The sequence below is a fragment of the Mycetohabitans sp. B3 genome, from assembly GCF_021498065.1.
GTDB lineage: Bacteria > Pseudomonadota > Gammaproteobacteria > Burkholderiales > Burkholderiaceae > Mycetohabitans.
Genome location: NZ_JAHLKN010000011.1, coordinates 115,344 through 170,565 on the forward strand (window position 1 = coordinate 115,344; position 55,222 = coordinate 170,565).

At 62.6% G+C, this 55,222-nt stretch carries 58 protein-coding genes, 1 tRNA gene and 1 pseudogene (2 of these 60 only partly in view); 36 read left to right on the plus strand and 24 right to left on the minus strand.

Translation table 11 applies throughout. From position 1 onward, the window contains the following. Positions 1-659, minus strand: partial view of a lytic murein transglycosylase B gene (gene mltB / locus KQH55_RS02535; RefSeq protein ID WP_373566351.1) — the 5' portion only. 535 nt of this gene lie to the left of the window's left edge; the window shows 659 of its 1,194 coding nt (coding positions 1-659); the start codon lies at positions 657-659; the stop codon falls past the left edge of the window. Positions 660-953: 294 nt separating this feature from the next. On the opposite strand from mltB, the gene KQH55_RS02540 reads away from it, so the two are divergent. From KQH55_RS02540 to KQH55_RS02565, 6 genes are all read left to right on the plus strand, one after another. Further along, on the plus strand, positions 954-1,877 hold the full coding sequence (locus tag KQH55_RS02540) for a histone deacetylase family protein (RefSeq protein WP_076785271.1): 924 nt from the start codon (positions 954-956) through the stop codon (positions 1,875-1,877). Positions 1,878-2,138: 261 nt separating this feature from the next. Next, on the plus strand, positions 2,139-3,173 hold the full coding sequence (locus tag KQH55_RS02545; protein ID WP_076785270.1) for a methionine ABC transporter ATP-binding protein: 1,035 nt from the start codon (positions 2,139-2,141) through the stop codon (positions 3,171-3,173). Beyond that, a complete protein-coding gene (locus tag KQH55_RS02550) occupies positions 3,163-3,816 on the plus strand; it encodes a methionine ABC transporter permease (RefSeq protein WP_076785269.1) in 654 nt (217 codons plus the stop codon). The genes KQH55_RS02545 and KQH55_RS02550 overlap by 11 nt, the downstream gene beginning before the upstream one ends. A gap of 89 nt (positions 3,817-3,905) precedes the next feature. Then, on the plus strand, positions 3,906-4,700 hold the full coding sequence (locus KQH55_RS02555; RefSeq protein WP_076797068.1) for a MetQ/NlpA family ABC transporter substrate-binding protein: 795 nt from the start codon (positions 3,906-3,908) through the stop codon (positions 4,698-4,700). 299 nt (positions 4,701-4,999) lie between these two features. Then, a complete protein-coding gene (locus tag KQH55_RS02560) occupies positions 5,000-5,749 on the plus strand; it encodes an electron transfer flavoprotein subunit beta/FixA family protein (protein ID WP_076785267.1) in 750 nt (249 codons plus the stop codon). Between the two features lie 24 nt (positions 5,750-5,773). Beyond that, complete coding sequence (locus KQH55_RS02565; protein ID WP_076785266.1) at positions 5,774-6,706, plus strand: electron transfer flavoprotein subunit alpha/FixB family protein; 933 nt, start codon at positions 5,774-5,776, stop codon at positions 6,704-6,706. Between the two features lie 186 nt (positions 6,707-6,892). Here KQH55_RS02565 and KQH55_RS02570 read toward each other — a convergent pair whose 3' ends face one another. Then, a complete protein-coding gene (locus KQH55_RS02570; protein WP_235090137.1) occupies positions 6,893-8,185 on the minus strand; it encodes a D-amino acid dehydrogenase in 1,293 nt (430 codons plus the stop codon). A gap of 129 nt (positions 8,186-8,314) precedes the next feature. On the opposite strand from KQH55_RS02570, the gene KQH55_RS02575 reads away from it, so the two are divergent. After that, on the plus strand, positions 8,315-8,803 hold the full coding sequence (locus KQH55_RS02575) for a winged helix-turn-helix transcriptional regulator (protein ID WP_076797070.1): 489 nt from the start codon (positions 8,315-8,317) through the stop codon (positions 8,801-8,803). 37 nt (positions 8,804-8,840) lie between these two features. Then, on the plus strand, positions 8,841-10,007 hold the full coding sequence (locus KQH55_RS02580) for a PA0069 family radical SAM protein (RefSeq protein WP_076797071.1): 1,167 nt from the start codon (positions 8,841-8,843) through the stop codon (positions 10,005-10,007). Between the two features lie 46 nt (positions 10,008-10,053). On the opposite strand, the gene KQH55_RS02585 is transcribed toward KQH55_RS02580, so the two are convergent. Beyond that, positions 10,054-10,545, minus strand: a complete 492-nt coding sequence (locus KQH55_RS02585; protein WP_076797393.1) for a TM2 domain-containing protein — start codon at positions 10,543-10,545, stop codon at positions 10,054-10,056. A gap of 405 nt (positions 10,546-10,950) precedes the next feature. Between KQH55_RS02585 and rpsP the strand changes: the two genes are divergently transcribed. The 6 genes from rpsP (at position 10,951) to KQH55_RS02615 (ending at position 15,111) form a co-directional block, all read left to right on the plus strand. After that, positions 10,951-11,205: a 30S ribosomal protein S16 gene (rpsP, locus tag KQH55_RS02590; RefSeq protein ID WP_076785264.1), complete on the plus strand. Its 255-nt coding sequence runs from the start codon at positions 10,951-10,953 to the stop codon at positions 11,203-11,205. A 96-nt stretch (positions 11,206-11,301) separates the two neighbouring features. Next, a complete protein-coding gene (rimM, locus tag KQH55_RS02595; RefSeq protein WP_235090138.1) occupies positions 11,302-11,958 on the plus strand; it encodes a ribosome maturation factor RimM in 657 nt (218 codons plus the stop codon). 11 nt (positions 11,959-11,969) lie between these two features. Next, on the plus strand, positions 11,970-12,743 hold the full coding sequence (gene trmD / locus KQH55_RS02600) for a tRNA (guanosine(37)-N1)-methyltransferase TrmD (protein ID WP_235090139.1): 774 nt from the start codon (positions 11,970-11,972) through the stop codon (positions 12,741-12,743). Positions 12,744-12,867: 124 nt separating this feature from the next. Next, positions 12,868-13,254 (plus strand): 50S ribosomal protein L19, encoded by a 387-nt coding sequence (rplS, locus tag KQH55_RS02605; RefSeq protein WP_076785263.1) that lies wholly within the window; start codon positions 12,868-12,870, stop codon positions 13,252-13,254. A gap of 64 nt (positions 13,255-13,318) precedes the next feature. Continuing rightward, entirely contained in the window at positions 13,319-13,993 is a 675-nt protein-coding gene (locus KQH55_RS02610) for a CoA pyrophosphatase (protein ID WP_235090140.1), read from the plus strand. A 179-nt stretch (positions 13,994-14,172) separates the two neighbouring features. Next, positions 14,173-15,111 carry a CobD/CbiB family protein gene (locus KQH55_RS02615; protein ID WP_076785261.1) on the plus strand — a complete coding sequence of 313 codons (939 nt, stop codon included), beginning with the start codon at positions 14,173-14,175 and terminating at the stop codon, positions 15,109-15,111. A gap of 123 nt (positions 15,112-15,234) precedes the next feature. Here the strand turns inward: KQH55_RS02615 and rsgA are convergent, their stop codons facing one another. Both rsgA and KQH55_RS02625 read right to left on the minus strand, forming a co-directional pair. Further along, positions 15,235-16,212 (minus strand): ribosome small subunit-dependent GTPase A, encoded by a 978-nt coding sequence (gene rsgA / locus KQH55_RS02620; RefSeq protein WP_235090141.1) that lies wholly within the window; start codon positions 16,210-16,212, stop codon positions 15,235-15,237. Then, positions 16,209-17,462, minus strand: a complete 1,254-nt coding sequence (locus KQH55_RS02625) for a M48 family metallopeptidase (protein ID WP_076797075.1) — start codon at positions 17,460-17,462, stop codon at positions 16,209-16,211. Before KQH55_RS02625 ends, rsgA begins: the two co-directional genes overlap by 4 nt. A gap of 110 nt (positions 17,463-17,572) precedes the next feature. Between KQH55_RS02625 and orn the strand changes: the two genes are divergently transcribed. Then, positions 17,573-18,187, plus strand: a complete 615-nt coding sequence (orn, locus tag KQH55_RS02630) for an oligoribonuclease (protein ID WP_076785259.1) — start codon at positions 17,573-17,575, stop codon at positions 18,185-18,187. An 84-nt stretch (positions 18,188-18,271) separates the two neighbouring features. Here the strand turns inward: orn and mog are convergent, their stop codons facing one another. Both mog and yjgA read right to left on the minus strand, forming a co-directional pair. Continuing rightward, entirely contained in the window at positions 18,272-18,901 is a 630-nt protein-coding gene (mog, locus tag KQH55_RS02635) for a molybdopterin adenylyltransferase (protein ID WP_076797076.1), read from the minus strand. Further along, positions 18,885-19,514, minus strand: coding sequence for a ribosome biogenesis factor YjgA (gene yjgA, locus KQH55_RS02640; RefSeq protein WP_076797077.1), 630 nt, complete (start codon positions 19,512-19,514; stop codon positions 18,885-18,887). The genes mog and yjgA overlap by 17 nt, the downstream gene beginning before the upstream one ends. Positions 19,515-19,581: 67 nt before the next feature. On the opposite strand from yjgA, the gene pmbA reads away from it, so the two are divergent. Continuing rightward, positions 19,582-20,964, plus strand: a complete 1,383-nt coding sequence (gene pmbA, locus KQH55_RS02645) for a metalloprotease PmbA (protein WP_370643178.1) — start codon at positions 19,582-19,584, stop codon at positions 20,962-20,964. A gap of 13 nt (positions 20,965-20,977) precedes the next feature. Here pmbA and KQH55_RS02650 read toward each other — a convergent pair whose 3' ends face one another. From KQH55_RS02650 to KQH55_RS02670, 5 genes are all read right to left on the minus strand, one after another. Continuing rightward, positions 20,978-21,475, minus strand: coding sequence for a dihydrofolate reductase (locus KQH55_RS02650; protein WP_235090142.1), 498 nt, complete (start codon positions 21,473-21,475; stop codon positions 20,978-20,980). Positions 21,476-21,703: 228 nt separating this feature from the next. Then, positions 21,704-22,540: a thymidylate synthase gene (locus tag KQH55_RS02655; protein ID WP_076785254.1), complete on the minus strand. Its 837-nt coding sequence runs from the start codon at positions 22,538-22,540 to the stop codon at positions 21,704-21,706. A gap of 186 nt (positions 22,541-22,726) precedes the next feature. Beyond that, positions 22,727-24,124, minus strand: a complete 1,398-nt coding sequence (gene fumC, locus KQH55_RS02660) for a class II fumarate hydratase (RefSeq protein ID WP_076797396.1) — start codon at positions 24,122-24,124, stop codon at positions 22,727-22,729. A gap of 113 nt (positions 24,125-24,237) precedes the next feature. Next, positions 24,238-24,540: a hypothetical protein gene (locus tag KQH55_RS02665; protein WP_212667371.1), complete on the minus strand. Its 303-nt coding sequence runs from the start codon at positions 24,538-24,540 to the stop codon at positions 24,238-24,240. A 156-nt stretch (positions 24,541-24,696) separates the two neighbouring features. Next, positions 24,697-26,094, minus strand: a complete 1,398-nt coding sequence (locus tag KQH55_RS02670; RefSeq protein WP_076797080.1) for an MATE family efflux transporter — start codon at positions 26,092-26,094, stop codon at positions 24,697-24,699. Positions 26,095-26,402: 308 nt separating this feature from the next. On the opposite strand from KQH55_RS02670, the gene KQH55_RS02675 reads away from it, so the two are divergent. Together KQH55_RS02675 and KQH55_RS16480 are read left to right on the plus strand one after the other, a co-directional pair. Beyond that, complete coding sequence (locus tag KQH55_RS02675; RefSeq protein WP_076797081.1) at positions 26,403-26,810, plus strand: hypothetical protein; 408 nt, start codon at positions 26,403-26,405, stop codon at positions 26,808-26,810. Between the two features lie 71 nt (positions 26,811-26,881). Beyond that, positions 26,882-27,004 (plus strand): hypothetical protein, encoded by a 123-nt coding sequence (locus tag KQH55_RS16480; protein ID WP_255763050.1) that lies wholly within the window; start codon positions 26,882-26,884, stop codon positions 27,002-27,004. Between the two features lie 80 nt (positions 27,005-27,084). On the opposite strand, the gene KQH55_RS02680 is transcribed toward KQH55_RS16480, so the two are convergent. Beyond that, complete coding sequence (locus KQH55_RS02680) at positions 27,085-27,576, minus strand: CreA family protein (protein WP_076797082.1); 492 nt, start codon at positions 27,574-27,576, stop codon at positions 27,085-27,087. A 475-nt stretch (positions 27,577-28,051) separates the two neighbouring features. Between KQH55_RS02680 and KQH55_RS02685 the strand changes: the two genes are divergently transcribed. Next, positions 28,052-28,351, plus strand: a complete 300-nt coding sequence (locus tag KQH55_RS02685) for a hypothetical protein (RefSeq protein WP_373566352.1) — start codon at positions 28,052-28,054, stop codon at positions 28,349-28,351. Positions 28,352-28,475: 124 nt separating this feature from the next. Here the strand turns inward: KQH55_RS02685 and KQH55_RS02690 are convergent, their stop codons facing one another. From KQH55_RS02690 to fdxA, 3 genes are all read right to left on the minus strand, one after another. Next, complete coding sequence (locus KQH55_RS02690) at positions 28,476-29,825, minus strand: hypothetical protein (protein WP_235090143.1); 1,350 nt, start codon at positions 29,823-29,825, stop codon at positions 28,476-28,478. 394 nt (positions 29,826-30,219) lie between these two features. Beyond that, positions 30,220-30,295 (minus strand) — tRNA-Asn (locus KQH55_RS02695). Between the two features lie 97 nt (positions 30,296-30,392). Then, positions 30,393-30,716, minus strand: a complete 324-nt coding sequence (gene fdxA, locus KQH55_RS02700; RefSeq protein WP_076785251.1) for a ferredoxin FdxA — start codon at positions 30,714-30,716, stop codon at positions 30,393-30,395. Positions 30,717-30,983: 267 nt separating this feature from the next. Here fdxA and pncB point away from each other — a divergent pair, with 267 nt between their 5' ends. From pncB to KQH55_RS02725, 5 genes and pseudogenes are all read left to right on the plus strand, one after another. Further along, the gene (gene pncB / locus KQH55_RS02705) at positions 30,984-32,177 is read left to right on the plus strand and encodes a nicotinate phosphoribosyltransferase (protein WP_076797398.1); all 1,194 of its coding nucleotides are present in this window, start codon (positions 30,984-30,986) and stop codon (positions 32,175-32,177) included. 46 nt (positions 32,178-32,223) lie between these two features. Then, on the plus strand, positions 32,224-32,616 hold the full coding sequence (locus KQH55_RS16785) for a hypothetical protein (RefSeq protein ID WP_235090144.1): 393 nt from the start codon (positions 32,224-32,226) through the stop codon (positions 32,614-32,616). A 125-nt stretch (positions 32,617-32,741) separates the two neighbouring features. Then, a complete protein-coding gene (locus tag KQH55_RS02715; RefSeq protein ID WP_235090145.1) occupies positions 32,742-34,163 on the plus strand; it encodes a sodium:proton antiporter in 1,422 nt (473 codons plus the stop codon). A gap of 31 nt (positions 34,164-34,194) precedes the next feature. Continuing rightward, positions 34,195-34,350: pseudogene (locus KQH55_RS02720) on the plus strand (D-glycerate dehydrogenase); the annotation flags it as partial. 191 nt (positions 34,351-34,541) lie between these two features. Next, complete coding sequence (locus KQH55_RS02725; protein WP_076797088.1) at positions 34,542-36,038, plus strand: DNA recombination protein RmuC; 1,497 nt, start codon at positions 34,542-34,544, stop codon at positions 36,036-36,038. A gap of 42 nt (positions 36,039-36,080) precedes the next feature. On the opposite strand, the gene KQH55_RS16485 is transcribed toward KQH55_RS02725, so the two are convergent. The 6 genes from KQH55_RS16485 to KQH55_RS02750 all read right to left on the minus strand — a co-directional run bounded on the left by KQH55_RS16485 (position 36,081) and on the right by KQH55_RS02750 (position 43,345). Next, positions 36,081-36,215 carry a hypothetical protein gene (locus KQH55_RS16485; RefSeq protein ID WP_255763051.1) on the minus strand — a complete coding sequence of 45 codons (135 nt, stop codon included), beginning with the start codon at positions 36,213-36,215 and terminating at the stop codon, positions 36,081-36,083. Beyond that, entirely contained in the window at positions 36,212-36,487 is a 276-nt protein-coding gene (locus tag KQH55_RS02730; protein WP_076785246.1) for a hypothetical protein, read from the minus strand. The genes KQH55_RS16485 and KQH55_RS02730 overlap by 4 nt, the downstream gene beginning before the upstream one ends. Positions 36,488-36,627: 140 nt before the next feature. Then, positions 36,628-37,923 carry a gephyrin-like molybdotransferase Glp gene (glp, locus tag KQH55_RS02735; RefSeq protein ID WP_076797089.1) on the minus strand — a complete coding sequence of 432 codons (1,296 nt, stop codon included), beginning with the start codon at positions 37,921-37,923 and terminating at the stop codon, positions 36,628-36,630. Positions 37,924-37,980: 57 nt separating this feature from the next. Continuing rightward, entirely contained in the window at positions 37,981-38,601 is a 621-nt protein-coding gene (gene mobA, locus KQH55_RS02740; RefSeq protein WP_235090200.1) for a molybdenum cofactor guanylyltransferase MobA, read from the minus strand. Between the two features lie 81 nt (positions 38,602-38,682). Next, positions 38,683-39,774, minus strand: a complete 1,092-nt coding sequence (gene moaA, locus KQH55_RS02745) for a GTP 3',8-cyclase MoaA (protein ID WP_076797090.1) — start codon at positions 39,772-39,774, stop codon at positions 38,683-38,685. 226 nt (positions 39,775-40,000) lie between these two features. Then, a complete protein-coding gene (locus tag KQH55_RS02750; RefSeq protein ID WP_235090146.1) occupies positions 40,001-43,345 on the minus strand; it encodes an Rne/Rng family ribonuclease in 3,345 nt (1,114 codons plus the stop codon). A 718-nt stretch (positions 43,346-44,063) separates the two neighbouring features. Between KQH55_RS02750 and KQH55_RS02755 the strand changes: the two genes are divergently transcribed. From KQH55_RS02755 to KQH55_RS02770, 4 genes are all read left to right on the plus strand, one after another. Then, a complete protein-coding gene (locus KQH55_RS02755; protein WP_076797093.1) occupies positions 44,064-45,074 on the plus strand; it encodes an RluA family pseudouridine synthase in 1,011 nt (336 codons plus the stop codon). Further along, on the plus strand, positions 45,055-45,714 hold the full coding sequence (locus KQH55_RS02760) for an HAD-IA family hydrolase (RefSeq protein ID WP_076785240.1): 660 nt from the start codon (positions 45,055-45,057) through the stop codon (positions 45,712-45,714). The genes KQH55_RS02755 and KQH55_RS02760 overlap by 20 nt, the downstream gene beginning before the upstream one ends. Before the next feature lie 90 nt (positions 45,715-45,804). Next, a complete protein-coding gene (locus tag KQH55_RS02765) occupies positions 45,805-46,203 on the plus strand; it encodes a Rieske 2Fe-2S domain-containing protein (RefSeq protein ID WP_076797095.1) in 399 nt (132 codons plus the stop codon). Next, positions 46,200-47,216: a S49 family peptidase gene (locus KQH55_RS02770; protein WP_076797096.1), complete on the plus strand. Its 1,017-nt coding sequence runs from the start codon at positions 46,200-46,202 to the stop codon at positions 47,214-47,216. The genes KQH55_RS02765 and KQH55_RS02770 overlap by 4 nt, the downstream gene beginning before the upstream one ends. 108 nt (positions 47,217-47,324) lie before the next feature. On the opposite strand, the gene KQH55_RS02775 is transcribed toward KQH55_RS02770, so the two are convergent. Beyond that, positions 47,325-48,035 carry an SAM-dependent methyltransferase gene (locus KQH55_RS02775; protein WP_076797097.1) on the minus strand — a complete coding sequence of 237 codons (711 nt, stop codon included), beginning with the start codon at positions 48,033-48,035 and terminating at the stop codon, positions 47,325-47,327. Beyond that, the gene (locus KQH55_RS02780; protein ID WP_076797098.1) at positions 48,032-48,679 is read right to left on the minus strand and encodes a Maf family nucleotide pyrophosphatase; all 648 of its coding nucleotides are present in this window, start codon (positions 48,677-48,679) and stop codon (positions 48,032-48,034) included. The genes KQH55_RS02775 and KQH55_RS02780 overlap by 4 nt, the downstream gene beginning before the upstream one ends. Positions 48,680-48,910: 231 nt before the next feature. Here KQH55_RS02780 and KQH55_RS02785 point away from each other — a divergent pair, with 231 nt between their 5' ends. The 8 genes from KQH55_RS02785 to fabF form a co-directional block, all read left to right on the plus strand. Continuing rightward, positions 48,911-49,585, plus strand: a complete 675-nt coding sequence (locus tag KQH55_RS02785; RefSeq protein WP_235090147.1) for a YceD family protein — start codon at positions 48,911-48,913, stop codon at positions 49,583-49,585. 118 nt (positions 49,586-49,703) lie between these two features. Beyond that, positions 49,704-49,883, plus strand: a complete 180-nt coding sequence (gene rpmF / locus KQH55_RS02790) for a 50S ribosomal protein L32 (protein ID WP_076785234.1) — start codon at positions 49,704-49,706, stop codon at positions 49,881-49,883. A 117-nt stretch (positions 49,884-50,000) separates the two neighbouring features. After that, complete coding sequence (gene plsX / locus KQH55_RS02795) at positions 50,001-51,143, plus strand: phosphate acyltransferase PlsX (RefSeq protein ID WP_076797100.1); 1,143 nt, start codon at positions 50,001-50,003, stop codon at positions 51,141-51,143. Continuing rightward, positions 51,143-52,132 carry a beta-ketoacyl-ACP synthase III gene (locus KQH55_RS02800; protein WP_076797399.1) on the plus strand — a complete coding sequence of 330 codons (990 nt, stop codon included), beginning with the start codon at positions 51,143-51,145 and terminating at the stop codon, positions 52,130-52,132. The genes plsX and KQH55_RS02800 overlap by 1 nt, the downstream gene beginning before the upstream one ends. An 81-nt stretch (positions 52,133-52,213) precedes the next feature. After that, positions 52,214-53,146, plus strand: a complete 933-nt coding sequence (gene fabD, locus KQH55_RS02805; RefSeq protein WP_076787299.1) for an ACP S-malonyltransferase — start codon at positions 52,214-52,216, stop codon at positions 53,144-53,146. A gap of 49 nt (positions 53,147-53,195) precedes the next feature. Further along, positions 53,196-53,945, plus strand: coding sequence for a 3-oxoacyl-ACP reductase FabG (gene fabG / locus KQH55_RS02810; RefSeq protein WP_235090148.1), 750 nt, complete (start codon positions 53,196-53,198; stop codon positions 53,943-53,945). A gap of 132 nt (positions 53,946-54,077) precedes the next feature. Beyond that, a complete protein-coding gene (acpP, locus tag KQH55_RS02815; RefSeq protein WP_041754094.1) occupies positions 54,078-54,317 on the plus strand; it encodes an acyl carrier protein in 240 nt (79 codons plus the stop codon). A gap of 102 nt (positions 54,318-54,419) precedes the next feature. After that, positions 54,420-55,222: the 5' portion of a beta-ketoacyl-ACP synthase II gene (fabF, locus tag KQH55_RS02820; protein ID WP_076787297.1), read on the plus strand. Its footprint extends 436 nt past the window's final position; 803 of the gene's 1,239 nt are visible here — the first part of the coding sequence; it begins with the start codon at positions 54,420-54,422; its stop codon lies off the right edge, out of view.

Consider the following 55,222-nt stretch of genomic DNA (forward strand, 5'->3'; position numbering starts at 1 on the left):
GAGCCCAGCACCGTGGTCGGCTCGATGCCGGCACTGCGGGTCCAGACCAGGAAGTCCTCTAGGTTCTTGCGGAACAGCGTCATGCGTTGCGTGCGATTGGACGTGTCCGGATAATCGAACGCGAGGGTGGTCAGCGCGTCGAGCACGCGGAAGTTGCCCATGTACCGGCCATACAATGTTTCGACGCCGATGATGCCGACGATCACTTCCGGCGGCACGCCGAATTGTTCGCTAGCTTGTTGCAGCACCGCCTTATTCTGTTGCCAGAACTCCACACCCGCGTTGATGCGCACCGGTTCAATGAAGCGTGCCTGGTATGCCTGCCAATTCTTAAGTGTTGGCGTTGGAGCGGGAAGTACCAGCTTGACCGCGGTTTTCGAATACACGGCTTGGTTGAACAGCGCGTGCAGCGCCTTCGAATCGAAATCGTACCGGGCGACCATGTCGTTGATGAACGCATCGACATTCGGATTGGCCGCATAGCGCTGCGGCACGATTTCCTCCTCGAACGTCTGGCCTGGCGGCACCGGCGTCTCCGGTTGCGCCTGGGCGACGATCATCGGGCGGGAGCCGCTCGGCGCCGTGCTGATCGGCGCGGCGAGCGCCGCGCCATGCGCGGTGGCGAGCATGAACAGCACCGCCTGTGTCCCGCGGGTCATTACGCGGTTAGGTCTCGATTGAAAACGGGGACAACGGTGGCACGACAGTAGGTCGAACAAGACGGTCATGGCAAGGCGTGACAAGTAAAGCGGCGAACGAATACGGCAGTGCGTTGGTGTTGCCCAGACAATGCGCCGATGCGCAAAGGGCGGCACGCCGGGTGGATAGGGTCAACGCAGTATAACCGAGGGTGGTGTGGTAATTTAATCAAAGGGTCGCCGCATGCGGTGGCCGGGACCCATAAAGAGGTGGCGCGTCACGGGCGCGTTTGTTACCCAACCGACCATATTGCGATGGCAACAGGTTTCTTCACCCACCCGGAGTGCCGGCTGCACGAAATGGGGCAGGGGCATCCGGAATGCCCGGCGCGCTTGTCCGCGATCGAGGATCAGCTAATTGCCAATGGCATCGATCCGCTGATCCATCACGAGTTGGCTCCATTGGCGGACGCAGCGTCGCTTGCGCGGGTCCATACGCGCGCGCACATCGATTTCGTGCGTGACACCGCACCTGAGCAGGGCTACGCGGAAATCGATGCCGATACGCAGATGAATCCTCATAGCTGGCGGGCGGCGCTGCGCGCCGCCGGCGCGTCGGTGGCGGCCACGGATGCGGTCATTGCGGGCCGCTACGACAATGCTTTTTGCAGCGTGCGCCCGCCCGGCCACCATGCCGAACCGGCTCGGGCAATGGGTTTTTGCTTCTTCAACAATGTCGCGATCGCGGCGCGTCATGCGTTGGACGTGCATGGGCTGGCGCGCGTGGCGATCATCGACTTTGACGTCCATCATGGCAACGGAACCGAAGCGGCATTCGCTGGCGACGAGCGGGTGTTGATGTGCAGCTTCTTTCAGCATCCTTTCTACCCGTTCAGTGGCTTTAACAATCAGGCGCCGAACATGGTGAACCTGCCCATGCCGGCCCGCACCCGGGGCATGGCGGTACGCGAGGCAATCGACTTGATCTGGCTGCCACGGCTTGGTGCGTTCCGACCGCAGATGATATTCGTATCGGCCGGCTTCGACGCGCACCGCGAGGACGAACTCGGCAACATGGGGTTGGTCGAGGATGACTACGCATGGATCACGCGGCAAGTGCGTGATGTCGCTGTGCGTTACGCGAACGGGCGCATTGTCAGCTGCTTGGAGGGCGGCTACAGCCTATCGGCGCTCGGCCGCAGTGCCGTCGCGCACCTGAAAGCGCTGGCCCATCTGTAGCGCCTGTCATCCGCGGGTCGGGCACGATTGACAGTGACGATCGCGTCGCCGCGCACGAGCAGTGCCGCGTTAATGCTCGCACTCCCGGTCGTAGCGTGACGGCTATCGGTGCGCGAATCTAATTTCTGTAAGTTATAAATTGGCTAGAAATAATTATTTCCAGCTATGTGGCAGTTTGATAAAATGGCCGGTCGAAAAAACGGGTCACTGCGGCGGCGGACTGTGGCAGCGAGACGGTCGTCCGCCGTTTTTTCATTTTCCATGATCGAACTGCACAACATCTCGCAGCGCTTCCCCGGACCCCGCGGGTGGGTGGAAGCGCTGCACAACGTTACGCTCACGGTGCCGCCGCGCCAAGTGTTCGGCATCATCGGACGCAGTGGCGCGGGCAAGAGTACGCTGGTGCGTACCATCAACCTGCTGACGCGACCCAGCGAGGGCCGCGTGATTGTCGACGGTCGCGACTTGACCGCGTTGTCTGCCGATGGACTGCGCGCGGCGCGGCGCGAAATCGGCATGATCTTCCAGCATTTCAACCTACTGTCCTCGCGCACGGTCTACGACAACGTCGCGTTGCCGCTGGAGTTGGCGGGGAAGCGGCGCATGGAGATCGACAAGGTCGTGTTGCCGTTGCTAGAGCTGGTCGGATTGTCCGCGCAGCGGGACCGGTATCCGGCGCAGATCAGCGGTGGACAGAAGCAACGTGTCGGTATTGCGCGGGCGTTGGCGAGCCGGCCAAAAGTATTGCTGTCGGACGAGGCGACGTCGGCGCTGGACCCGGAAACCACGCGCTCGATACTGGAACTGCTGCGCCAGATCAATCGAGAATTGGGGTTGACGGTCGTGTTGATCACGCACCAAATGGATGTGGTCAAGCAAGTGGCCGATCGCGTCGCGGTACTCGACGCGGGGCGCTTGGTCGAGCAGGGCAACGTGATCGACGTCTTTCTGAAACCGCACCACGAGGTCACGCGCGCGCTGATCGGCGACGTGATCGCGCAGGAATTGCCGCCTGCGCTCAAGGCCAGGGTCCAGCAGCGGCTGGAGGCGGGGCGCGACCATTTGCTACGGCTCGCGTTCTCGGGCCAAGGCGTCGAACAGCCGGTATTATCTGAGACGATTCGGCGATATGCGCTCGATTTCAGCATTCTGCATGGCCAGATCGACGAGATCCAAGGTCAGGCATTCGGCTCGCTTGCCGTGCTTGCCAGCGGCGAACCCGGCAATGTCGGAAAGGCAATGGCTTTTCTGCGCGAGCAAGGCGTCATCGTGGAGGAGTTGAACTATGTGGACTGAGATGTTCGACATGTTCGTGCAGTCGTTCTGGGAGACGCTGATCATGGTCGGCATTTCCGGGGCGATCGGCGGCGTGATCGGCCTGCCGCTGGGCGTGCTGCTGCACTTGAGCGAGCGTGGCGGCGTGCTGCAGAACGTAATCCTCAATCGTGTGCTCGGCATGCTGATCAACGCGGTGCGCTCCACGCCCTTCATTATCCTGCTGGTGGCGGTTATTCCGTTCACCCGCTTGGTGGTCGGCTCGTCGATTGGCACCGCCGCCGCCGTTGTGCCGCTGACGATCGCCGCCGCGCCGTTTGTTGCGCGTCTGGTCGAGACCGCGCTGCGCGAGGTAGATCGTGGCCTGATAGAAGCCGCGCAGGCGATGGGGGCGACCACGTCGCAGGTCGTGTTCAAGGTCTTGTTGCCTGAGGCCTGGCCCGGTATCGTTGCGGGCTTGACGTTGACGTTCGTATCGCTGGTTGGCTATTCGGCGATGGCGGGGGCGATCGGCGGCGGAGGCTTGGGCGACCTGGGTATCCGCTATGGCTATCAGCGCTTCCTGCCCGAAGTCATGCTCGCTGTGGTGCTCGTGCTGATCGTCTTCGTGCAGTTGGTGCAGTCCTTCGGCGATTACCTGGTGCGCCGGCTTAGCCACAAATAGCGGCACGGCGCAGATGCGCCGTGGCTTGGCCGGCAAGTGCTGCCACCGGGTGAGAAGTCCCATACTGACTCAGAAAAAAGGGAAAATCGATGCAACGCCGTTTCATGATCAAGCTAGTTGCGGCACTGGGGATCGCAGCGTTCTTCATGGGTGCCGCGCGTGCGCAAGACCGGATCAAGGTGGGCGTGACCGGCGGCCCGCACGCGCAGATCCTCGAGGTTGTGAAGAAGGTTGCAGCCAGGAACGGGCTGAACCTCCAGATCGTTGAATTTTCCGACTACGTGCAGCCGAATGCCGCACTCGCTGCCGGTGATCTCGACGCGAACAGCTACCAGCATCAGCCCTATCTCGACGCGCAGGTCAAGGATCGCCGCTACAAGATTGTCAAGGTCGCCGATACCGTGATGTTTCCGATGGGCATCTACTCGAAAAAGGTCAAGTCGCTAAAGGACCTGCCCAGTGGCGCGAGGATCACGGTGCCGAATGACCCGACCAATGGCGGGCGCGCGCTGCTGTTGTTGCAAAAGCTCGGCATGTTGAAGCTGCGCGCGGACGCGGGGCTGAAAGCCACGCCGCTGGACATCGTCGAGAACCCGAAAAAGATCAAGCTTGTCGAATTGGACGCGGCGCAGATCCCGCGCTCGCTAGCTGATGTCGATGCGGGCGCGATCAATATGAATTTCGTGATGGAGGCAGGCCTGCAGCCCAGGCGGGATGCGATCGCGATCGAAGACACGAATGGTCCGTACGTGAATATCCTTGCGGTGCGCCAGGCTGATCGCGACAAGCCATGGGTCGCGAAGCTGGTCGCTGCGTACCATTCGCCGGAAGTCAAGCAGTACATTGATAGCCGATACGGCGGTGCCGTAGCGGCCGGGTGGTGACCATGGGGGAACGCCCGTCGTCGGCCCACGCTTATGGCAACGGCGACTACGGCCGTGGCTGAGTCGAGGCTGTCGCTGTGGCTGCCGGGGCTATGGTTGGGTCGGGGCTGCGGTTGCCGCAGGTGCCACGATGAATCCGTATTGGGCCTGTCGTGGCTGACATGATCGGGCGTCTGGACTAGAGGGTTGAGTCAGGTTGACGGTTTCTCGCCGGTCTTTTTTGTCATTAAAATAGAACGACCGTTCGTCGTTATAATGGCCGTTGATGAGTTGCCGTATTCGTAACTTTGGAGCGTGGAATGAAAGTTCTTGTGCCGGTCAAGAGAGTGGTCGACTACAACGTGAAGGTCCGCGTGAAATCGGACGGCACGGGCGTGGACGTGGCGAATGTAAAGATGTCGATGAACCCGTTCGACGAGATCGCGGTGGAAGAGGCAGTGCGGTTAAAGGAAGCGGGCGTGGCCACGGAAGTGATTGCCGTATCGGCAGGGGTGCCGGCGTGCCAAGAGACGCTGCGCACCGCGCTGGCGATCGGCGCGGACCGAGCGATCCTGATCGAAGCCCAAGAGGAGTTGCAGCCGCTGGCGGTTGCTAAGTTGCTCAACGCGCTGGTCGCGCGGGAACAGCCGCAACTCGTGATCCTGGGTAAGCAGGCGATCGATGACGACTCGAATCAGACCGGGCAAATGCTGGCCGCGCTGGCTGGCTGGCCGCAGGCCACGTTTGCCTCACAGGTGACGGTCGAAGGTGGCCGCGCCACGGTGGCGCGTGAAGTGGACGGCGGCGCCGAGACGCTGTCATTGACGCTGCCGGCGGTGGTGACCACTGACCTACGGCTGAACGAGCCGCGTTATGTGACGTTACCCAATATCATGAAGGCGAAGAAAAAGCCGCTGGAGACCGTGACGCCGCAGACCTTGGGCGTGAACGTGGCGCCGCGGCTTAAAACGCTGAAGGTGGCCGAGCCGCCCAAGCGCAGCGCAGGCGTGAAGGTGCCGGATGTCGCCACGCTGGTCGACAAGCTCAAGAGCGAAGCAAAAGTACTGTAACGCACAACGCGCAAAGAGGCAGACATGACGATACTGGTCATTGCAGAACACGACAACGCGGCGCTCAAGGCAGCGACGCTGAACACAGTAGCGGCCGCGCAGAAACTGGGCGGCGAAATCCACGTGCTAGTGGCGGGGCACAACGCGCGCGGCGCGGCCGACGCGGCGGCCAACGTGGCCGGGGTCGCGAAGGTGCTGCTGGCTGATGCGCCGCAGCTCGGCGAAGGATTGGCGGAGAACGTCGAGGCAACGGTGCTGCCGATCGCGCGCGAATACACACACATCGTGCTGCCGGCGACCGCATACGGCAAGAACGTGGCGCCTCGTCTTGCCGCTAAGTTGGACGTTGCGCAACTGAGCGACATCACGGCCGTGGTGAGCGTGGACACTTTCGAGCGACCGATCTATGCTGGCAATGCCATTGCAACGGTGCAATCGGCGGATCCGATCAAGGTCATCACGGTACGAGGCACGGCGTTCGATCCGGTCGCCGCCGACGGCGGCAGCGCGCCGGTGCAGGCGATCGACGCGGCGCCGGCAGCGCCCGGCGTGAGCTTCGTGAGCCGCGAGTTGACCAAGCTGGAGCGCCCGGAATTGACCAGCGCGCAGATCATCGTGTCAGGCGGACGGGGGCTGGGCAGCGGCGAACACTATACGCAAGTGCTTGAGCCGCTGGCCGACAAGCTCGGCGCCGCGCTGGGCGCTTCGCGCGCGGCAGTTGACGCGGGGTACGTACCGAACGACTACCAGGTGGGGCAGACCGGCAAGATTGTTGCGCCGCAACTGTACATCGCGGTAGGGATTTCCGGTGCGATCCAGCACTTGGCCGGCATGAAGGACAGCAAGGTCATCGTGGCGATCAACAAAGATCCGGAGGCACCGATTTTCAGCGTTGCCGACTATGGCCTGGTAGGCGATCTGTTCACGTTGGTGCCAGAACTGGTTAACGCGCTATGAGCGGCTGGCACGTCGCGTGATGCACGCGCGACAGAGCGTGGCAGAAGGGCGCATCGTGCGCCCTTTGTCGTTTCTGCGCTGCCATATGACGACACTACACTTTAACCGGGCGGGCAGCGATGCGTTATGTTCCGCCCGTCAATGACAGGATGCTCATGATCGATCGGCGGCTGCGGACCTGCGCGCTCACGCGCTGGCGTAAGCGGGGCGGCGCGAGCCGGCCCCGTCGGTGAGATAGCGATGCATGGATAGGTCGTCGGCCTGGATCGCGGGTCGTTTGCCGGACATCAGATCGGCGAGCAGTTGCCCCGATCCGCACGACATGGTCCAGCCAAGCGTGCCGTGACCGGTATTGAGAAACAAATTGGGCATCGGCGTGCGGCCGACAATCGGTGTGCCGTCGGGGGTCATCGGCCGCAAGCCGGTCCAAAAGCTTGCCTGCACCGTGTCGCCGCCGCCCGGGAACAGGTCGTTGACGCACATTTCGAGCGTGCGGCGGCGCGCATCGCGCAGCGACGTATCGAAACCGACGATTTCGGCCATGCCGCCGACGCGGATCCGGTCGTCGAACCGGGTGATAGCAATCTTGTACGTCTCGTCCAGCACGGTCGATACCGGCGCACGGGCAGCGTCGACAATCGGTGCAGTGATCGAATAGCCTTTGAGCGGATAAACCGGGACCTTGACGATGCCGGCCAGCAGGCGGGTCGAATATGCGCCCAGCGCGACCACGTAGGCGTCGGCGCGCAGCCATTCGGAGCCGCATTGCACGCCGGCGATCCGGCCGCCGGCGATGGCGAGCGAGTCAATTGGCGTGTTGAACCGGAATTGCACGCCCAGCGACATGGCCAATTGTGCCAGTCGCATCGTGAAAAGCTGACAATCACCGGTTTCGTCGTTGGGCAGCCGCAATCCGCCGGTTAACTTGGGAGCGACGCGCTGCAGCGCCGGTTCGGCTTTGCCCAACTCGGCGCTCGACAACAGTTCATACGGAACGCCTGCCTCTTCGAGTACCGCGATGTCCTTCGCGGCGCCGTCCAACTGCGCCTGCGTGCGGAACACCTGCAGTGTGCCGCCTTGGCGCCCCTCATACGCGATGCCGGTCTGTGCGCGCAGCGTTTGTAGGCAGTCGCGGCTGTACTCGGCTAGCCGCACCATCCGGCTCTTGTTGGTTGCGTACCGGCTGGCGGTACAGTTCTGCAGCATGTGCCACATCCATTTGAGCTGGAATGCGCTGCCATCGAGTCGAATGGCCAGTGGCGCGTGCTGCTGGAACATCCATTTGAGCGCCTTCAGCGGCACCCCCGGCGCTGCCCACGGCGCGGCATAGCCCGGCGAGATTTGGCCGGCGTTGGCGAAGCTGGTCTCCAGCGCGGGGCCCGACTCGCGGTCGACCACGGTGACTTCATGACCTGCCCGCGCTAGGTAATAGGCGCTTGCTACGCCGACCACGCCGCTGCCCAGGACGATGACACGCATGCGATGCTCCGATTCGCTTGAATCCCGACTCAGTACTGCAAGTCGGCAAATGGATAGTAAATGCGCCTATCCTATTGCGAGTTATCCAGTTGTTGTTATTTTATTTTTATGTTTTTTTAGTAACTAATCATGAGAACGCAGAGGCAACCCGTGCGAGCGCTCGATAAGCTCGACCGCAAGATATTGAACCTGTTGCAGGCCGACGGGCGCATGGCGATGAAGGACCTTGCTGAGCGTATCGGTTTGTCGATTACGCCGTGTATCGAGCGCGTCAGGCGTATGGAGCGCGACGGTGTGATCACCGGCTACTATGCTCGGGTGAATCCGGCCAAGCTTGGCGCCGGTCTGCTCGTCTTCGTCGAGATCACGCTGGATCACAAAAGCGGCAACATGTTCGGCCAGTTCCGGCGTGAGGTCGAGCGCATTGCGCAGGTATTGGAGTGCCACCTGATCTCCGGCGAGTTCGACTATTTGATCAAGGCGCGCATTGGCGAGATGTCCGACTATCGGAAGTTATTGGGGGACATCCTGCTCCAATTGCCCGGGGCGGTGCAGTCCAAAAGCTATGTCGTGATGGAGGAAATCAAGGAGACGTTGACGATTGCGGCGGGTGAGTGATACTGTATTTTTATACAGTATTGAGTCGCGCGAACTAATGAAATCGCCTGCTGATGATGCGTTGCCAGTGGTGCCACTGCGGCCACATAAAGGCCGCGGTGCCATCACGAACATTGCGGGCCGCTACGAGGTGGACGAGAGGCAACCGGTGGACGACGGCTGGCTGCACGTGGCCGCCGATTGCGACGGCGATGTCATCGCACCACTGAAGACACGCGTGTTCAACGAGCGGGCAAAGCGCATTCTGACGCGCAATGCATCGCCCGATATTCCATTCAGCGTATCGCTGAATCCGTACCGAGGCTGCGAGCACGGCTGCATTTATTGCTTCGCGCGGCCCACGCACAGCTACCTCGGGTTGTCGCCTGGCCTAGATTTCGAGAGCCGTATCTATGCGAAAGTCAATGCGCCCGAGTTGTTGCACGCCGAACTGGCCAAGCCGTCCTATGTGCCCGAGCCGATCGCGCTGGGGGTCAACACCGACGCCTATCAGCCGGTCGAACGGGATCTGCGGATCACCCGGCGCGTGCTCGATGTCTTGGACAGGCATCGGCATGCGGTGGCAGCGATCACGAAGTCCTCGCTGATCGAACGGGACATCGATCTGCTCGCACCGATGGCGCACCGTGGGCAGGCGTTGGTCGCGATAACGGTCACCACGTTGGATGCCGACGTTGCGCGCACCCTCGAACCGCGGGCCGCGACGCCGTCGCGCCGGCTGCGCACGATCCGGACGCTGGCCGATGCAGGTATTCCGGTAGGGGTCAGCATTGCGCCGGTTATTCCGTTCATCACCGAACCGGATCTGGAGCGGGTGCTCGACGCTTGCTCACAGGCGGGTGCGAGCAGCGCGTCCTATATCGTATTGAGACTGCCTTGGGAAGTCGCGCCGCTGTTTAAGCAATGGCTTGATGCGCATTTCCCTGGCCGAGCCGAGCGTGTGATGAACCGGATCCGCGAGATGCGCGGCGGCAACGATTATGACGCGTCGTTCGGCACACGAATGAAGGGCCAGGGAGCGTGGGCCGAGCTGCTCAAGCAGCGTTTTGAACGGGCGGCGCGCAAGTTGGGGTTCACCAGGCGTCGGCACGGGACGTTGGACATGTCCGCGTTCGCGCCGCCCGCGGCGCGCACCGCCCGCCGTCACGTCGCTAGATCCGCGGCCGATTCTCGCGGCGATGCCCAGATGAGCCTGTTTGACTGATGCGCGGCGCCGTCATGAGCGGCGCCGCGATCAAGCGAGCACGCGATCAAGCTAGCGCGCCGAGGCCGACACGGCTCAGCGGCTGGACCGTGGCTTCGAAGTAGGTCTGGAACGCTAACGCCAGCGCGCCCATCAGCAACATCGCGCCGATGAACAGCGACAGGATCACAACGAACACGACACCCCAGCCGGAACGGTTCCGGCGGTTGCCGTGTGGGTTGAAGCGGGCGTCCCACTTATCGTCCGGCTGCAGGCCATAGACGATCGCGGCGAGGAACGCGGTCAGGAGCGAGACAGCACCGGGCACCGATAGCCCCCACCCGGCGACCGATGTTCGCTGCGTCGCGACGAGCCATTGCACGCCGACGACGCCGAGCGCCGTCGCGGCAATATGCAAGTACGCCAGCGCGTCGCGCGGACCATACAGGTAGAACCGATGTGCGCCAAGCGAACCGAGCAGGAACGCGGCAAGGGCGGCGCGGGTCTTGGACTTGAACTGGGGTGGCGGGGCCGGCGGCACGCGGCCGTCGGACCGCATGCGGGAAGAGAGGGACATGGCGGACAGGAATACGATGACAGAGTCGATATTGTACGTCGCGCCGTTAGCGCCTCGCGTAGGTGACGCGATAGATGGCGCTGGCATCGTCGAGGTTACCCGCGCGACGCAGTAGCCGACCTTGGTGCTGTCCAGGCGCACGATCCGCGACACCGCCGAGATACCGCACGCCATCGTGTCAGGCAACGGCTGACCGGCGGTATCCGGATCGCGTCTACGGGCCGCGCCGTGGCGGGATGGTACGCAAGTACGCCGGCCACCAGCACCATCACCGACACGGTAAGTATTTGTTAGAGCGCTATTTTCAGGTTATAATCGCGCGTTTCGGCAGATCGAAAACCCGGGTGTTGCTGGTCAATACCCAGGCTATTTAGGTAAGGACACAGCATGGTCATCATCCGCTTGGCTCGTGGCGGCTCGAAGAAGCGCCCGTTCTACAATATCGTTGCAACCGATTCGCGCAATCGCCGCGATGGCCGTTTCATTGAGCGCGTCGGTTTCTATAATCCGGTCGCGACAAAGGGCGAATCGCTGCGCATCGCGCAAGACCGCCTGACGTACTGGCGAGGCGTCGGCGCGCAGCTGTCGCCGACCGTGGCCCGCCTGGTCAAGCAGGCGCAAGCTGCACAACCGTCCGCGTAACCCGCTGAATGCAGGCCGTCGGCATTTGCCCAGTGCGGTATCGCGGCATCTGTCGGAGTGTGGTGCGCGAACGGTCAAACGCTGGAATGTGAGCAGATGTCAACCCGTGTGTCGTTGCCCCGGCCTGTGTCATTCGGCCATTTTGTGCGTCGTCCGGTGAAGGGTGGCGGCCGTGCGGGTTCGTCCGAGTCCGGCATTGAGAGCGTGGCGTCGTTGCCGGACGACGCGATTGAAGTCGGTGCGGTCGTCGATGCCTACGGCGTCAAGGGGTGGTTAAAGATCACGCCGCATGCCGGCGTCGGTTCGAGTGGCGGTGCGCTGCTGCGTGCAAGATCGTGGTGGCTCGTCAAGGATGGCGTGTGTCGTGCGGCACAGGTTGTGTCGAGCAAGGCGCATAGCGCTACCGTGGTTGTGCAACTTGCCGGGTGCGCGGATCGCGATCAGGCCCTCGCGCTGCGCGGTGCTACGGTGCACGTGCGCCGCGCGGATTTTCCGGCGCTCGGGCGTGACGAGTACTACTGGGTTGATTTGATCGGCTTGGCGGTCGTCAACGAGTCCGGTGACGCGCTGGGCCAGGTCGTGGACCTGATGGATAACGGCGCGCACTCCATCCTGCGCGTGGAGTACGACGAGGTCGGGCAGGACGGGCGCGCCACGAAGGCGGAGCGGCTGATTCCGTTTGTCGACGCTTACGTGAAAACGGTCGATCCGTCGGACCGCCGCATCGTGGTCGACTGGGGAGCCGATTATTGATGGAGCGCGCGATGCAATTTGATGTCATCACGCTGTTCCCGGAAATGTTTCGCGCTTTGACCGACTGGGGGATTACCAGCCGGGCCGCTAAGCAACAGCGTTATACGTTGCGCACGTGGAATCCCCGCGACTTCACGACGGACAACTACCGGACGATCGATGATCGTCCGTACGGCGGTGGTCCAGGCATGGTGATGCTGGCCCGGCCGCTCGCCGATGCGATCGCCGCTGCCCGAGGTGCACAATGCGCGGGTGGGGCTGGGTTACCGCCGCATCGCGCGCGCGTCGTGCTGATGTCGCCGCAAGGCCGACCGCTAGACCACGCCAAGGTGATCGAGTATGCGGCGCTGCCCGGGTTGATCGTGTTGTGCGGCCGATACGAGGCGATCGACCAGCGGCTGATCGATCGCGAGGTGGACGATGAAGTGAGTCTCGGCGATTTCGTGCTGTCGGGCGGTGAGTTGCCTGCGATGGCCCTGATGGACGCGGTGATTCGGCAGTTGCCTGGCGTATTGAACGATGCGCAGTCGGCTGTGCAGGACAGCTTCGTCGATGGGCTGCTTGACTGCCCGCATTACACGCGCCCGGAGGAATATGAGGGCGTGCGGGTGCCGGACGTGCTGCTCGGCGGGCATCATGCGCAGATTGAACAGTGGCGGCGTCGCGAGGCGCTGCGCAATACGCTGGCCAAGCGCCCCGACCTGATCGAGCGCGCCCGGCGTAACAAGATGTTGAGCCGTGCCGATGAGGCATGGCTCGCAACTCTCGTGACATCGGAACATTGATGGCTGGTGTGCGAGGGCAAGGCGGTGGCCGAAGCCGGCTGCCGGAAGTCAACCCATCCTCTACCGGGACCTTGATCGTGATCGGGGTAAGAAAACGCCGGCAAGATGGTTACAGGAGTCAGTCATGAATCTGATTGCAAAACTCGAGCAGGAAGAAATCGAGCGCGTGCTCGCGGGCAAGACCATCCCGGCCTTTGCACCGGGTGACACGGTCGTAGTCAACGTGAACGTGGTCGAAGGCAATCGCAAGCGTGTACAAGCGTATGAAGGCGTGGTGATCGCGAAACGCAATCGTGGCCTGAACTCGTCGTTCATCGTCCGTAAGATTTCATCGGGCGAAGGCGTCGAGCGGACGTTTCAAACGTACTCGCCACTGATCGCCGGCATTGTCGTGAAGCGCCGTGGCGACGTGCGCCGTGCGAAGCTGTACTACCTGCGTGAGCGTTCGGGCAAGTCTGCTCGGATCAAGGAAAAGCTGTCTTATAAGGAACGCCCAGCGTCCCACGGTTAAGCGCAGCACTGGAAAAAGCACCCCCCCGCCGGGGTGCTTTTTTCGTTGGTGATCCTATTGCACCATGAGCCGGCCGATCTTCAATCCTGAGCTGCTGCCCGTTGAGTTGAGCGATACGCCCTTGGCGCCGGTTGCCCCGGGCCGGTTGACGCCGCGCGGCTTGCGCGAGCGGTTCCAGCAGGAACTGCGCTGGACTGCGGAGCCGCATGAGGTGCGGTGGACGCGCGGCGACCCGCGGCAGGCCGCGGTGCTGGTGCCGTTGGTGATTCGCGACGCTGTCACGGTATTGTTGACGCAGCGCGGAGACATGCTGACTGACCATGCCGGGCAAGTCAGTTTTCCGGGCGGGCGACGCGAGCCCGATGACGCAGACGCGACCGCGACGGCCTTGCGTGAGGCACGGGAAGAAGTCGGCCTGCCGGGGGATCGCGTCGAGGTGTTGGGGACGTTGCCCGAGTACCTGATCGGCACGGGATTTCGCGTCACACCGGTCGTCGGCTTGGTCCATCCGCCCTTTTCGACGGTGGCCGACGGCTATGAAGTGGCAGAGATTTTCGAGGTGCCGCTCGCCTTCCTGATGGATCCGTCCCATCATCAAATACGCGTTTTTCGTTCGGAAAATGCGGAGCGCCGTTTTTTTGCGATGCCGTATCCACGACTGGACGGCCGCGGTGACTATTTCATCTGGGGCGCCACTGCAGGCATGCTGCGCAACCTGTATCGGTTTCTGGCCGCATAGCAGCCGGCGTCCCGCCGTGTGCGCACGGCTGTGTCTTGCCGTGACCAGCGTTGTCCAACTGCTGTCTATCGCGTCTACGTAACAAGTTCCAGATCAATGACCGTTGAGCCGAGGCACTGTGCTATCTTTACGCCATCTTCATCGGTACTCTTGTACCAAACCGTATTACGGCGCTGCGCATGACCTTTTTTTCCGTATTGCTGGCTCTGATTATTGAACAGTTGCGGGCGCTGTCGCCGCACAATCCCGTGTCGATGCTGCTTCACTATCACGCGACCAGTGCGGCGCAAGCGTTCGATGCCGGCAAGCGCAAGCACGGGCTGCTTGCGTGGCTTTCCGTCGTTGTTCCATGGACGCTGGCGGTCGCGCTGATCTACTACCTGTTGTATCGGATCAGTTTCGTACTGGCGTTCCTTTGGAATGTGGTGATCGTCTATTTGACACTTGGCTTCCGGCAGTTCAGCCATTATTTCACCGATATCCATCTCGCACTGAACAACGATGACGTGCCGCGCGCGCGTGAAGTCCTCGCGCAGTGGACCGGCCTGGACACGGTCGACATGCCAGTCAGCGAGATCGTGCGCCATACGCTGATTCGCGCGGTGATCGCGTCGCACCGGCATGTTTTTGGCGTGTTCTTCTGGTTTGTCGTGCCGATCGGACCTGCCGGCGCCATCCTCTATCGGGTGGCTGAGCATTTGGCGCGGACCTGGAACGATACGGTATCGGACCGCACGCCAGCCTTTGCCGCCTTTGCGCGGCAGGCGTTTTTTGTCATCGACTGGCTACCGGCTCGGCTGACCGCCATGGGTTTCGCGATCGTAGGCAACTTTGAGGACGCGATTTACGCTTGGCGCAATACCACGCAGCAGTGGCCGGATCCGAACGAGGATGTGTTGCTGTCCGCCGGCGGTGGCGCACTGGGGGCGCGGCTGGCGGGTCCGCTGGCCGAGCCGTCCAGCGTCGACGCGCTGTTCTCCACCGATGTCGGCCCGGTACCGGTGGGCGAGGATTGCACGCCGCGGACATTGCAATCGGCGGTGGGCCTCGTCTGGCGCGCCGTCATCCTGTGGATGCTGCTATTGCTGATGCTGACTGTGGCGGTGTGGGTCGGCTAGGCGAGCGGCTCGTGACGCACCGGCTGCATCAACCAACCGTCGCGTGGATCGCGAGGGGTGCCGCACGGCCAGCACAGCGTGAATTGCGCTTCGAGCTTTTCGCCACAGCGTGGGCAGTGCGCGCTATCGCACCACCTGGCTTGCTTCGTGCAGCAGTTGCGCATACAACGCATGGCGCGTCGGCGCGATGTGGCCTTGTGCCACCGCGTCCAGTATCGCACAGCCCGGTTCGTGCACATGATGGCAATTGTAAAAACGACAACCGCCGAGCAGCGGGCGGAATTCGGGAAAGGCGCGTTCGAGTTGTCCCTCGGTCAAATGATACAGTCCGAACTCCTGGAAACCTGGCGAGTCGATCAATGCCCCGCCGTTCGGTAACGTATACCAGCGAGTGAACGTAGTGGTATGGCGGCCGCTGTTCAGCGCCGATGAAATGTCGCGCGTCGTGGCGTTTGCGTGCGGCACCAGCAGATTCACCAGCGTTGACTTGCCCATACCGGACTGGCCGAGCAGCAGGGTAGCGCGATGCGCGAGTAGCGGTGCGAGTGTGGCGTGCGTGGCATCGGCGGCACCGGTCGCGGACACCTCGACGACCCGGTAGCCGAGTGCCGCGTAGAATGCGACGCGTTTGCGGGCAAGCGGCAGCGCGGCAAGCAAGTCGGCTTTGTTTAGTACCACCACCGGCTCGAGTTGATGGGCTTCGGCGGCCACCAGTGCGCGGCCGAGCAAATCCTCGCTGAAATGCGGTTCGGTGGCCAGTACGATCAGTAACTGATCGAGGTTGGCCGCAAAGCGCTTTGATTTGAACTGGTCCGAGCGAAACAGCAGATTGCGTCGCGCATCGGTCGCGACGATGACCCCCTGGTCCGCGGATGTCGCCTCGAAGCTGACGCGGTCGCCAACGGCGACTTCGCTCTTTTTACCGCGTGGAAAGCACTGCAGTAGCGAACCGCCCCTGTCAGGCTGAACCACATAATGCCGGCCATGTGCGGCGATGACCCGGCCCTTGCTGGGGCCCGCTATTCGGTCGTGATCGCCGCCGCGTTGTGTTGCTGCCGGGCCCGTGCGACGCGGTGCGCCGCGTACTGAGCGGCCGCTCATGTGCGTGCGCGTGCCAGCAGCCGCTCAATGCGCTGCGCCGCGGGCGGATGGGAATAATAGAACGCGCAGTAGACCGGGTCGGGCGTCAGCGTCGATGCATTGTCCTGATAGAGCTTGACCAGCGCGCTGATCAAATCCTGTGCGCGTGCCTGCGTCGCAGCGAAGGCGTCGGCCTCAAACTCATGCTTGCGCGACGATAGGCTGGTGAGCGGCGTCACAAAAAACAGGAAGACCGGCATCACGAGAAAAAATAGGATCAATGCAAGCGCGTTGTTTGAGCCGGTCATCGACGGCGTAACGCCCAGGCCCGTGTAGAACCACGGACGTTGGGCGAGCCAGCCGAGCAACGCGAGCAGCGCGAATGACAATGCAAACGTGATGATCATGCGCTTAAGCACGTGCCGGTGCTTGAAATGACCGAGTTCGTGCGCTAGCACCGCCTCGATCTCGCTGCCATCGAGTCGGCTGAGCAGCGTGTCGAAGAACACAATCCGCTTGGCTGCGCCAAAGCCGGTAAAGTAGGCATTGCCATGCGCGGAGCGCCGGCTGCCGTCCATCACAAACAGCCCTTTGGCGGCGAAGCCGCAACGGTGCATCAACGATTCGATGCGCTCACGCAGCGATACGTCGGTCAGCGGCTCGAACTTGTTGAACAGTGGCGCGATCACGCTCGGATACAGGACCAGCACGCCGACGCTGAACGCGACCCAGACGAGCCACGCCCAAATCCACCACATCGCGCCGGCCTGCTGCATCAGCCACAGCACGACGAACAACAGCGGCAGGCCAAACAGCGCGCCGAGCAATGTTCCCTTCACCAGGTCGGCAAAAAAAAGCTTGCGCGACATCCTGTTGAAGCCGAACCGTGCTTCGATGACAAAGTGCCGCGCATAATCGAACGGCAAATCGACGAGTCCCATGATGGCGGCGACCGTGGCCACCAGTGCAATCTGACCCGCATATCCGCGACCCAGCCATCCACTGAGCAGGGTATCCAACCATTGCAGGCCGCCCAATAACGTCAACGCGACCAGCAATGCGCCACTCACGCCGAGTTCCAGCATGGCGAGCCGTGTCAGCGACACCGTGTAGTCGGCTGCGCGCTGGTGGGCCTGCAGCGAGATCGTGTCGCGGAACCCGTCGGGGACCGCATGACGATGGTTGGCGACGTGCCGGATCTGTCGGCTCGCGAGCCACAGCCGGGTGGCAATCATCGCGACGAGCGCGACGACAAAGAGGATTGTAAACATCCGTTATCCGTGGGAACGCTGTAATGCGCCTATTCTCGCACGTTCGCTGCGGGTGTCGCCGCTGCGTCGCTTCGGGCAAAATAGCGAGAAATTCATTTTAAGGCGTTTGAATGAGTCCCGACCTGCAGCAACCCGGCGGCCAGCCCATGTTGGCCAAGAGCGAATTCAACCTGATCTGGCTGGATATGGAGATGACCGGCTTGCTGCCGAACACCGACCGGATCCTCGAAGTCGCGGTGGTGGTCACCGATTCGAACTTGGCGGTGGTCGTCGAAGGTCCGGTACTAGCGATCCATCAGTCAAATTCGACGCTGGATGCGATGGACCAATGGAACAAGAGTACGCATGGCCGCTCGGGCCTGATCGAACGGGTTCGCGCATCGTCGGTCACCGAAGCCGACGCGGCCGCGCAATTGCTCGCGTTTCTGTCGCAATATGTGCCGGCTGGCAAGTCGCCGATGTGTGGCAACTCGATTTGCCAGGACCGTCGTTTCATGGCGCGCTGGATGCCAGAATTGGAGGCATTCTTTCACTATCGTAATCTCGACGTGAGCACGCTGAAGGAGTTGTGCCGCCGCTGGCAGCCAACAGTCTACAAGGGATTCCAGAAGCGCGCATTGCATACCGCGCTGGCCGACATTCATGAGTCGATCGACGAGTTGAAGTACTATCGTGAGCATTTCCTGCGCGCGTCCGACGCCGCCGCGATGCCGCAGGTGGGCTGACGCGCCGGCTGCGCAGGTTGAAGTCGGTTGAGTCGGTTGAGTCGGCTGCGCGGGCCGAGCCGGTCGGTACCGCGCGGCCCGCGCTCAGGTTGCGGCCGGCGGCTTTTGCCGGATCGCGCTCTTGGGCCGGAATGTGGCCACATGCGCCGGGTCGGTTTCGATATACGGGCCGCCGATCAAGTCGATGCAGTACGGCACGGCGGCGAAGATGCCATTGACGATCACGTTCCCTTGCGCGTCACGCACTCCCTCGAGCGTCTCACGGATCGACTTTGGCTGGCCGGGCAGGTTCACGATCAGCGCCGCGTGATCGGCCGTTTCGCGAATGACCGCCACTTGGCGCGACAGAATCGCCGTCGGCACGAAATGCAGGCTGATCTGGCGCATTTGCTCGCCAAAACCGGGCATCGTCCGGGTGCCCACCGCCAGCGTCGCCTCCGGCGTGACGTCGCGCCGGGCGGGGCCGGTGCCGCCGGTGGTGAGCACGAGGTTGCAGTGGGCCTCATCCACGAGTTCGATCAGCGTGCGTGAGATGGTGGTTGCATCGTCGGCGATCAGCCGCGCGTGTGCCTGCCACGGAATCGTGAGCGTGTCGCTCAGCCATGCCTGTAGCGCGGGGATGCCCTGGTCCTCGTAGACCCCGGCACTGGCGCGGTCGCTGATCGAAACCAGGCCGACGATTAGTTTGTCGGCACGGTCATGCGGTGTCGTCATCGTCTTGCTCGTCGTCGGAAGAAGCGGGGACCCCGGCGTGTTCTGCGCGTGGATCCGAATCACCGGCTACCTCTTTGATCCACTGGAACAGTTCTCTGAAATAGCGCGGCGGCTTGCTTTGGACCGCCTCGCGCCGCGCATTGCGGATCAGCGTGCGGCCTTGCTGGACGTCGGCGCCCGGATGGGCGCGCAGAAACTCGGTGAGTGCCTCGTCGCTCGCGAGCAATTGCGCGCGGGTGCGCTCGATCCAGTGCAATCGCGCCGTCTCGGCTTTGTTCGTGCCGTTGTAGGTGTCCAGCGCGGTGCGCAGCGCTGCCACGTCGGTGTCCGGCAGCCCGCGCATCAGCCGCCCCACATATTGCAATTGCCGTCGCTTACCCTCATGGTCCGTGATGCGGCGTGTTTCGCGTACCGCGTCAGCTAGGTCCTCGGGTAACGGCATGCGCTTGAACGCATCCTTGGGCAGCTCAACTATCTCGGCGCCCAGCGCCTGCAGCGCCGTCATTTCCCGTTTGAGTTGCGATTTGCTCGGCCGTGTGTCATCGCGGCCGCCCTGATGGTCGGCGAGCGGTTGCGGCTGGGTCGCCGCCGTGGTTCGTGTCTTGCGCGTCATGCGCGTATTTTAGCGCGTGTCGCGTGCCGTCCTCGCGGTTGGGCAAACGGCTTGTTATGATCGCATCATGAAAACCGAGGATCGAACTGACATGGCAGCACACCAGCGCGTGTTTCCGCACACCCAGGCGCAACTGAAGGACATCGCGGCGGATATCCTGCGACACGCAAAGGCGCTCGGCGCAACCGATGCCGCGACTGAGATCTCGGAGGGCGACGGCTTATCGGTGTCGGTACGGCGAGGCGAGGTCGAGACAATCGAGCACAACTGCGACAAGACGATGGGGGTGACCGTATTCATCGGCAGCAAGCGCGGCAATGCGAGCACGTCCGATTTTTCGCCGGCGGCGCTGCGCGATACGGTATCAGCCGCGTACAACATCGCGCGGTTCACCGCGGAGGACAACTGCGCCGGGCTCGCCGAAGCGGAGCTGCTCGAGAGGCATCCGCTGGATTTGGATTTGTTCCACCCGTGGGAGCTGCATGCCGACGACGCGGTCGAGATTGCGCGCCGCGCCGAACAGGCGGCCTTCGACACCGACCCGCGGATCCGCAATAGCGAAGGCGCGAGCGTATCCGCGCAGCATTCGCAGTTCGTACTGGCCACCTCGCACGGCTTTCTCGGCGGCTATCCGTACTCTCGGCACTATATCGCCTGCGCGCCGATTGCCGGCAGTGGCCAGCAGATGCAGCGTGACGACTGGTACACGACGCGCCGCTGCGCAGCGGAAATGTCCACGCCCGAGGCCGTGGGCCGCTATGCTGCCGAGCGTGCGCTAGCGCGTATCGGCGCACGCCGGCTCGATACCCGCAAATGCCCGGTATTGTTCGAAGCGCCGCTCGCCGTTGGCCTGCTCGGTGCGTTCGTGCAGGCGACCAGCGGCGGGGCGTTGTATCGCAAGACGAGCTTCCTGACCGATTCGCTCGGCAAGCCCGTATTCGCGCCGCACGTGCAGGTGTGTGAGGATCCGCATGTGCCCCGCGCGCTGGGCAGTGCACCGTTTGACGAAGAGGGCGTGCGCACCACGCGGCGTGACGTCGTGCGCGACGGCATCGTACAGGGATACTTCCTGTCGACGTATTCGGCGCGCAAGCTGGGCATGAAGACCACCGGTAATGCCGGCGGTTCGCACAATCTGTCATTGACCAGCACGCTCACGCGCGACGACGACGATTTCCGCGCGATGTTGCGCAAGCTCGGCACCGGTCTGCTGTTGACCGAGTTGATGGGGCAGGGGGTGAACTATGTCACGGGCGACTACTCGCGTGGCGCGTCCGGATTCTGGGTCGAGAATGGTGAGATTCAGTATCCGGTCGAAGAGATCACGGTCGCCAGCACGCTGCAACAGATGTTTGCGCAAATCGTCGCGATCGGCGCCGATAAGATCGTGCGTGGCACGAAGGAAACCGGCTCGGTGCTAATCGAGCAGATGACGATTGCCGGCCAGTGAGTCGCGCGGCGGGTCAGCGGATTCTTTCGTATTCGGCGAACGCGTAGTTGAAGTCGTTCGGTGGGCTCGCGCGATGCGTTTCGCGCGACACCTCCCGCCAGTGCTGCGGTGACGGCGCGGAAAACGTCGCGTCGCCTTCGAACGCGTGATCGATCTCGGTGACAATCAGTCGCCTGGCGCGCCCGATCCCTTCGCGATACAACTGAGCGCCGCCGATCAGGTACGCAATTGGCGCATGCAGCGTTTCGCACAGCGCAAGCGCCGCGTCCAGGCTCGTGACGGTGTCGCAGCCATCGAAGCGTCGCGCCGCATCGCGCGTCACGACGATGTTCCGGCGGCCTGGCAGCGCGCGTCCAATCGACTCGTGGGTCTTGCGTCCCATGATCAGCGGTGCACCCATCGTGGTGCGCTTGAAGTGCGCAAGATCCTCGGGCAGCTGCCAGGGCAGCGCGTTGTCGCGTCCGATCACGCCGTTGCGTGCGCGCGCGACGATCAGGCAAAGCGTCGTCATCGATCCACCGTCAGTTAAACAAGCAGGGTGCGCGAGGGCGGGCCGCGCATGCCCGATTGTAGCCGACTGCTCGGTTCAGTTGATCCTTCGACTCAAGCGGCCGCAGCCCGTGCCACCACGCCGCGCGAATCCGCATGCGGCGAGTGGCGGCGGGTATGAGCACGGCAATCGCGGTTGACGCCGCCGGCCGGCCCGGGCCGGGGCCGCTCAGGTCCCGGCGCTGTCTGTCTACACAGCGATCGGGGCGGCAATATGGGGGTGTGGATCGTAGCCGGCGATCTCGAAGTCTTCGAAGCGGTAGGCGAACAGGGTGTCCGGCTGTCGCTTGATGATCAGCCGAGGCAGCGGCCGCGGCGTGCGGGTGAGCTGCAGCTGGGCCTGTTCGACGTGGTTCAGGTATAAGTGGGCGTCGCCGATCGAGTGGACGATTTCGCCGGGCTGCAAGCCGAGTTGCTGCGCGATCATATGGGTCAGAAACGCCACCGATGCGCAATTGTATGGAATGCCGAGAAACCAGTCGCCGGAGCGCTGGGTCAACATGCAGCTCAGCTTGCCGTCGGCAATGTAGAACTGGTACAGGATGTGGCACGGCGGCAGCGCCATGCGGCCCGCGAGCGCGTTTTGCACCGGGGACTTCGACTCGTCGGGTAGGAACGACACATTCCATGCGTTGAGGATGTGCCGGCGGCTGTCCGGCTTCGTGCGCAGCGAGTCGAGCAGCGCCTGCACCTGGTCGGTTCGGGTGCCATCGGGATTGGGCCAGGACCGCCACTGCGCACCGTACACGGGGCCGAGTTCGCCGTCGGACGTGGCCCATTCGTCCCAGATCGTCACACCGTTCTCATGCAGGTAGCGAATGTTCGTGTCCCCGCGCAGGAACCATAGCAACTCGTGCAGGATCGAGCGCACGTGCAGTTTCTTGGTGGTCAGCAGCGGGAAGCCAGTGGATAAGTCATGCCGGTATGACACGCCGAACAGTGAGCGCGTGCCCGTGCCGGTGCGGTCGCTCTTGAGCGTGCCGCGTTCGAGCAGATCCTTGAGAATAGACAGGTACGGTGCATCCATGGTCTGGCGCCGGGTTGTGGACCCGGCCAGGGAAAAGTGACTGGAAACGGCGAATGCACTATTCTACGTGACCGCCATGGACGTCAGGCAGGCGCTCGATGCGATTGTCGAGCTTAAGCCCGAGGAATTGACCGATGGCGGCACGCAAGCTTAGGGCTACCGCGTGAGCACCGGCGGTGCGGCCGGCTAGCCACGCGCGCCGACCATGTCCCGCGGTCGGACCCACTCGTCAAACTGCTCAGCGGTCAGATAGCCGAGCGCCAGCGCGGCGGCCTTCAGCGTGGTGCCTTCGTGGTGTGCCTTCTTGGCAATTTGTGCTGCCTTGTCATAGCCGATGTGGGGGTTTAGCGCGGTGACCAGCATCAGCGACTCGTTGAGCAGCGCGTCGATTCGTGCCCGATTGGGCTCGATGCCGATTGCGCAGTGATCGTTGAAGCTCAGCATGCCGTCCGTCAGCAGCCGGATCGATTGCAGCACATTGTGCGCGATCATTGGCCGGAAAACGTTGAGTTCGAAATTGCCGCTCGCGCCGCCGAAATTAACGGCGACGTCGTTGCCGAAGACTTGGCAGCACAGCATCGTTAGCGCCTCTGCCTGTGTTGGATTGACCTTGCCCGGCATGATCGAGCTGCCCGGCTCGTTTTCGGGGATCGTGAGCTCACCCAACCCGCAGCGGGGTCCCGACGCGAGCCAGCGGATGTCATTGGCGATCTTCATCAGACTTGCGGCGATCGTTTTCAGCGCGCCGTGCGCGGCCACCAGCGCGTCGGCGGCGGCCATCACCTCGAACTTGTTCGGCGCGGTGGTGAACGGCAGTCCGGTGAGCCGGCCGATTGCCGCGGCGACCTTTTGCGCGAATTGCGGATGGGCGTTCAATCCGGTGCCGACTGCGGTGCCGCCAAGCGCGAGTTCGTACAGATGGGGCAGCGTCGCGTCCAGATGGCGCATCCCCTGATCGAGCTGGGCGACGTAGCCTGAAAATTCCTGGCCCAGCGTCAGCGGCGTGGCATCCTGCAGGTGCGTGCGGCCAATCTTCACGATGTCGGCGAAAGCGGCGCACTTGTGCGCGAGCGTGTCGCGCAGCTTGATTAGCGCTGGTTTGAGCCGCGTTGCGATGCCTTGTGCGGCGGCGATATGCATTGCGGTCGGGAACACGTCGTTGGACGACTGGCCGCGATTTACGTCGTCGTTCGGATGCACCAGGCGCGCCTCGCCGTGTTCACCGCCCAGATACTCGCTCGCGCGGTTGGCGATTACCTCGTTCAGGTTCATGTTGGTTTGCGTACCCGAGCCCGTTTGCCAGACCGTCAGCGGGAATTGCGCCGCGTGCTCGCCGGCGAGGATCTCGTCTGCCGCGGCAATGATCGCGCGTGCCTTATCGGCGGGCAGCACGCCAAGCGCTTGGTTGACTTCCGCTGCGGCGCGCTTGACGATCGCCAGTGCGTGAATCAACTCCGATGGCTGCTTCTCTGTGGAAATCTTGAAATGTTGCAGCGATCGTTGAGTTTGCGCTCCCCACAGCCGGTCCGCAGGCACGGCGATGGCGCCAAACGTGTCGCGTTCCATCCTGACGTTTTCTGTCATTTTATGCTCCAGAAGTGCGGACACGAGGTCCATGGTGATAGGACAAGGTTGCCGCGGTGGCCGTTCACAGTTGATCACGTAGCGGCAAGAAGAAAAGCAAGCCGGTGAGCACATTACGTGCGATCCAATGTGCGCGTGGCCGCGTGCGCGAGGGCGACGCGCATCTGCAGTGCGTCGGTGCCGTCGGCGAGCAAGCGGAATCCGTCCAGGCCGCCATGGGCCAACGAGGCCGCCTGCACGGCGCGCGACAGTGGCGTGACGGTGTCGCCAGACAGCGCACGGGTTACTGGCGCCGCATGCGTGCCAGCCTGCGGCAAAGGCATCGTGCAGCCGGCACACAGGATCGATGACATCGCGAGCAACAGCATGGCCGACAGCATCGCCCGCCGCCGTGCCGCTGCGCCGACCACGGCCATGCGTGTCGCCGCGGCCGGTTGGCGCCTCCGGGGGAACCAGGTGCGAGCCGGAAGGCCCGTGGTTTGGCACTCGCTTGCGCTCACGTTTGCTCCGATCTGGCCTGCTGGTCGGTGTGCGCGCTCGTGCGGGCGCCGCCGTTGCGATCTGCCACGCCTTTATGCCGCGGTGTCACGTCCGAGCGCCCGGCTTTTCCAGTAAAACCGGGCGACCATCAGGCATGCAACCGTGGCCAGACCCGCGGCCAGACCCCACCATAATCCCTTCGCGCCCAGGCCCGCATAAAAGGCGAGCCAATAGCCGGTCGGATAGCCGATACCCCAGTAGCCGGTGGCGGCCAGCAGCATCGGCACGCGCGTGTCGCGCAGTCCACGCAGGCAGCCGGCTCCGACGGTTTGCAGTCCGTCCACGACCTGAAACACGGCCGCCACCGTCAGCAGCGACGCAGCCAGCGAGATGGTCGCCGCATTGGACGGTTCGTGCGGGTTTAGATAAAGCGCGATGATGCCATGCGGCATCCACGTCATCACGGTGCCGCACGCTGCCATAAAGCTACCTCCCAGCGCCAGCGCGACGACCCCGGCGCGACGTGCCTCAACGAGATGGCGTGCGCCTGCCCAGTACCCGACCCGGACATTGGCGGCCTGCGCAATGGCGAGCGGCACCATGAAAGTGACCGATGCGACATTCAGCGCAATCTGGTGCGCCGCGAGGGCGGCTGCACCGAGTGTGCCCACCGCCAGGCTCGTCGCGAGGAATAGCATCGTCTCGGCACCGTACGTTACGGCGACCGGCCAGCCGACTGCGAGCAACTCGGACATCACGGACCAGCGCGGGCGACGCGAGCCGGCGACGAAATGCCGGAATCGTTCGGGTAGGTGCAACAGCGCGAGTAGCACGAGCGCGGTCAGCCAGATCGTGATCGTCGTGGCCGCCGCGGAGCCGAGAAACCCCATACGCGGCAAGCCCCACGCGCCATGGATTAACCCGTAGTTTAGGAAGCCGTTCAACATGACGCCCCCTATCGATACCCACAACAGCCGTCGCGCTGCGCCGATCGCCGGCAGGAACGCGCGCATCATGCCGATGCCGATCAGGCTGCCCAGCGCCGCCCAGCGCAACATGCGCGCGTATTGGCCCACTTGTTCGGCCAACGCCGACGGCTGACCTGCCGCCACCAGCAGAGGTGTCGCAAAGCTCAGCAGCACGAACGCCGGCACCGCCAGCACCAGCGATAGCGCAAGACCCGTCCAGTAAATCGACGGCACGCGATGCGCTGCCTGGGCGCCGCGCGCTTGTGCGACCGTCACGCTGACCGACTGGAGCACGCCTTGCAGCAGGGTCATGATGGTGAAAAATAGCATGGCGCCGAGTCCGCCGGCCGCCAGCGCGTCGGAACCCAGCGAGCCGAGCAGTATTGTGTCGGTGACGCCCATCGCCATTTGTGACAGTTGCGCGATGGCGAGCGGCGCTGCCAGGCGTGCTGTCTCAGTCGCATGATGAGCGAGCGTAGACTTGCCGTGATGGTGTACCTGAGCAGTACTGAGATTTGTCATTAAAAACGGATCGAAAGGTAATGGTTCATCTTAACAGCACAGTTTACTGAGAAGAGCCCCAGTTGGGTGTGTCCGCAATACGAAATGACGGGGTCGATCACCGGTTGTAAGCAAACGCTGGTAAGCAAAACGGTAGGTAACAATCAAAACCGTGGCGAACCTCTCGCTCCCGCGCGGGTCAGTTCAAGGGCCCGACGCGTGCATGCTGTGCTAGGCTGTCGCGCACGGGCAGGCCGACAGGTGCGTGGGAGTGGTTGCCCATGCGGCTTTGCGCCGTTTCATTGATCGACTTCATAGGGAGGCATCTAATGACTGCAATTCGTCAAATCCGTCGTATCGTGTTGGGCGCCGCGCTGGCGGCTGCCACGGTTGCCGCTTTTGCACAAACGCCGGCTCAAGGCGGCAGCGAAACCGCTGGCGCAGCCGTTGGCGTGGGCGCGTACGGCGGCACGGATTCCACGGCGGGCAGCGGTGGCACGGGCACCAGCCAGCGTATCGTCGCGCCGGGTCCCGTCGATCCGCTCGTGCAGAAGCGCGATACGGACGCGGCGGCCAACGCGGAGTACCGTGCCAACAAAAAGGCGCTCAAGCAGGAGTACCACAGCCAGTTGAAGGCGGCCAAGGAACAACGTAAGGCGGCCAAGCGGGACGCGGCCCAAACGCTCAATGAGCAAACGGGCGGCGCGGCAGCGGCCGACAAGGGCGTGCAAAACTAATCGGTGTTGCGGGTGGCGCCGCCGTCGCCGGCGCGCGCCGACCCGCAGCCTGCTGCGCCGACCTACCTAGAGTGGCCTGGCATCGGCTCGGCGATCGCCGCACGAGCTTCGATGGGCTGGCGGTGCATTTTGATCCGTCGTTCGCATTGGCCGAATTCATCCTGCTCGCGCGTGGCCGGCGTTTGCCGCGCTGATCGTCGGTTTGCGCGCGCAGCACAGCGGCTAGTCCGGCGTGTTCGATGCCGACCGCAGGGGGATAGGCACCGAGCGCGGGTTACCTGAGCGGGATGGCCTGACCCTGCACCGGTACAGCCGTCACGCTGTTCTTCGCACTGCCCGATACGACGCGATCACTATAGGTCAAATAGACCAGCGCATTGCGTTTGCGGTCGACCATGCGCACGACATGCAATGTCTTGAAGATCAACGATATTCGTTCCGAGAAGATGTCAGTTTGCAGCGGCAGCGGCGTCTTAAATTGCAGGGAGGCCACCTGCCGGCAGGCGATTGATGCTTCGGTCGGATCTTCGGCAACGCCTAGCGCGCCCTTGATCCCGCCGGTACGTGCGCGCGACACGTAACAAGTGACACCGTTGACAGCCGGATCATCATAGGCTTCGATCACGACCTGGTCCGACCCGGTAATCCGGAAATTCGTATTGACGCTGCCGATCTCCTCGGCGCCGGCCATCGTACACCAGCACAGCAGTGCAGCGGTGGTCAGCGCGACCCCCGTTGTTGTTCGTTTGATGTTTGACGAAGCCATCGTAATGTCCGCCCGCATGGCGGTCGGCGCGCGGACTCGTGCAGCGGCGACGACGTTGGCTGGCTTGGGCGCCGCGCGCGCCGTCCATGCGGCGTCAGGCAGTCGGGTAGGGGAGAAAGCAAGGCACGGCATCGAAAGGCAGGACGGCGTCATGGTCACCCAAAACAAGTCGGCGGCCCGGGGCGGTGCACCGGTACCTTTTTCAATTTACCCGCAATATCGCAACGACCGGTGCCGATGACGCGAGTAACCCTGCGTAACGTGAAATCGGAGCCGGCGTTTGGGCTAATGGAGCAGCGACGCCATTCTTCCGTTACGCTATCGCTTCAGTTCGCTGCACATGCGGGCCGCAATAAGTATGTGGCATCATGCCATGCGTGCGGCGCTGATTGAAACCGCCATTTTTCTTTTGCCACCATGCGTGTGTTCAGCCGATTGTCGCTTTGTTCCGTCAACGTCCCGCCCCCGTACTGGCGTGGGCCGCGTCAGCCCCCTCACGGTGGCGCGCCGCGCGCACTCGAGTGTCGCCCTGCTCGTCTGTGCGGGCGTCGCGACCCTCGCGTTAAGCCTGCCGGCCATAGCGTGGGCGCAGAACAAGCCTGGTGTGCCGGGCGGTATCCTGAGCGACTCGTTTCGCTTCAACGAGCACCCGCAAATGCAGTTTGCCACTTCTGCGCCCGATCCGAAGTTTCAACATGGTCCGCCGGACGAGCGGCGGCGGGCCGATCGCGGCGATCCGTCCGGCGATGCTTGCAATCTAAAGTGCGGCCAATGAGATGATCGGCGCGCCGCGCCTCAGAGCGAACTGGATGGGCGGCGAAACCAAGCGTCTACCGAATACTGACGTCGGACGCATTGACGTCACGACCTACAATCCACTGCTGAGCTAAAAACTGTGACTAATCGTACATACTTCTGAGCCAGGGAGCACTATTTTGGATTCGCGCCCGGGCTGGCTCGGAGAACAGGTTAGCTTCCATAAAGTGCGTAATCTCGTCCATCGCTATTTCCCATTGGTGATCCTCTAAATCAAATAGCACGCCATCGTCCCGAAGCTCGCTAAGTACATCCCATAAGGCGGCTTCGCTCCCCCCATTCAGTAGATTCAATCCTTGCCGCCAGACTCGTTTTGCTTGCGTGTCGTCTATAATACTGACGCATTTGAGCAGCCCGATTGCCGCATGCGTGCGCTGCCCCGCTGGCACGTGCGCCAAACGGCGTTCAAGCAATGCAAACTCCTGTGCCTGTTGCTCAGATGGCAACTTGTAAAGTCCTTCAAGCAAATATCGCAGGGCGATTCCCAACGACTCATTGGGCAGCGATAGCGCCCAATTGCGCATCTGCGCGTATCGTACAGGTTGCTCCACTTTCGGCAATAGCCAAACACTATCCGCCAACACACCGACGGACGCGCCTTGATACAAAATCGGTAGTCGCCGGGCCCGTTCACATAAGGTCGAATATAGTTCAGGGATGCGCGGGTTCGCCTTATTAAAATGTTTTAAAAAACGAGATAATAGTGGAATCATCTGCGCTTGTTCTGCGACGTGCAATGATGGTAGCCGTGCCAGGAGCGCGTGATATCGCTGAGCAAACTGAGGCGTTTCAGGGGTATCGATAGAGAAAGACCACAATCCAAGCGTCAGTTCCAGCCACACGTTATCTTGCCTGGGCCCACGCTGCTCGGCCAGCGAGTGCGCAAAGTCAAATAGTTCCATCCATTCGTGCTCATCGTAATCGTAATGCGTGAGCAACATCGCCTTTTGTATCTGTACACCGTCCTGCGGGATACGCTGCGCGGCCGCGTACAAACGCTTAAATACGTCGACACGCCCGGCTTTAGGCAACGCACGCAAACGCCGGCGCAGTGCGTCTAGGGGTTCGGCGTGCTGCGCTGGATCGGCAAGCGTGTCGCCCATCTCGTCCAGCAGTTGCTTGATTGACTCAAGACTTACGGCCTGGTTTGCTCGTTGCCAATAGCTATAGACGAGGCGCCTCATCCTCATCGCATGATACGTGCGCCGATCGACGGCGGAGAATGACATCACGTCTTGCACGGGCACGTAGTGGCCGATCCGTGCAATCACTTCGTGCGGCAGATCTTGGTAAGTGGTGGGGCGCTTGGCCAGCGGGTTCGCCAACGCGACGCCGGGTGAAAGCGTTAACGCCGTCGGTTGCGGGCAGACTGCCTGAGCGCAGATATAGGCCGGCTGGTGATTGTTCAACGCTGCATGCAAATCACAGTCCATTGGCAAACTCAGCAAGACATTGGCAAACTCAGCAAGAAATTAGGAACACGCGTGCAAAATGATGATGCGCCGTAAGGTACCCGAAAGCGAACAGAGGAACACAGCCAGAAGCCAAGATCGCTAGATTTTCGGCGGATAACGCGTTGGCAATTAGGGCATCAAGTCAAGCACCGATCTACATGGGCCAGTAGCCGCTCGCGAATCAGCGTTCGATTAGCGCCAGTTCGAATCCGTCGGAAATTAGCAGCAGATGGGTTGGGTGAAATTGCTAAGCAAGATTGAAGGAGGAGGATTGGGCGAGATTTTCCTATGAGGAATATTAGTCACTGTCTCATATTAAAGGCTAACTGAAAACAAAAAGGGGTTGCGTAAAAACGCAACCCCTTGATTTTCTTGGCTCCCCGACCTGGGCTCGAACCAGGGACCTACGGATTAACAGTCCGGCGCTCTACCGACTGAGCTATCGGGGAACAGCAGAGAAATGAAATTCTATCGGTGTCTTATCGCCTTGTCAACAGGCGGCGCGTCAAAACGTGATGCCATCGATCATCGACGCACCCGGCGCGCTCATCGCTCGAGCAGCTTCAGCTTGTCCTTCACGTCTTTCCATTCCTCCGCGTCCGGCAGAGCAGGTTTGGTCCTCGTGATGCTGGGCCAGTCCTTCGCCAGTTCCGCGTTCAGTTGGATAAATTGTTGCTGATCACCGGGGACGTCTTCTTCCGCATAGATCGCATTGACCGGGCATTCCGCCACGCAAACCGCGCAATCGATGCACTCATCCGGGTCGATCGCGAGGAAGTTCGGACCTTCGCGAAAGCAGTCCACCGGGCATACGTCGACACAGTCAGTATAGCGACACTTGATGCAGCTTTCGGTCACAACGTGAGTCATTGAAGCTCCTGCACTCTGTGTATAGCGATGTGGACACACGATGTAGCCACGGACGCCACCATTTTGCAAAATAACTATTGTAGCGCACCGCGTCGCCGCGTCGTCGCTCTCCCGTCTGATGCTGTTATACACTTTGGTGATGTCTTTATATGTGGCAACGGTGCTGCGTACATGCCGTGGCATCGCTTGCGCTAACGTCAGCGTCAGGTGCCGCGCCAAACGGCCGCGGCCTGTCCGAGCTTCCAGCCTGTGCCTGGCTGTGCGACCATGATCATCACTTCGTTACTCGATACCGATCTCTACAAATTCACGATGATGCAGGTCGTGCTGCATCATTTTCCTGCCGCCAGCGTCGAGTACCGGTTCCGTTGCCGCATGCGCGGCATCGACCTGGTGCCATACGTGGACGAGATCCGGGAGCAGATCGGCCGCTTGTGCCAGTTGCGTTTCATCGACGACGAGCTCGACTACTTGCGCCAGTTGCGCTTTATCAAGAGCGACTTCGTCGACTTCCTCGCGCTATTCCAGCTCAACGAGAAGTACATTCGCGTCTGGCCGTCGCCGAAGGCCAACGGCGAGATCGAGATCGTCGTGCGCGGGCCGTGGCTGCATACGATCCTGTTCGAGATCCCGGTGCTGGCGATCGTCAACGAGGTCTATTTCCGTAATACGCAGCGCTCGCCGGCGTACCACGAGGGACGCGAGCGGCTGACTGGCAAGATGGCGATGCTCGGCGCCAGACCCGACTACGCCGATTGCAAGATTGCCGACTACGGTACGCGGCGACGTTTTTCGAAGCAGTGGCACGAGGAGGTCATCCTGACGCTGATGGCGGGGCTCGGCGAGCAGTTTGCCGGCACCAGCAATGTTTACTACGCGATGAAGCACGGATTGACGCCACTGGGCACGATGGCGCACGAGTACCTGCAGGCGTGTCAGGCGCTGGGGCCGCGGCTGCGCGATTCGCAGATCTTCGGTTTTGAGATGTGGGCCAAGGAATACCGCGGCGATCTCGGCATTGCGTTGTCCGACGTCTACGGCATGAAGGCGTTCCTGCGCGACTTCGATATGTATTTCTGCAAGCTTTTCGACGGCGCACGGCACGATTCGGGGGACCCGTTCGAATGGGGCGAGCAGCTATTGAAACACTACGAGTTCAATCGCTGCGATCCTCGCACTAAAATCCTAGTCTTTTCCGATGCACTTGATATTCCGAAGGTGCTGCAGCTGTACGAGCGTTTTCGCGGCCGCTGCAAACTGGCATTTGGCGTGGGCACCAACCTGACCAACGACCTGGGCTATGCGCCGCTGCAGATCGTGATGAAAATGGTCCGCTGCAATGGCCAGCCCGTTGCGAAATTGTCCGACTCGCCGGGCAAGAACATGTGCGACGATCCCGCGTACATCGCGTACTTGCGGCAGGTGTTCGAGATCGACGTGCCGTTGGAGGCGGGCTACTGAACCAGGTGAGGCCGGCACGTGTGGGGCGGCGCGCACGCGGCGCCCCGTGGTCGCATCGCACTGCATGGCGCAGGTGGCGTCTCGCTGCAGGCTGGGTGCCACCACGGCCATCAAAATCGCTGATGGCCATCCGGCCAATGGCTGCGCCGCGCCCGTCGGTATAACCCGCCGGTATAATCTGCGCGAAGGCGTCGCCGACGCGCTAACAAAGAATCGCTACATGGACACTTCGGCGGCTCGCCGCAATATCATCGCGCGCATCCGCGCGGCGCAGCGCCGGCCGGCGCAGCCTGCGGCGGCCGAGCACGAAGTGCTTACCGACTATCGGGTGTGGCGCCTGGCCGGCCCGCGTTCCAATCTGCGGGGCGATCTCGTTGAGCTGTTCGCCGTGCAATCGCACAAGATGGCGACCAGCGTCGCGCGTCGTCGGCGGCTTTGAGGACGCGTTTGCGTTGATGCGTGCGGTGACATCAAACAAACCATTGTGCTAGGTGCGCATGATCCTTATTGCGTTCATGCAGTCGTTGTGCGTGACGCATAATTCCTGTTTTTCTGATACGACACATGACGAGGTTTTTTGCTGTTCTGCCGGCGGGTGTAGTACTCGCCTGTGTCCCGCTTGCCGCGTACGCGGCCGACGTCGATGGCTCGCAACTGGGCCTGCATTGGGCACTGCCATTTGCGGGCATGCTGCTGTCGATCGCGTTGTTGCCGCTGCTGGCTCCGACGTTTTGGCACCGCCATTTCGGCAAAGTCGCAGCGGTTTGTGCGCTGGCATTCCTGGTGCCGTTCGCCGCGTCGTTCGGTGCCGGCGCAGCGCTCGCGTCGCTCGCCCATGCCGTAATTGCCGAGTATGTGCCGTTCATCGTGTTGCTGGCCGCGCTGTATACGGTGGCCGGCGGCATCTGCGTGCGCGGCAATTTACATGGATCGCCCGCTCTCAATACCGGCCTGATCGCGCTTGGCACGCTGCTAGCAAGCATCATGGGAACGACGGGCGCGGCAATGCTGCTGATCCGGCCGTTGCTGCGGGCTAATGACAACCGCCGGCATGCTGCGCATGTGGTGGTGTTCTTTATTTTCCTGGTCGCAAATGCGGGCGGTGCGCTGTCACCGCTCGGCGATCCACCATTGTTTCTTGGCTTCCTGAACGGTGTCGATTTTTTCTGGACGACCGTGCATTTGGCGTTGCCGGCCCTGTTCGTCACCGCCACGGTGCTGTCGGTGTTCTATGTGCTGGATAGCTATTATTTCAAGCGTGACGGCAACCCCGGGCCGGCGCGGGTGGCTCTGACACTGGACTTGCGCGGCGTTGCGATCGACGGCAAAGTGAATTTCGCACTGTTGGCGTGCATCATCGTCCTGGTACTGATAAGCGGCGTCTGGCAACCTCGCGTGCAATTCGACGTTTTCGGCGTGCCAGTCCAGTTGCAAAACATGCTCCGTGACGCCGGACTGCTGGTCGTGCTGTTCGTGTCGCTGCGCGTGACGCCATCCTCTGCGCGCGAGGGCAATGGTTTTAGCTGGGCGCCAATCGATGAGGTCGCCAAGCTCTTCGCCGGCATCTTCGTGACGATTGCACCGGTAATCGCGATGCTGCATGCCGGACAGCGGGGTGCGTTCGCCGACGCGGTGCAGTGGACGCTGCAGGACGGGCAAGCCACCGTACCCCTGTACTTCTGGGTGACAGGGTTGTTGTCATCGTTCCTGGACAATGCGCCGACTTACCTAGTGTTCTTCAACATCGCGGGTGGCGATGCGCAGACGTTGATGACGTCCGGTGCGTCAACACTCGCGGCGATTTCTGCCGGCGCGGTATTCATGGGAGCGAATACGTACATTGGCAACGCGCCGAACTTCATGGTCAAGGCCATTGCCGAGTCGCGTGGCGTGCGCATGCCGAGTTTTTTTGGCTTCATTGGATGGTCGGCCTGCGTACTGCTACCGGTATTCGTAATGACGACATGGCTCTTTTTTTGGCATTGAGCGCTGGGCGCAAACTTGGACTGGAACGGTGATGAAGCAAAAGGCTTGGGTGGCGCGGATGAACTTCCCGGATGTACGCGAAACGCTTGAGCAATATTTCGATGTCGATGTGAATTGCGACGACCCTCTGCTCACGCGCGACGAACTGACCGCGCGCGTGGCGGATAAGGATGGCGCATTGAGCGCGTGTCGCGCCGCAACTCGAAGCCCAGTTGAATGCGGCTTATGGACCCAGGACGAGCTGCTTGCTCAGGTGGATCACGGGGTACTGGTCGTGCCCTATGCGGCTGACAGTCTGAGTGCAGCGCTTGACTGCGGTTTGCAAGCGGGTCACCCGCCGACACCGAGCAACCCTGACGTGCTGGGGGTAATGCGCGCATGCTGACGATCATCCTAGCAGTCGCAGTGGCCGTATTGGCCGCCGCGCTGCTTGTTGTCGCGGCCACGATGCGGCAACGCGATGCCGGCAACGTGACCGACGCATCGCTGCAAGCGCTCGCGCAGCGGGTGTGCGAATTGGGCGACACGCACGCGCGCTCTCAGGAAAGGCTAGAGCGCGAGTTGCGCGCGGAGCTGATCGACAGCGCCCGCGTGTCGCGCGCCGATGCCGGCGCCGGCGTCACGCAATTACAACAGGCGCTTGCGGCGCAACTCACGAGTATCGCTACGGTGCAAAACAACCAAATTGATGGCTTCGCGCAGCAATTGGCCAAACTTACGCAGAGCAATGCGCAGCAGCTCGATGCGTTTCGTTTGTCCGGCCAACAGCAGGCGCAACATGCGCGCGAGGAGCAGGCTGCTGCATTGAAGCGATTCGGCGATACGCTAAACCAGCAATTGGCCGTGCTGTCGGAGAGCAACGAGCGGCGTCTTGCCGAAGTGCGGGCGACGCTCGAGCAAAAACTCAAGGATATCGAGGCGAACAATGCGGCCAAGCTCGATGAGATGCGGCGTATTGTCGATGAAAAGCTTCATGCCACGCTGGAGCAGCGCTTAGGCGAATCGTTCAAGCTAGTGTCAGACCGGCTCGAGCAGGTTCATCGTGGCTTGGGCGAGATGCAGACGCTTGCTGCGGGCGTCGGGGACCTGAAGAAGGTGTTGACCAATGTCAAGACGCGCGGTACCTGGGGCGAGGTTCAGCTCGAGGCGCTGCTCGAACAGATGCTCACGCCCGATCAATATGCGAAGAACGTGGCGACGGTGCCGCGCAGCAGCGAGCGCGTCGAATTCGCGATCCGGCTACCGGGCCGGGGCGAAAGTGAGCAACGTAATGCGCAGCCGGTATGGCTGCCGATTGATGCGAAATTCCCTCGTGAAGACTACGAGCGGTTAATCGACGGACAGGATCGGGCTGACCCTGTTGGCGTCGAGGAGGCGGCCCGCGCGCTGGAAACGCGTATCAGGCTGGAGGCCAAGGCGATTGCAGACAAGTATGTGTCGCCGCCGCATACGACGGACTTTGCCCTTCTGTTTCTGCCGACCGAGGGGCTCTATGCGGAAATTCTGCGCCGGCCTGGGCTGACCGACGCATTGCAGCGCGACTATCGAGTCACGATTGCCGGACCCACCACGCTGACCGCGTTGCTGAACAGCTTGCAAATGGGTTTCCGTACGCTGGCGATCGAAAAGCGCTCGAGCGAAGTCTGGCAGGTGCTCGGCGCGGTGAAAACGGAGTTCGGCAAGTTCGGCGACGTCCTGGCGAAAACGAAGAACCAGCTTGCGACCGTTGCTCGGTCTATCGAACTGGCTGAGACCCGGACACGACAGATGCACAGGAAGTTGCGCGACGTCGAGGCGCTACCTGGCGAGCAGGCTGCCGAGCTGCTGGGCGATGAAGGGCAAGTGCAAGTGACGCCAGACGAGGGCAGCGAATAGGCCGGTGCGGCCGTGGTAGCGAGCGTAGTGGAAGCGGACCCGTCAGATCGACGAATCGTCAGGCGGCGCTTGCAGACCCGTGAGACGGTGCAGGGCTTCTCCGGTCACGCGCACGACGCGCCACTCGAAACGGGCGCATTGTCGCTCGATGGTGAGCGTGGCCAATGGTGACGTCATGCCTCCTCCGGTGCATCGGAGAGCACGATCTCGATGCCGCCGCAGCGCGATGCTACCCAGTTGTATGCGTGACATGCGATCCATAGCAGGACGAAGCCAAGCACGGCGTTGAGTATCAACGCGCTGAACAACGTTGATAGCTCAACAGCGCCGTAGCGCACGAATGCCACTAGCATACCGAGCAGGACGATCGGCACGCTGAAGGTCAGGTACACGAAGATCAGCGCCTTGGCAGTTTGCCCCGGGGCAATGTACGAGATTTGTTTTTTCATATCGAAGCGTCGGCGGTCATTCGCGAAAAGGGTCGCGCGGGGCGCGTGCTGAAGTTGTATAAAAACGGCGAGTATGCGTGAGTCCATCCGTCAAAAGGTGAGAGCAGCCCGCCAAAAGACCAGATCAGTCCGCCAAAAGCTTAGATCAGTCCGTCAAAAGGCATGATATCGACCGTGTCGCCCACGGCCACCGGCCCTCGTTGATGATTCAAAATAACGAAACAATTGGCATCGCTCATCGAGCGTAGGATACCGGAGCCCTGCACGCCGGTCAGCGCAACTTCCCAGCGCCCGTCGTCGCGCCGGCGCGCAATGCCTCGTTGATATTCGGTCCGTCCGGGGCGTTTGCTGATCGGGTCCAGCGCGCTCGCCGTGATCAGCGGCACGGGCCGGGGCAGCGCACCGGTCATCGAGATCAGTGCATCGCGCACGATCTGATAGAAAGCGACCATCGTGGCAACCGGGTTGCCCGGCAAGCCGAAGTAGAGCGCATCGTGGCCTTCGCCCACACGTTTGCCCGACCAGATGCGGCCAAACGCGAACGGGCGTCCCGGTCGCATCGCGATACTCCAGAATGCGACGTCGCCCAGCCGACCCATCAGTTCACGCGTGTAGTCCGCATCGCCGACCGACACGCCGCCGGAACTGAGTACGACGTCCGCTGACGCCGCCGCGTTGCGCAGCGCGGCTTCCAGCGCGTGCCGGTCATCGGGTACCACGCCGAGATCGATCGCCTCCACGTTCAGGCGGCGCAGCATCCCGTACAGCGTATAGCGATTGCTGTCGTATACGCATCCCGGCGCAAGCGGTTGTCCCAGCGAACGCAATTCGTCGCCGGTCGAAAAGAAGGCGGCACGCAGGCGGCGCCGGACCGGTACTTCGCCGAGCCCGACGGAGGCGAGCAGGCCCAGATCGGACGCGCGCAGCACACGTCCGGCCAATAGGGCCGCATGTCCGCTGCGCAGGTCTTCGCCGGCGCGTCGGCAGTGGGCGCCGCGGGCCAGCGCGGCGGCCGAGAATTGGATTGAGCCGTCGCCGTTGATTGCGACCTGCTCCTGCGGGACTACGGTATCGCAGCCGGCCGGCAATATCGCACCGGTCATCACGCGGATGCAATCGCCGCTGCGTACCCGCGCATCGTATGCGCGTCCGGCCAGCGCCGTGCCCGCCACGCGCAACCGGATCGTGCCGCCGCGCTCGAGGGCGGCGCCGTCGAACGCATAGCCGTCCATGGCGGAGTTGTCGTGTGCTGGCACGTCTAGCGGCGACACCACGTCGTCAGCCAGCACGCGGTCCAGTGCGTCACGCAGTGCGAGTCGCTCAATGGTGGCCACCGGCGTTGCCCACTGGGCCACAATGGCCCGGGCGGCATTCACCGGCAGTGCGTTTGGATCATAGTCGGCGATACAGCTTGCGATGGTTTGCAGCGAGGTCATGGCACGGGGACGGCGAAAATGGGGCGGGCGCAACCGGGCAAAGGATGCCGGGCACGCTCATCGCCCGGTGTCCGGCCGCTCGAGTTTGTATAATTCTTGCAGCGAGTTGACATTGTAAAACGCGTGCTCGTCGGCGAACGGCACTTGTACCGCCATGTGGCGTGCGTACCACGTGCGCACCCGGCGCTCGCCTTGGGCCAACTGCGTCGCCAGATCGCCTGCCAGCCCGGTGCGCAGTAGCGCGAATACGAAATGAGCACGCCCGGCTGCCGGCGTGTCGGCCGACGATAAAGGCGTGGCGGGCGTGCCTGGCGCAGTGGCATCGGGCGATGCGGTGCAGGCATAGGCAATCGGTGCGTGCGTGACTTCCAGCGCCTGGGCAAGGCGCTGAGCCAGGTTCAACGGCACGAACGGAGAATCGCATGGCGCGACCAGTAGCGCGCCGTGCATCAGCGCTTGGCTGTCGAGCGCATATAGCCCTTCGAGAATGCCGGCCAACGGGCCGGGGAAATCGGGCGTGGTGTCCGTTAGCACCTGATCGGCAAATCGAGCATACTGATCAACATGGCGATTGGCGCTGATTAGCAGACGCGACACCTGTGGCCGCAAGCGCTGTGCGACATGCTCGACGAGCGGGCGCCCATGCAGCAGTTGTAGCCCCTTGTCTCGTCCACCCATCCGTGCGCCGCGGCCGCCGGCGAGAATCAGCCCGATGGTGCTGGCGCGCGAAATCACGTGCGGATCGTGCTGTGCATCGGTCTAGCCACCGATGTATGACATTTCGACGCGCGGGCCGCCAGCGGCTTGCCCCCGCAGCTGAGAATAGCGGTCCTCGCGAGCTTGCCACAGTCGCGCGATCGCATCGGAGATCTGCTCATCGGTGACACCGCCGCGCAACAGCGCGCGTAGATCGTGGCCCGCGCTGGCGAACAGGCATAAATACGCCTTGCCTTCAGTGGACAGCCGTATGCGCGTGCAACTGGAGCAGAATGCACGCGTGACACTGGAAATCACGCCGATCTCTCCGGCGCCGTCCGCGTATCGCCAGCGTTGCGCGGTCTCGCCCGGATAATGCGCGTCCAGGGGCACAAGCGGCCAATGCGCGTTGATTCGATCGATGACGTCGGCGGACGGCAGCACTTCGGCCATATTCCATCCATTGGAGCAGCCCACGTCCATGTATTCAATGAAGCGCAATACGGCGCCGGATCCGCGAAAATGTCGGGCCATCGGCACGATTTCGCTGTCGTTGGTGCCGCGCTTGACGACCATGTTGATCTTCACTGGGCCAAGGCCTGCCGCGTGCGCGGCCTCGATCCCGTCCAGCACACTCGAGACCGGGAAATCGGCATCGTTCATGCGTTTAAACAAGGTATCGTCCAGTGCGTCGAGGCTGACTGTCACGCGCGTGAGTCCGGCGTCTTTCAGCGCACGCGCTTTGCGGGCGAGCAGTGCGCCGTTCGTCGTCAGCGTCAGATCGAGTCCCCGTGCATCGGACGTGCGCAACGCAGCAAGGCGTTCGACCAGGTGTTCAAGGTGCTTGCGCAACAACGGTTCGCCGCCGGTTAGGCGGATCTTCTCGATTCCCTGTGCGACGAACAGCCGTGCCACGCGCTCAATTTCCTCAAAGGTCAGCAGCGCGTTGTGTGGCAGAAAGGGGTAGTCGTGGCCAAAAACGGTTCGCGGCATGCAGTACGTGCAGCGAAAATTGCAGCGGTCGGTGACTGAGATACGCAAGTCGCGCAGCGGGCGGGCGAGCCGGTCGACGACATACCCGCGCGGCGCTCCAGGGGCGCTCGAGAACGCCGGGACGGCGCTCAGTTCGTTCAGCGGGATGACACGTCGATTCATGGTTGCCGCACAGGCCAGTTCAGCTAAAGATTTTATCCGAATGCGCCGAGTACGGCGTTGCTGCGGTGCAATGTTGTCCTATATCGCGGTTGCGATGATCGGCGGCACGGCGAGTAGCGAGCTCGCCGGATAACCGGGAAAGGCCAATAAAAAGCCCTCGCCGAGGCGAGGGCCATCGATTATGAGCCGCAAAGCGGCGCACGACGGGTGCGACGTGCCCGTCCGGTTACACCTCGTGTCGGGTCTCGACCTGCTGCATCGGTTCCGTGGACGGCGGGGGCAACGGCTTGCGTTCACGGCCGATGCGCAACGGTTCCTGGGCAGCTTGCGCGGCTTGCTGCGCCGCGCGCAGCTTGTTGGCATCGGTGTTGACCCACACCAGTCCAGCGGACTCTAGGATTGGCGCCAGCGTGTCGATTGATAACGCGCCTGCCGATGGAGCCATTGGGGCGCGGGTGGCGACCGGGGCCGATTCGTCGGCATTGCGCGGTTGGGACGGCGCTTCGTGCGCGCCCGCCGGCGTGTTGCTGACGACGGCTTGCCTATGGCCCGCTTCGGCGCGGCCGGTTACCGTATCGTCCGATTGCGCGGCCGGGACCTGAACTAACGCAGCCGACGCGTAGGCGTGCGCCGGCATCGCCGATACCGGCTCGTCTGCCTTCTGCGGGCTTACCGGTGCCGGCTCATCACCTCGTACCGAAACCGGCTCGTCGCGTTGCGCCGGCGCTGATTCGAGCGGATCCGCTGTCGTGGCGGTGGTCACCACCGTTGACGTCACCGACGGCTGAGGAAGAGGCGTTTGCTGCCGAGTAACCTCGCCGCTGATGCTGGAGCCTGCACCTGAATCATGCGCCGGCTCGACAACCCGCGGCTGCGGCTGCGCCGCGACCGCAGCTGGTTGCACAGGCGTGGCTACAGGCACCTGCACCGTTGCCCGGTGTCCGCCAGCTTCGTTGGCTTCCCGCGACGCAGGGGATCGGGCCGCGGCGTGTTCGACCGCCGCTTCTGATCTTGGCACTGGCACGTGCTCGCGAGCCGACACTGCATCATCTGTCATCGCGGTGGGGGCGCTAGCCGCGGCGTTCGGTGCAGTGGCATCCGCTTCGCCTTCTCCTTCGGCCACGTCTGCGGCATGAGTCAGGTTGATGCCGTCCTCGTCGCGTTCGCGGCGACCGCCGCGGCGTCCGCGCCGACGGCGGCGCCGCTCCTCGCCCTCACGGAGATCGGTTTCCGGTGCCGCGCCGGCACTCGGCGCCACCTCCCGGCCCTGTTCGACCACCTGCTCGTCGCGTAGTGACTCGAACGGCGGCTGCTCGAGCTGCTTGCGCTCGCCACGGTCGGCCCGGTCGGCCCGGTCAGGCCGCTCGACGCGCTCGTGGCGTTCACCGCGTTCGCCCCGATCCGCCCGTTCACCGCCACGCTCACTCCGGTCCGCCCGTTCGCTTCGTTCGGCGCGTTCACCGCGCGCCGCCTCGTTGCGGTCACGGCGCTCGCCGCGCTCGGTACGCTCGAAACGTGGCGGCCGTTCGGTGCGCGCTGGTTGCTCTGCCTCCACGCGGGCATCGGCTTGCCGTTCCTGGCGGGGGGCTCGCGTATCACGCACGCTCCGCTCGTCGCGTGCAGCGCGTTCGTCCCGCGTATCGCGTTCATCGCGACGTGGCCCACGACCCGATTGCGCAGTGACGTCGCGTGGTGCCGCGTCACGGCCACCGGATTGCTGGCCGCGCCGATGGGGCCGGTTGCGTTCTGAGCCTTGACGAGCCTCGCCGCCGGCACGTTCCCTGGTCGGCCGTGCCGGCGTGGCTTCGCCAGTGGCCTGGGCCGGCGGGGCGGAAGGCTCGCCACTGAAGATGCGCTTGAGCCATCCGATGAATCCGCTACTTGCCACGGCTGCCGGTGCGACTGGTGTGCGCGGCTGGACTGTTGACACCGAGCGTGGCGTGGCGATGGGCGCCGGCATGTCTGGCGTAATGCCCTTGACGGCGGCTTCCTGCTTCGGCTTTGCGTTGCCGTCGCGCTTGCTGTAGCCGGTTTCCGATTCCAGTTCGCGCGCCGCTTCTTCGGCCATGCGCCACGACGCGCGCGGCTCGTCGAGTCGCACGTCGTCATGACGCAGTCGCTCGAGCTTGTAGTGCGGCGTTTCAAGGTGCTTATTGGGAATCAGCACCACGTTGACCTTGAAGCGCGATTCGATCTTATTGATTTCCTGGCGTTTTTCGTTCAACAAGAAGGCGGTCACTTCGACTGGCACCTGGCAATGGATTGCCGCAGTGTTCTCCTTCATCGCTTCTTCTTGGATGATTCGCAGCACTTGCAGCGCGGACGATTCGGTGTCGCGGATGTGGCCGGTGCCATTGCAGCGCGGACAGGTCACATGGCTGCCCTCGGACAGCGCCGGACGCAGCCGCTGACGCGATAGCTCCATCAGGCCGAAGCGCGAGATCTTGCCCATCTGGACCCGGGCACGGTCGTGCTTGAGCGCGTCCTTGAGCCGTTGCTCGACTTCACGCTGGCTCTTGGCCGACTCCATGTCGATGAAGTCGATCACAATCAGCCCGCCCAAGTCGCGCAGCCGCAACTGGCGCGCCACTTCATCGGCCGCTTCCAGGTTCGTGCGCAGCGCTGTTTCCTCGATGTCGGCGCCCTTAGTCGCCCGAGCCGAGTTCACGTCGATGGCCACCAACGCTTCCGTGTGGTCGATTACGACGGCGCCGCCGGAGGGCAGCGGCACGGTGCGGGAATAGGCGGTCTCGATTTGGTGCTCGATCTGGAACCGGGAAAACAACGGCACGTCATCATGGTAGCGCTTGACCTTGCCGAGATTGTCCGGCATCACCACTTCCATGAACGCGCGAGCCTGATCGTGGATATCCGGTGTATCGATCAGGATCTCGCCGATGTCGGGTTGGAAGTAATCCCGGATCGCGCGGATCACTAAACTCGATTCAAGATAGATCAGCAGTGGCCCGCGCGTGCCGTTCGCCGCTGCTTCGATCGCACGCCACAATTGCAACAGGTAGTTCAAGTCCCACTGTAGCTCTTCGGCAGAGCGACCGATGCCCGCGGTGCGCGCGATCATGCTCATGCCGTCCGGCAATTTGAGCTGCGCCATCGTTTCGCGCAATTCTTGCCGGTCGTCGCCCTCGATGCGTCGCGACACGCCGCCGCCGCGCGGATTGTTGGGCATCAGCACCAGGTAGCGGCCGGCCAACGAAATGAACGTGGTCAGTGCAGCACCCTTGTTGCCGCGCTCCTCCTTTTCGACCTGGACGATCAGTTCCTGACCTTCGTGCAGCGCGTCCTGGATGCGCGCAGAGCGCATGTCGACGCCATCCTTGAAATACTGTCGGGCGACCTCCTTGAATGGCAGAAAACCATGGCGATCTTCGCCGTAGTTGACGAAGCACGCCTCGAGCGACGGCTCGATCCGCGTGACGACTCCTTTGTAGATATTGCCTTTACGCTGTTCGCGCCCGGCGGTTTCGATATCGATGTCGATCAGCTTCTGCCCATCGACGATCGCCACGCGCAACTCTTCCTGCTGCGTCGCGTTGAACAACATGCGTTTCATTGAACGGCTCCAGTGCGGCTGCGCGTCCCGCCACGGTCCAGAATGGAACCGGAACGGGCAGCGGCGCGCCGCCTCTTTTTGTCAAAAAAAGCACGCTGGAGCGGGAAACTCTGGCTGGGGAGAATTGCCTTGACCGGAACGCACGCCAGCCAAGGCGCGGCGTGCCGCGGGCACCTGCGAATAGGTCAAAACCACGGCAAAACACGGCGGTGCAGCCGCGCATTGCGCCATCAAGCGCGTGACGCGCGGCATCAAACCGTACGATGCACTGCTGCCGGCGGGCCGCCGTTACGCAATACGCGCGCGAACCGGATCCTGCGCGGGTGCGCGGACCATTGGCACCGTGGCCCGGGTGTCCCGCTCGTTCGCGCGCGCTGTCTCGATCCGACTGCTGCGCGCGTGTTATTCGCAATTCGTTTCGTCCAGCTCGTGCGTGCCACGTCGGCCGACGTGGCGTGCCGTGAGCTGGGCGCAAAAAATTCTTTATGACCAAAATTTCCGTTACCGGCTTGCCGTCGACGATGCCGAATCTGCCTGTGGGCGATATCCCTGCGTCGTGCAACGACATGCGTGCAACTTGCTGCTCTCGCCTTCCAGGCGAGCAGCCGACCTGGGGTGCAAGGTAGAATAACGCACAGGGCGCTTGCACCGGAACAGCCCGTCGCTTGCCGGGCGGGTCGCCACCGGCGCACGGGCTGTCTGACAAATTATATGCAGAATGAATGAGTTAAGCAAAATATCGCAAAATGGTGCAGCTGCCGACCGTGTTTCGTGGCTGAACGTAGACGACGCGTCGGCCGGCCAGCGCATCGACAATTTCCTTCTGCGCGTATGCAAAGGGGTGCCAAAAAGCCATATTTATCGGATTTTGCGAAGCGGTGAAGTGCGGGTCAACAAAGGCCGGGTTGACGCTTCGTACCGGCTCGAGCATGGCGATACCGTGCGCGTGCCGCCGATACGGGTGGCACAGCCGGCTGGCTCCCCGGTGAGCGCGCCGGCTGCGGCGTTCCCGGTGTTGTATGAGGACGACTGCCTGATTGCGCTGGACAAGCCGGCCGGCATCGCGGTGCACGGCGGCAGTGGGGTGAGTTTTGGCGTGATCGAGCAAATGCGTGCCGCGCGTCCTGCTGCCCGCATGCTGGAATTGGTTCACCGGCTCGACCGGGAAACGTCCGGTGTACTGTTGCTGGCCAAGAAGCGCGCTGCGCTCGTCAGTCTGCACGAGCAGATCCGCGAGGGCCGGCTGGATAAGCGCTACCTAGTGTGCGCGCGGGGCGCGTGGCCCGCACACTGGGGCGTGCGTCGCGCAGTGAAGGCGCCGCTGCACAAGTACTTAACCGCCGACGGCGAGCGGCGGGTTCGCGTGCAGCCCGACGGACTGGCCTCGCATACGATCTTTAACCTGCGCCGGCGTCTGGGCGACTATTTATTGTTGGAGGCGGAACTGAAGACCGGCCGGACCCATCAGATTCGGGTCCATCTCGCACATCTGGGCTTGCCGATCGTCGGTGACGACAAGTATGGGGATTTTCCGCTGAACAAGGATCTTGCTCGTCCCGGCGCCCGGCCCGGATTGCGCCGGATGTTCCTGCATGCGTGGCGGCTGAGCATTAAGCACCCGACTAGCGGCATGCCGCTAGCGTTCGAGGCGCCGCTGCCAGCCGAATGCGGTAATTTTTTGCAACAATTGACGGATACGTTGAGCGCGGATGACACGCAAACAGTTTGACTTGATCGTGTTCGACTGGGACGGCACGCTGATGGACTCAACCGCGCACATCACGCGTAGCATCCAGCGGGCGTGTCGCGACCTCGGCTTGCCAGTGCCCGACGCGTTGTCGGCGAGCTATGTCATTGGGCTGGGGTTGCGCGACGCGTTGCAGACCGCCGCGCCCACGCTCGATCCGATCGACTATCCGCGCCTTGCGCAGCGCTACCGGTTCCATTACCTGAGCGGTGACCCGCATATCGAGTTGTTCGCCGGCGTGCGCGAGATGTTGGACGAATTGCGCGGTGCGGGCTATCTGCTCGCGGTGGCGACCGGCAAATCGCGAGTCGGGCTGAACCGCGCGCTGGACTCGGTCCGGTTGATGACGATGTTCGATGCGACCCGCTGCGCGGACGAGACGTTTTCAAAGCCCCATCCGGCAATGCTGCATGAATTGACACGGGAATTGGGGCAAGGTGCTACGCGTACCTTGATGATTGGCGACACGACGCACGACCTGCAGATGGCGGCCAACGCCGGGGCCGCCGCCGTGGCGGTATCCTATGGCGCCCATCCAGCCGAACAACTGGTCAAGCTGGAGCCGCGCTTTTGCGCCGCCGATGTCACGTCGTTGGCCGATTGGCTGCGCGAGCACGGATGACCGGCGCGCGCGAATAGGTGATGACCGAGGCACGAGTGGATGCCCGTCGTCGCGTCAAGCCGGGGTTTTCCCAGAAATTGCGCTAACTTCATGCAACCTGTTCGTATTTGCGCTTCGCACGAACTCGCCGAACGCGGCCGCGGCATCCGATGCGCCGCGCTGGCAGGTGGTGTGCTGGCAACCGTTTTCTTTGTCCGTTATAACGGCGTGGTCCACGGCTATCTAAACCGGTGCGCGCATGTGCCGATGGAGCTGGACTGGGCCGAGGGCGAGTTCTTTGAAAGATCGCGCTTATACTTGATATGCGCCACGCACGGCGCAACCTATGCGCCCGGCACTGGGCACTGTGTCGGCGGCCCCTGTCGTGGTGGTCGGCTGCGCCCGCTTCAGGTTCAGGAGCGCGACATGGCCGATGGGCCAGCCGTCTTCTGGTTGCCCGACGATGAAATCCGACCTCTTTCCCTTGAAGCAGGACTTGATTGCGCATGACCGACTATTCGACTGACGACAACCCGCGAACCTCTACGCCCGCCCAGCAGGGACGGGCCGACGCCGTCGGCCGTACGCCCGACGATTGGCAGCGCGATGCGCTTGAGCGCGTCGCGCTGGCGGCCATCCGCGAGCAGCGGGCGGCGCGCCGCTGGCGGATTTTTTTTCGCGGCGCGTTCCTCGCCGTGTTGAGCGCGCTCACTTGGAGCGTGTTCAGCCTGTCGGGTGAACGTTCGGTTTCGGCCGCACGTCATACGGCACTGGTTTCACTGGACGGTGAGATTGCGGCGAACTCGAATGCGAGCGCGGAGAACATCGATACCGCGTTGCAAAATGCCTTCGACGACTCGCATACCGCCGGGGTGATTCTGCGGATCAACAGCCCAGGCGGCAGCCCGGTGCAGGCCGGCATCATCAACGCCGAGATCCGCCGTTTGCGCAACAAGTATCCGTCCAAGCCGCTATATGTGGTGGTCGAGGACATGTGCGCATCGGGTGGCTACTATGTGGCGGCGGCGGCCGACAAGATTTACGTGGACAAGGCCAGTATCGTCGGCTCGATCGGCGTGCGGATGGACGGGTTCGGCGTCACCGGGCTGATGAACAAGCTCGGTATCGAGCGCCGGATGCACACGTCCGGTGAGAACAAGGGGTTCTACGATCCGTTCTCGCCCGAGAGCGACAAAATGAAGCAGCATGCGCAGCGCATGCTCGATGATATCCATGCGCAGTTTATTACTGCGGTGCGACAAGGTCGGGGTAAGCGGCTGAAGGAAACGCCGGACGTGTTTTCTGGGCTATTCTGGACCGGCGATAAGAGCGTCGAACTCGGGTTGGCCGATGGGTTCGGCAGTATCGACTATGTCGCTCGCGAGGTCATCAAGGCACCGGATATTGTCGACTATACGGTCAAGGAGAGCATCACCGATCGCGTGGCCCGCAAGTTCGGCGCGGCGGTTGGCGGCGCGGCACTTCGTGTGCTGGCGCTCGGCGCCGCGCCAAACCTACGTTGAGTCTGGCTGTCAACTTGGACGTTGGGCCGTGGACCGGGCACAGTCTTGCTACGCGTTGACTTGGGAGGGGCATGCGGGGTTCGGTTGTCCCCGCGCGCCAAGTCGCTGTCAGTTCGCCAACATCAGAAAAATGGCCGGTCGTTTATGCAGTTCGATCGGCTCTTTACGCCACACTGACACTGGCCGGGTGACGATTTGCTCATCCGGTAGCGTCAGGTCGACGGCCACACACACGAGTGTGTCCGGCGCGCACGCGCTTGCCAGCACATCGAGCATCACACGGTTGCGATAAGGGGTTTCGATAAAAATCTGTGTCTGCCGGGCCCGGCGCGACTGCTGCTCTAGCTCGCGCAGCTTCTTCGTGCGTTGCGCGGCATCCACCGGCAGGTAGCCGTGAAAGGCAAAGCTCTGGCCGTTCAAGCCGGAGCCCATCAGCGCCAGCAGGATCGAACTGGGTCCGACCAGTGGCACGACCCGGATGCCGCGCTCGTGCGCCCGGCGCACCAGCAGCGCACCTGGATCGGCTACAGCCGGACACCCGGCTTCGGACAGCAGCCCGCCGTCGCAGCCTGCGATGATCGGTGCGAGCAGCGCATCGATTGCGTTCGCCGGCGTATTGACGTTCAATTCGCGAATCTCGATGTCCTGGATCGGAATAGTGCCACCCGTTTTTTTCAGGAATGCCCGCGTGCTTTTCGCGTTTTCGCCGACATAATAGGTCAGTCGTGCCGCGAGCGCGCGCACGGGTTCGGGCAGCACACCTGCCAGCGCTGCGGTGTCGCCCAACGCATTGGGCACCAGGTACAGCACGCCAGTCATCGCGCCTGCTCCGGTGCTTCGGAGGCGGCGTCGGCGGTGCCCAGCAGCGTCACACCGGCCTGGCGCAGCATGTCGGTCAGCGCGATCAGCGGCAGGCCGATCAAGGCCGTGGGGTCGTCGCTGTCGACCGCCTCCAGCAAGGTGATCCCCAGCCCTTCCGACTTGGCGCTGCCGGCGACGTCGTAGGGTCGTTCCATCTGCAAGTAAGCGTCTAGTTCCGTATCGGGCAAATTGCGAAAGCGTACCCGTGTGACGACGTCGGTGCAGCGTGCGGTGTCGTTGCGCGGGTCATAGAGGCACAGCGCGGTGTGAAACTCGACGTCGCGCCCGCGCATCGTGCGTAGCTGCTCGAGTGCGCGCGCGTGGTCCCCGGGTTTGCCGATTTGCCGGCCGGCGAGCGTGGCGACCTGATCCGAGCCGATCACCAGCGCATCGCCGCTGCGCGCGGCCACGGCGCGGGCCTTGGCCTCGGCCAGTCGCAGGGCGGTGCCGGCCGGCGCTTCATGCGGCAATGGCGTTTCATCGATGTCTGGCACGTCGACGTCGAAAGTCACGCGCAACCGCTGGAGCAGTGCGCGCCGGTACGGGGAGCTGGAAGCAAGAATCAGCCGGCGCGCGGCGATTGGAGCGGATAGGGGCTGCATGGGCGGAAGCGGTCCGGAATGCGCGATTTAACCACGGCCGGCACCTGGCGCGCGGCGCGTTGCACGAGCGCGCGCCAGGTGCCGGCTTAAGTGTTTGACGCGTAAAGACAAAAGCGGTATGATACCGGGCTTTTCATCGGTGCGGTCCATAAATGTCTGTCGCGGCGCGGCGGCCGGCGATACCGGCTGCGCCTGTTAGCGGGATGAGGGATGACGCGGGAGGAGGTCCAGGTGGCGGAGTCAACGGACAAGCAAGACGCGTCGACCGGCCGTGAGGCGGCGCTCAACCTGCATGCGCTGGACCTGTTCGAGTTTGCGCGAACAGGTCGGCAAGCGATGGGACAGTTCGACGTTGGCGAGTTGGCCCGGCTGGCAGCCGAAGTGCCCGCCGACGCGGTGACGCTCGGCGATTATGATTCGGCGTTGCGCTGGCACGCGCAGGGTGGATCGGTGCGCGAACTGCAGCCCGATGGCACCGTGCTCGATGAGCCGTGCCTGCGGGTGGCCGTGCATGGCGCAATCTGGCTGCAGTGCCAGCGTTGCATGGAACCGTTTCGCGTGCCACTGGACATCGATGCCGAATACCGGATCGTCGAGAGCGACGATGAGGCGGATGAGCGTGCGCTCGACGACACGTCATTTGATGTGATCGTAGGTTCGCGTCAGTTCGATTTTGTCGAGTTGATCGAGGAAGAATTGTTGTTGTCGTTGCCGCTGGTACCGAAGCATAAGATCTGCAACCAGATACACGAGAGCCTGGTGACCGGCGCGGCGGGCGAGCATGCGCGCGATCCCGATGCTGAGGCCGGCGAATCGCCGGCTGGTGACGAAACGCAATGCGAGCATCCATTTGCCGCGCTCAAGGCGCTCAAGGGTGGCGGGCCGAAGTCCGGACCGACGCATTGAGTGGGCGGGCGCGGCCCAGAGGCCAGGCCGGTCGCGCCGGCCTGTCATCCGCTGTTTGGCGGGTGGCAGGCGGGGTGGGGACCTGTGTTAAAATTGACGAAATTTTTCTGGAGTTACCATGGCAGTTCAGCAAAACAAGAAGTCGCCGTCGAAGCGCGGCATGCACCGCTCGCACGATTTCCTGGGCGCCGCACCGCTGGCCGTCGAGCCGAGCACCGGCGAAGTCCATTTGCGTCACCATATTAGCCCGAACGGTTACTACCGCGGTAAGAAGGTCGTCAAGACCAAAAACGACTAAGTGCCTGGCGGCAATGGTCGCCTGCCTCACCTTTCGTTCGCGATTGAATTGCCATCGGTTCGTCAAGAAAGCGGCATTGATCTGCCGCTTTTTTGTGCCTGAAATTCGCCGCATCCCATGACTATAAAGATCACAATCGACTGCATGGGAGGCGACCACGGTCCAACCGTGACGGTTCCCGCTGCGGTCAGTTTCGCGCGTGCGCATCCAGATGCGCAACTCGTACTGGTGGGCTTGAACGACGCGATCCGCGCGCAGCTCAAGCGATGCAAGGCACTCGACATGCCGACGCTGTCGATCGTCGATGCGAGCGAGGTCGTCGCGATGGACGATTCCGTCGAGGTCGCATTGCGCAAGAAGAGGGACTCGTCGATGCGCGTCGCGTTGAACCTGGTGAAGGAGGGTCATGCGCAAGCCTGCATCTCGGCCGGCAACACCGGCGCGTTGATGGCGGTGTCGCGCTACGTGCTCAAGACGCTGGCCGGCATCGAACGGCCGGCGATCGCGTTCGCCCTGCCGAACCAGCATGGCTACACGACAATGCTCGACCTGGGCGCGAATGTCGACTGCGAGCCGCAGCACTTGCTGCAATTCGCCGAGATGGGGCACGCGCTGGTGTCTGCGATCGAGGGTAAGGACCGCCCGTCGATCGGGTTGCTGAACATCGGTGAAGAGGTGATCAAGGGCAACGATATCATCAAGCGCGCCGGCGAACTGCTGCGCGCGAGCACGCTCAATTTCCGCGGCAATGTCGAGGGCAACGACATTTACAAGGGCACGGTCGACGTGATCGTTTGCGATGGCTTTGTCGGCAACGTCGCGTTGAAGACGTCCGAAGGACTCGCGCGGATGCTTGCCGACATGATTCGCGAAGAGTTTAGTCGTTCGTGGGCCACGAAGCTCATGGCGCTGCTCGCGCTACCGGTGCTGTCGCGTTTCAAAAAGCGGGTCGATTCGCGTCAATACAACGGCGCCGCGCTGCTCGGCCTGCGCAATCTGGTGATCAAGAGTCACGGTTCGGCAGATGCGTACGCGTTTGAATGGGCTATCAAACGCGGGTATGATGCCGTCAAGAATGGCGTTCTCGAGCGTCTGACGCGGGCGCTGGAGGAAAATGCCGACCCGCTCGCTCGCGCGGCCGGCGCTGGTTTTGGCGAACCTGACGTGTCCGGCGCACAAGCACTTTCCAATACGACCACCGGCGGCCCCGCGGGATCATCCGCGCCTGAGCCGTTGGCTGCGCTATCCCCGAAGGCATGATGGTTCATTCCACTATTTACTCGCGCGTGCTCGGTACCGGCAGCTACTTACCACCGACGCGCGTCACCAACCAGGCGCTGGCCGAGCGGCTCGCGCAGCAGGGGGTCGAGACGAGCGATGAGTGGATCGTGACGCGCACGGGCATCCGTGCCCGTTATTTCGCGTCGCCCGAGCAAGCCACTAGCGACCTTGCATTGGTGGCCGCACAGCGCGCGATCGCAGCGGCGGGCATCGATTTGCAGGCGATCGAGCTGATCATTGTTGCCACGTCGACTCCGGACTTCGTGTTCCCGAGTACGGCCTGCCTGCTGCAGGACAAGCTCGGCATCCGCAACGGTGGCGCGGCATTCGACGTGCAAGCAGTGTGCTCCGGGTTCGCTTATGCGCTGGCGGTGGCCGACGGGTTGATCCGCAGCGGCGCGCATCGCAACGCGCTGGTGATCGGCGCCGAAACGTTTTCACGGCTGCTCGATTTCAAGGACCGAACCACCTGCGTGCTGTTCGGCGACGGCGCTGGTGCCGTCGTGCTCGGCGCCTCGGACCAGCCAGGGCTGCTGGCGAGTGCACTGCACGCGGACGGCAGCCACGCGCGCATCTTATGCACGCCAGGCAACATCAACGGCGGTGTTATCCAAGGTAGTGCGTTTCTGCATATGGACGGGCCCGCGGTATTCAAACTCGCGGTAAACGTGCTCGAGAAGGTGGCGCTCGAAGCGCTGGCTAAGGCCGATATGTCTGCGGACCAGGTCGATTGGCTGATTCCACATCAGGCCAATATCCGAATCATGCAAGGCACGTGTCGCAAGCTCGGATTGCCATCGGAGCGCATGATTGTGACGGTCGGCGAGCATGGCAACACGTCGGCCGCATCGATTCCGCTCGCGCTGGACGTGGCAGTGCGGGACGGACGCATCAAGCCCGGTGATCGGGTACTGATCGAAGGCGTTGGCGGTGGATTTACCTGGGGTGCGGCAGTCATCCGTATGTAGACGCGTGTACAGCATGCGCAGGTGCTTGGTGCGCTGTCCGAGCGCATGCCGTTTCGCTGCTTTTTTCTATTCGAGGACGATATGAAGTTCGCGTTCGTTTTCCCCGGGCAAGGCTCGCAATCGATCGGCATGCTCAATGCATTTGGTGATCATCCTGTTGTAAAGGCGACGCTCGAAGAAGCGTCCGATGCGCTGAGCCAGGATATCGGCCGCCTGATCGCACAGGGGCCGGTCGACGAACTGAACCTGACCACCCATACGCAGCCTGTGATGCTCACCGCCGCCTACGCGATTTACCGCGTGTGGCAACAAGCCGGCGGCGCGGCACCGGCGGTCGTTGCCGGCCACAGCCTCGGCGAATACACGGCACTGGTCGCCGCGGGCGCGATCACATTTCGTGACGCGTTGCCGCTGGTGCGCTTTCGCGCGCAGGCGATGCAACAGGCGGTGCCGGTCGGGGCCGGGGGGATGGCGGCGGTCCTGGGGCTGGATGATGACGCGGTGCGCGCCGCATGCTCGGAAGCGGGGGCGGCCGGCATCGTCGAGGCGGTCAACTTCAATGCGCCGGCGCAGGTCGTGATCGCTGGCCACAAGGCTGCCGTGGACAAGGCGTGCGAGATCGCCAAGGCCAAGGGCGCAAAGCGTGCGGTGTTGCTGCCCGTGTCAGCGCCGTTTCATTCGTCGCTACTCAAACCGGCATCTGAGCGCCTGCGCGAGTATCTGGCCGATGTCGACGTGCGTGCGCCGCAGATTCCGGTGGTCAACAATATCGATGTGGCGATGGTGTCGGATCCAGCCGGCATTAAGGATGCGCTGGTACGCCAGGCCGCCGGGCCGGTACGCTGGGTCGAATGCGTGCGCGCGATCGCCGCGCAGCAGATCACGCATGTGATTGAGTGCGGCCCTGGCAAGGTGTTGGCCGGGTTGACGCGGCGCATTGATGCCAACCTGGTGGGCGGCGCAATCGTCGATTCGGCGTCGCTCGACGATACATTGAAACTGTTGCAAGGTTGAATGCCGGGCTGTCACCGGGATTCATCATTCGATTCGGAGCCAAGACGGGATGGAAAAATCGCTCGACAAACAGATTGCGCTGGTCACCGGCGCATCGCGCGGCATCGGCCGTGCGATTGCGCTCGTGCTCGGGCGTGCCGGTGCGACGGTAATTGGCACCGCCACGTCCGACAATGGAGCGGCGGCGATCAGTGACACGTTGCGCGCCGAGGGCATTGTCGGTCGCGGCGCGGTACTGGACGTCAACGACGGCCTCGCGGCCGATGCGCTGGTCAATTCGGTGGTCAAGGAGTTCGGGGCATTGAATATCCTAGTGAACAACGCCGGCATCACGCAGGACCAGCTTGCAATGCGGATGAAGGACGATGAGTGGGACGCGGTGATTGACACCAACCTAAAGGCTGTATTTCGCCTGTCGCGCGCCGTACTGCGGCCGATGATGAAGGCGCGCGGCGGGCGCATCATCAGCATTACGTCCGTCGTCGGCTCAACCGGTAATCCGGGGCAGGTCAATTACGCAGCGGCCAAGGCGGGGGTGGCCGGCATGACGCGGGCGCTGGCGTGCGAGATTGGCAGCCGTAACATCACCGTCAACTGCGTGGCGCCGGGTTTCATCGACACGGATATGACCCGCGTGTTGCCCGAGGCGCAGCGCGCGGCGCTCGACGCGCAGATTCCATTAGGCCGGCTGGGTGCGCCGGAAGACGTCGCCCACGCGGTTGCATTCCTCGCTTCGGCGCAGGCGGGATACATTACGGGCACGACGTTGCACGTCAATGGCGGCATGTACATGTCCTGACGGGTGCTGGCTGCACTTGCTGCGGTGCTCGCAAGGGTTGCGGCGAAACTGGTCGCGCGTCATTTTTTGCGGGACAAACCTGATAAAATGCGCGCACTTGCATTTTTGAACTCATTTTCCCTGGAGGGATGCATGGACAACATCGAACAGCGCGTCAAGAAGATCGTCGCAGAACAGCTCGGCGTGGCTGACGCGGAAATCAAGAACGAGGCTTCGTTCGTCAACGATTTGGGTGCTGATTCGCTGGACACTGTCGAGCTCGTGATGGCGCTGGAAGACGAGTTCGGCATGGAGATTCCGGATGAGGAAGCCGAGAAGATCACGACGGTTCAGCAGGCAATCGACTACGCTCGGGCTAACGTCAAGGCCTGAGCGTCTGGTTTTTTTGTCGCAGGTCGCGGCCACAGGGCTCACGGATTCCCGTGCGGCCGCTGTGGCTTTTGATTTTCTATTATGTATGAAAAAGGGAATATCGTGAGCCGTCGTCGTGTGGTAGTTACCGGCCTTGGGCTGATTTCGCCCGTTGGCAATAACGTTGTCGACGGTTGGGCGAACCTGGTTGCTGGCAAATCGGGGATCGCGAACATCACGAAGTTTGACGCATCGAATTTTTCGACGCGTTTTGCCGGTGAAGTTAAGGGCTTCAAGGTCGAGGACTACATGGCGGCCAAAGAGGCCCGCCACATGGATACGTTTATCCACTACGGCTTTGCGGCCGGCGTGCAGGCCATGACGGACGCGGGCATCGACACGGCAAGCGAGGACTTGGAGCGTATCGGTGTGGTTGTCGGCTCGGGCATTGGCGGCTTGCCGATGATCGAAGTCACGCAAACCGAGATGCTCAACCGCGGGCCACGGCGGATTTCTCCTTTCTTCGTTCCGGCCTCGATCATTAACATGATTTCCGGTCACCTGTCGATGCGCTACGGTCTCAAGGGGCCGAACCTGGCGATCGTGACTGCATGCACGACCGGCTTGCACTGCATTGGCGAGGCGGCACGGTTGATCGAATATGGGGATGCCGACATGATGCTGGCCGGCGGTGCAGAAGCGACCGTGTCGCCGCTGGGCATCGGCGGCTTTGCCGCCGCGCGCGCGCTGTCGCAGCGTAACGATGATCCGGCCACTGCCAGCCGTCCGTGGGACAAAGATCGTGACGGCTTCGTGCTGGGCGAAGGTGCTGGCGTCATGGTGCTCGAAGAATACGAGCACGCGAAGGCGCGCGGCGCGAAGATCTATGCCGAGGTCGCCGGCTATGGCATGAGCGCTGACGCGCA

Coding starts and splice junctions, on each gene's coding strand:
- KQH55_RS02540 (WP_076785271.1), top strand. CDS start 954: ATGGCAACAGGTTTCTTCACCCACCCGGAGTGCCGGCTGCACGAAATG.
- KQH55_RS02545 (WP_076785270.1), top strand. CDS start 2,139: ATGATCGAACTGCACAACATCTCGCAGCGCTTCCCCGGACCCCGCGGG.
- KQH55_RS02550 (WP_076785269.1), top strand. CDS start 3,163: ATGTGGACTGAGATGTTCGACATGTTCGTGCAGTCGTTCTGGGAGACG.
- KQH55_RS02555 (WP_076797068.1), top strand. CDS start 3,906: ATGCAACGCCGTTTCATGATCAAGCTAGTTGCGGCACTGGGGATCGCA.
- KQH55_RS02560 (WP_076785267.1), top strand. CDS start 5,000: ATGAAAGTTCTTGTGCCGGTCAAGAGAGTGGTCGACTACAACGTGAAG.
- KQH55_RS02565 (WP_076785266.1), top strand. CDS start 5,774: ATGACGATACTGGTCATTGCAGAACACGACAACGCGGCGCTCAAGGCA.
- KQH55_RS02570 (WP_235090137.1), bottom strand. CDS start 8,185: ATGCGTGTCATCGTCCTGGGCAGCGGCGTGGTCGGCGTAGCAAGCGCC.
- KQH55_RS02575 (WP_076797070.1), top strand. CDS start 8,315: ATGAGAACGCAGAGGCAACCCGTGCGAGCGCTCGATAAGCTCGACCGC.
- KQH55_RS02580 (WP_076797071.1), top strand. CDS start 8,841: ATGAAATCGCCTGCTGATGATGCGTTGCCAGTGGTGCCACTGCGGCCA.
- KQH55_RS02585 (WP_076797393.1), bottom strand. CDS start 10,545: ATGCGGTCCGACGGCCGCGTGCCGCCGGCCCCGCCACCCCAGTTCAAG.
- rpsP (WP_076785264.1), top strand. CDS start 10,951: ATGGTCATCATCCGCTTGGCTCGTGGCGGCTCGAAGAAGCGCCCGTTC.
- rimM (WP_235090138.1), top strand. CDS start 11,302: ATGTCAACCCGTGTGTCGTTGCCCCGGCCTGTGTCATTCGGCCATTTT.
- trmD (WP_235090139.1), top strand. CDS start 11,970: ATGCAATTTGATGTCATCACGCTGTTCCCGGAAATGTTTCGCGCTTTG.
- rplS (WP_076785263.1), top strand. CDS start 12,868: ATGAATCTGATTGCAAAACTCGAGCAGGAAGAAATCGAGCGCGTGCTC.
- KQH55_RS02610 (WP_235090140.1), top strand. CDS start 13,319: ATGAGCCGGCCGATCTTCAATCCTGAGCTGCTGCCCGTTGAGTTGAGC.
- KQH55_RS02615 (WP_076785261.1), top strand. CDS start 14,173: ATGACCTTTTTTTCCGTATTGCTGGCTCTGATTATTGAACAGTTGCGG.
- rsgA (WP_235090141.1), bottom strand. CDS start 16,212: ATGAGCGGCCGCTCAGTACGCGGCGCACCGCGTCGCACGGGCCCGGCA.
- KQH55_RS02625 (WP_076797075.1), bottom strand. CDS start 17,462: ATGTTTACAATCCTCTTTGTCGTCGCGCTCGTCGCGATGATTGCCACC.
- orn (WP_076785259.1), top strand. CDS start 17,573: ATGAGTCCCGACCTGCAGCAACCCGGCGGCCAGCCCATGTTGGCCAAG.
- mog (WP_076797076.1), bottom strand. CDS start 18,901: ATGACGACACCGCATGACCGTGCCGACAAACTAATCGTCGGCCTGGTT.
- yjgA (WP_076797077.1), bottom strand. CDS start 19,514: ATGACGCGCAAGACACGAACCACGGCGGCGACCCAGCCGCAACCGCTC.
- pmbA (WP_370643178.1), top strand. CDS start 19,582: ATGAAAACCGAGGATCGAACTGACATGGCAGCACACCAGCGCGTGTTT.
- KQH55_RS02650 (WP_235090142.1), bottom strand. CDS start 21,475: ATGACGACGCTTTGCCTGATCGTCGCGCGCGCACGCAACGGCGTGATC.
- KQH55_RS02655 (WP_076785254.1), bottom strand. CDS start 22,540: ATGGATGCACCGTACCTGTCTATTCTCAAGGATCTGCTCGAACGCGGC.
- fumC (WP_076797396.1), bottom strand. CDS start 24,124: ATGACAGAAAACGTCAGGATGGAACGCGACACGTTTGGCGCCATCGCC.
- KQH55_RS02665 (WP_212667371.1), bottom strand. CDS start 24,540: ATGGCCGTGGTCGGCGCAGCGGCACGGCGGCGGGCGATGCTGTCGGCC.
- KQH55_RS02670 (WP_076797080.1), bottom strand. CDS start 26,094: ATGACAAATCTCAGTACTGCTCAGGTACACCATCACGGCAAGTCTACG.
- KQH55_RS02675 (WP_076797081.1), top strand. CDS start 26,403: ATGACTGCAATTCGTCAAATCCGTCGTATCGTGTTGGGCGCCGCGCTG.
- KQH55_RS02680 (WP_076797082.1), bottom strand. CDS start 27,576: ATGGCTTCGTCAAACATCAAACGAACAACAACGGGGGTCGCGCTGACC.
- KQH55_RS02690 (WP_235090143.1), bottom strand. CDS start 29,825: ATGGACTGTGATTTGCATGCAGCGTTGAACAATCACCAGCCGGCCTAT.
- fdxA (WP_076785251.1), bottom strand. CDS start 30,716: ATGACTCACGTTGTGACCGAAAGCTGCATCAAGTGTCGCTATACTGAC.
- pncB (WP_076797398.1), top strand. CDS start 30,984: ATGATCATCACTTCGTTACTCGATACCGATCTCTACAAATTCACGATG.
- KQH55_RS02715 (WP_235090145.1), top strand. CDS start 32,742: ATGACGAGGTTTTTTGCTGTTCTGCCGGCGGGTGTAGTACTCGCCTGT.
- KQH55_RS02725 (WP_076797088.1), top strand. CDS start 34,542: ATGCTGACGATCATCCTAGCAGTCGCAGTGGCCGTATTGGCCGCCGCG.
- KQH55_RS16485 (WP_255763051.1), bottom strand. CDS start 36,215: ATGACGTCACCATTGGCCACGCTCACCATCGAGCGACAATGCGCCCGT.
- KQH55_RS02730 (WP_076785246.1), bottom strand. CDS start 36,487: ATGAAAAAACAAATCTCGTACATTGCCCCGGGGCAAACTGCCAAGGCG.
- glp (WP_076797089.1), bottom strand. CDS start 37,923: ATGACCTCGCTGCAAACCATCGCAAGCTGTATCGCCGACTATGATCCA.
- mobA (WP_235090200.1), bottom strand. CDS start 38,601: ATGGGTGGACGAGACAAGGGGCTACAACTGCTGCATGGGCGCCCGCTC.
- moaA (WP_076797090.1), bottom strand. CDS start 39,774: ATGAATCGACGTGTCATCCCGCTGAACGAACTGAGCGCCGTCCCGGCG.
- KQH55_RS02750 (WP_235090146.1), bottom strand. CDS start 43,345: ATGAAACGCATGTTGTTCAACGCGACGCAGCAGGAAGAGTTGCGCGTG.
- KQH55_RS02755 (WP_076797093.1), top strand. CDS start 44,064: ATGAATGAGTTAAGCAAAATATCGCAAAATGGTGCAGCTGCCGACCGT.
- KQH55_RS02760 (WP_076785240.1), top strand. CDS start 45,055: ATGACACGCAAACAGTTTGACTTGATCGTGTTCGACTGGGACGGCACG.
- KQH55_RS02765 (WP_076797095.1), top strand. CDS start 45,805: ATGCAACCTGTTCGTATTTGCGCTTCGCACGAACTCGCCGAACGCGGC.
- KQH55_RS02770 (WP_076797096.1), top strand. CDS start 46,200: ATGACCGACTATTCGACTGACGACAACCCGCGAACCTCTACGCCCGCC.
- KQH55_RS02775 (WP_076797097.1), bottom strand. CDS start 48,035: ATGACTGGCGTGCTGTACCTGGTGCCCAATGCGTTGGGCGACACCGCA.
- KQH55_RS02780 (WP_076797098.1), bottom strand. CDS start 48,679: ATGCAGCCCCTATCCGCTCCAATCGCCGCGCGCCGGCTGATTCTTGCT.
- rpmF (WP_076785234.1), top strand. CDS start 49,704: ATGGCAGTTCAGCAAAACAAGAAGTCGCCGTCGAAGCGCGGCATGCAC.
- plsX (WP_076797100.1), top strand. CDS start 50,001: ATGACTATAAAGATCACAATCGACTGCATGGGAGGCGACCACGGTCCA.
- KQH55_RS02800 (WP_076797399.1), top strand. CDS start 51,143: ATGGTTCATTCCACTATTTACTCGCGCGTGCTCGGTACCGGCAGCTAC.
- fabD (WP_076787299.1), top strand. CDS start 52,214: ATGAAGTTCGCGTTCGTTTTCCCCGGGCAAGGCTCGCAATCGATCGGC.
- fabG (WP_235090148.1), top strand. CDS start 53,196: ATGGAAAAATCGCTCGACAAACAGATTGCGCTGGTCACCGGCGCATCG.
- acpP (WP_041754094.1), top strand. CDS start 54,078: ATGGACAACATCGAACAGCGCGTCAAGAAGATCGTCGCAGAACAGCTC.